At 68.7% G+C, this 54,544-nt stretch carries 53 protein-coding genes and 2 tRNA genes (2 of these 55 running past the window's edge); 26 read left to right on the top strand and 29 right to left on the bottom strand.

The window, feature by feature from the left end; all coding sequences use genetic code 11:
• Together M2351_RS43305 and rpmB are read left to right on the top strand one after the other, a co-directional pair.
• Window positions 1-408, top strand: partial view of a hypothetical protein gene (locus tag M2351_RS43305; protein WP_264662132.1) — the final stretch only. The gene continues 429 nt to the left of window position 1, outside the view; 408 of the gene's 837 nt are visible here — the last part of the coding sequence; the start codon falls outside the window, past its left edge; it ends in the stop codon at window positions 406-408.
• 155 nt (window positions 409-563) lie between these two features.
• Window positions 564-863 carry a 50S ribosomal protein L28 gene (rpmB, locus tag M2351_RS43300; RefSeq protein ID WP_264662131.1) on the top strand — a complete coding sequence of 100 codons (300 nt, stop codon included), beginning with the start codon at window positions 564-566 and terminating at the stop codon, window positions 861-863.
• Window positions 864-1,064: 201 nt separating this feature from the next.
• On the opposite strand, the gene M2351_RS43295 is transcribed toward rpmB, so the two are convergent.
• Window positions 1,065-1,835 carry a hypothetical protein gene (locus tag M2351_RS43295; protein ID WP_264662130.1) on the bottom strand — a complete coding sequence of 257 codons (771 nt, stop codon included), beginning with the start codon at window positions 1,833-1,835 and terminating at the stop codon, window positions 1,065-1,067.
• A gap of 61 nt (window positions 1,836-1,896) precedes the next feature.
• Window positions 1,897-2,472: a regulatory protein RecX gene (locus tag M2351_RS43290; RefSeq protein ID WP_264662129.1), complete on the bottom strand. Its 576-nt coding sequence runs from the start codon at window positions 2,470-2,472 to the stop codon at window positions 1,897-1,899.
• 92 nt (window positions 2,473-2,564) lie between these two features.
• Here M2351_RS43290 and M2351_RS43285 point away from each other — a divergent pair, with 92 nt between their 5' ends.
• The 5 genes from M2351_RS43285 (at window position 2,565) to M2351_RS43265 (ending at window position 7,327) form a co-directional block, all read left to right on the top strand.
• Window positions 2,565-3,368, top strand: coding sequence for an ABC transporter permease (locus tag M2351_RS43285; protein WP_264662128.1), 804 nt, complete (start codon window positions 2,565-2,567; stop codon window positions 3,366-3,368).
• 128 nt (window positions 3,369-3,496) lie between these two features.
• Window positions 3,497-4,666 (top strand): aspartate aminotransferase family protein, encoded by a 1,170-nt coding sequence (locus M2351_RS43280; protein WP_264662127.1) that lies wholly within the window; start codon window positions 3,497-3,499, stop codon window positions 4,664-4,666.
• A complete protein-coding gene (gene argF / locus M2351_RS43275; protein ID WP_264662126.1) occupies window positions 4,666-5,595 on the top strand; it encodes an ornithine carbamoyltransferase in 930 nt (309 codons plus the stop codon). Before M2351_RS43280 ends, argF begins: the two co-directional genes overlap by 1 nt.
• A 93-nt stretch (window positions 5,596-5,688) precedes the next feature.
• Complete coding sequence (locus M2351_RS43270; RefSeq protein ID WP_264662448.1) at window positions 5,689-6,636, top strand: Hsp33 family molecular chaperone; 948 nt, start codon at window positions 5,689-5,691, stop codon at window positions 6,634-6,636.
• 97 nt (window positions 6,637-6,733) lie between these two features.
• A complete protein-coding gene (locus tag M2351_RS43265; protein ID WP_264662125.1) occupies window positions 6,734-7,327 on the top strand; it encodes a hypothetical protein in 594 nt (197 codons plus the stop codon).
• Window positions 7,328-7,505: 178 nt separating this feature from the next.
• On the opposite strand, the gene ahcY is transcribed toward M2351_RS43265, so the two are convergent.
• Entirely contained in the window at window positions 7,506-8,810 is a 1,305-nt protein-coding gene (gene ahcY / locus M2351_RS43260) for an adenosylhomocysteinase (protein WP_264662124.1), read from the bottom strand.
• Window positions 8,811-9,027: 217 nt separating this feature from the next.
• Between ahcY and M2351_RS43255 the strand changes: the two genes are divergently transcribed.
• From M2351_RS43255 to M2351_RS43245, 3 genes are read left to right on the top strand one after another with little or no spacing between them, the layout of a single operon-like run.
• Window positions 9,028-9,759: a phosphatase PAP2 family protein gene (locus M2351_RS43255; protein WP_264662123.1), complete on the top strand. Its 732-nt coding sequence runs from the start codon at window positions 9,028-9,030 to the stop codon at window positions 9,757-9,759.
• A gap of 59 nt (window positions 9,760-9,818) precedes the next feature.
• Complete coding sequence (locus M2351_RS43250; protein ID WP_264662122.1) at window positions 9,819-10,352, top strand: hypothetical protein; 534 nt, start codon at window positions 9,819-9,821, stop codon at window positions 10,350-10,352.
• 12 nt (window positions 10,353-10,364) lie between these two features.
• A complete protein-coding gene (locus M2351_RS43245) occupies window positions 10,365-10,745 on the top strand; it encodes a hypothetical protein (protein WP_264662121.1) in 381 nt (126 codons plus the stop codon).
• Window positions 10,746-10,754: 9 nt separating this feature from the next.
• Here the strand turns inward: M2351_RS43245 and M2351_RS43240 are convergent, their stop codons facing one another.
• The 10 genes from M2351_RS43240 to M2351_RS43195 form a co-directional block, all read right to left on the bottom strand.
• The gene (locus M2351_RS43240; RefSeq protein WP_264662120.1) at window positions 10,755-11,501 is read right to left on the bottom strand and encodes a glucose 1-dehydrogenase; all 747 of its coding nucleotides are present in this window, start codon (window positions 11,499-11,501) and stop codon (window positions 10,755-10,757) included.
• Between the two features lie 95 nt (window positions 11,502-11,596).
• Window positions 11,597-13,033: an aldehyde dehydrogenase family protein gene (locus M2351_RS43235; protein WP_264662119.1), complete on the bottom strand. Its 1,437-nt coding sequence runs from the start codon at window positions 13,031-13,033 to the stop codon at window positions 11,597-11,599.
• Between the two features lie 13 nt (window positions 13,034-13,046).
• Window positions 13,047-14,321, bottom strand: a complete 1,275-nt coding sequence (locus M2351_RS43230; protein ID WP_264662118.1) for a TRAP transporter large permease — start codon at window positions 14,319-14,321, stop codon at window positions 13,047-13,049.
• Between the two features lie 4 nt (window positions 14,322-14,325).
• A complete protein-coding gene (locus tag M2351_RS43225; protein ID WP_264662117.1) occupies window positions 14,326-14,871 on the bottom strand; it encodes a TRAP transporter small permease in 546 nt (181 codons plus the stop codon).
• A gap of 116 nt (window positions 14,872-14,987) precedes the next feature.
• Entirely contained in the window at window positions 14,988-15,965 is a 978-nt protein-coding gene (locus M2351_RS43220; protein WP_264662116.1) for a TRAP transporter substrate-binding protein, read from the bottom strand.
• 84 nt (window positions 15,966-16,049) lie between these two features.
• Window positions 16,050-16,994 carry a D-erythronate dehydrogenase gene (denD, locus tag M2351_RS43215; protein ID WP_264662115.1) on the bottom strand — a complete coding sequence of 315 codons (945 nt, stop codon included), beginning with the start codon at window positions 16,992-16,994 and terminating at the stop codon, window positions 16,050-16,052.
• Window positions 16,991-18,259 carry a 3-oxo-tetronate kinase gene (gene otnK / locus M2351_RS43210; RefSeq protein WP_264662114.1) on the bottom strand — a complete coding sequence of 423 codons (1,269 nt, stop codon included), beginning with the start codon at window positions 18,257-18,259 and terminating at the stop codon, window positions 16,991-16,993. Before otnK ends, denD begins: the two co-directional genes overlap by 4 nt.
• Window positions 18,256-19,044, bottom strand: coding sequence for a 2-oxo-tetronate isomerase (gene otnI, locus M2351_RS43205; protein WP_264662113.1), 789 nt, complete (start codon window positions 19,042-19,044; stop codon window positions 18,256-18,258). Before otnI ends, otnK begins: the two co-directional genes overlap by 4 nt.
• A gap of 111 nt (window positions 19,045-19,155) precedes the next feature.
• Window positions 19,156-19,232 (bottom strand) — tRNA-Asp (locus M2351_RS43200).
• 4 nt (window positions 19,233-19,236) lie between these two features.
• Window positions 19,237-19,312, bottom strand: a tRNA-Asn gene (locus M2351_RS43195).
• A gap of 201 nt (window positions 19,313-19,513) precedes the next feature.
• Between M2351_RS43195 and M2351_RS43190 the strand changes: the two genes are divergently transcribed.
• Window positions 19,514-20,092: a hypothetical protein gene (locus M2351_RS43190; protein WP_264662112.1), complete on the top strand. Its 579-nt coding sequence runs from the start codon at window positions 19,514-19,516 to the stop codon at window positions 20,090-20,092.
• 9 nt (window positions 20,093-20,101) lie between these two features.
• On the opposite strand, the gene M2351_RS43185 is transcribed toward M2351_RS43190, so the two are convergent.
• Complete coding sequence (locus M2351_RS43185) at window positions 20,102-20,308, bottom strand: hypothetical protein (protein ID WP_264662111.1); 207 nt, start codon at window positions 20,306-20,308, stop codon at window positions 20,102-20,104.
• A 114-nt stretch (window positions 20,309-20,422) separates the two neighbouring features.
• Complete coding sequence (locus tag M2351_RS43180; RefSeq protein ID WP_264662110.1) at window positions 20,423-21,421, bottom strand: MBL fold metallo-hydrolase; 999 nt, start codon at window positions 21,419-21,421, stop codon at window positions 20,423-20,425.
• A 227-nt stretch (window positions 21,422-21,648) separates the two neighbouring features.
• On the opposite strand from M2351_RS43180, the gene M2351_RS43175 reads away from it, so the two are divergent.
• Complete coding sequence (locus M2351_RS43175; protein WP_264662109.1) at window positions 21,649-21,786, top strand: hypothetical protein; 138 nt, start codon at window positions 21,649-21,651, stop codon at window positions 21,784-21,786.
• 65 nt (window positions 21,787-21,851) lie between these two features.
• Here the strand turns inward: M2351_RS43175 and M2351_RS43170 are convergent, their stop codons facing one another.
• Window positions 21,852-22,490, bottom strand: a complete 639-nt coding sequence (locus tag M2351_RS43170) for a glutathione S-transferase family protein (RefSeq protein ID WP_264662108.1) — start codon at window positions 22,488-22,490, stop codon at window positions 21,852-21,854.
• Window positions 22,487-23,425 (bottom strand): LysR family transcriptional regulator, encoded by a 939-nt coding sequence (locus tag M2351_RS43165; RefSeq protein WP_264662107.1) that lies wholly within the window; start codon window positions 23,423-23,425, stop codon window positions 22,487-22,489. The genes M2351_RS43170 and M2351_RS43165 overlap by 4 nt, the downstream gene beginning before the upstream one ends.
• Window positions 23,426-23,535: 110 nt before the next feature.
• Between M2351_RS43165 and M2351_RS43160 the strand changes: the two genes are divergently transcribed.
• The 5 genes from M2351_RS43160 (at window position 23,536) to M2351_RS43140 (ending at window position 30,181) form a co-directional block, all read left to right on the top strand.
• The gene (locus M2351_RS43160) at window positions 23,536-24,711 is read left to right on the top strand and encodes a mandelate racemase/muconate lactonizing enzyme family protein (protein WP_264662106.1); all 1,176 of its coding nucleotides are present in this window, start codon (window positions 23,536-23,538) and stop codon (window positions 24,709-24,711) included.
• A 91-nt stretch (window positions 24,712-24,802) separates the two neighbouring features.
• A complete protein-coding gene (locus M2351_RS43155; protein ID WP_264662105.1) occupies window positions 24,803-24,976 on the top strand; it encodes a hypothetical protein in 174 nt (57 codons plus the stop codon).
• Window positions 24,977-25,171: 195 nt separating this feature from the next.
• Window positions 25,172-26,569: a cytochrome c peroxidase gene (locus M2351_RS43150; RefSeq protein WP_264662104.1), complete on the top strand. Its 1,398-nt coding sequence runs from the start codon at window positions 25,172-25,174 to the stop codon at window positions 26,567-26,569.
• Window positions 26,570-26,767: 198 nt separating this feature from the next.
• Window positions 26,768-27,346, top strand: a complete 579-nt coding sequence (locus M2351_RS43145) for a carbonic anhydrase (protein ID WP_264662103.1) — start codon at window positions 26,768-26,770, stop codon at window positions 27,344-27,346.
• Window positions 27,347-27,580: 234 nt separating this feature from the next.
• Window positions 27,581-30,181: a hybrid sensor histidine kinase/response regulator gene (locus M2351_RS43140; RefSeq protein WP_264662102.1), complete on the top strand. Its 2,601-nt coding sequence runs from the start codon at window positions 27,581-27,583 to the stop codon at window positions 30,179-30,181.
• A gap of 134 nt (window positions 30,182-30,315) precedes the next feature.
• Here the strand turns inward: M2351_RS43140 and M2351_RS43135 are convergent, their stop codons facing one another.
• Window positions 30,316-33,447 (bottom strand): efflux RND transporter permease subunit, encoded by a 3,132-nt coding sequence (locus tag M2351_RS43135; protein ID WP_264662101.1) that lies wholly within the window; start codon window positions 33,445-33,447, stop codon window positions 30,316-30,318.
• Window positions 33,444-34,553 carry an efflux RND transporter periplasmic adaptor subunit gene (locus tag M2351_RS43130; RefSeq protein ID WP_264662100.1) on the bottom strand — a complete coding sequence of 370 codons (1,110 nt, stop codon included), beginning with the start codon at window positions 34,551-34,553 and terminating at the stop codon, window positions 33,444-33,446. Before M2351_RS43130 ends, M2351_RS43135 begins: the two co-directional genes overlap by 4 nt.
• Window positions 34,554-34,649: 96 nt before the next feature.
• Here M2351_RS43130 and M2351_RS43125 point away from each other — a divergent pair, with 96 nt between their 5' ends.
• Together M2351_RS43125 and M2351_RS43120 are read left to right on the top strand one after the other, a co-directional pair.
• On the top strand, window positions 34,650-35,270 hold the full coding sequence (locus M2351_RS43125) for a TetR/AcrR family transcriptional regulator (protein ID WP_264662447.1): 621 nt from the start codon (window positions 34,650-34,652) through the stop codon (window positions 35,268-35,270).
• Between the two features lie 98 nt (window positions 35,271-35,368).
• Complete coding sequence (locus M2351_RS43120; RefSeq protein WP_264662099.1) at window positions 35,369-36,445, top strand: PA0069 family radical SAM protein; 1,077 nt, start codon at window positions 35,369-35,371, stop codon at window positions 36,443-36,445.
• 86 nt (window positions 36,446-36,531) lie between these two features.
• Here M2351_RS43120 and M2351_RS43115 read toward each other — a convergent pair whose 3' ends face one another.
• Entirely contained in the window at window positions 36,532-36,870 is a 339-nt protein-coding gene (locus M2351_RS43115) for a MoaD/ThiS family protein (protein WP_264662098.1), read from the bottom strand.
• 264 nt (window positions 36,871-37,134) lie between these two features.
• Here M2351_RS43115 and M2351_RS43110 point away from each other — a divergent pair, with 264 nt between their 5' ends.
• Together M2351_RS43110 and M2351_RS43105 are read left to right on the top strand one after the other, a co-directional pair.
• Window positions 37,135-38,535 carry a selenium-binding family protein gene (locus tag M2351_RS43110; protein WP_264662097.1) on the top strand — a complete coding sequence of 467 codons (1,401 nt, stop codon included), beginning with the start codon at window positions 37,135-37,137 and terminating at the stop codon, window positions 38,533-38,535.
• A gap of 27 nt (window positions 38,536-38,562) precedes the next feature.
• A complete protein-coding gene (locus tag M2351_RS43105) occupies window positions 38,563-39,231 on the top strand; it encodes a hypothetical protein (protein WP_264662096.1) in 669 nt (222 codons plus the stop codon).
• A gap of 81 nt (window positions 39,232-39,312) precedes the next feature.
• On the opposite strand, the gene M2351_RS43100 is transcribed toward M2351_RS43105, so the two are convergent.
• A complete protein-coding gene (locus M2351_RS43100) occupies window positions 39,313-39,699 on the bottom strand; it encodes a response regulator (protein WP_264662095.1) in 387 nt (128 codons plus the stop codon).
• Window positions 39,700-39,927: 228 nt separating this feature from the next.
• Between M2351_RS43100 and M2351_RS43095 the strand changes: the two genes are divergently transcribed.
• The 3 genes from M2351_RS43095 (at window position 39,928) to M2351_RS43085 (ending at window position 43,503) form a co-directional block, all read left to right on the top strand.
• Entirely contained in the window at window positions 39,928-41,691 is a 1,764-nt protein-coding gene (locus M2351_RS43095; protein WP_264662094.1) for a sensor histidine kinase, read from the top strand.
• A gap of 17 nt (window positions 41,692-41,708) precedes the next feature.
• Window positions 41,709-42,548, top strand: coding sequence for an isocitrate lyase/PEP mutase family protein (locus M2351_RS43090; RefSeq protein ID WP_264662093.1), 840 nt, complete (start codon window positions 41,709-41,711; stop codon window positions 42,546-42,548).
• Window positions 42,549-42,705: 157 nt separating this feature from the next.
• Entirely contained in the window at window positions 42,706-43,503 is a 798-nt protein-coding gene (locus M2351_RS43085; protein WP_264662092.1) for a DUF3891 family protein, read from the top strand.
• A gap of 128 nt (window positions 43,504-43,631) precedes the next feature.
• Here M2351_RS43085 and M2351_RS43080 read toward each other — a convergent pair whose 3' ends face one another.
• A complete protein-coding gene (locus tag M2351_RS43080; protein ID WP_264662091.1) occupies window positions 43,632-44,594 on the bottom strand; it encodes an AraC family transcriptional regulator in 963 nt (320 codons plus the stop codon).
• Between the two features lie 101 nt (window positions 44,595-44,695).
• Here M2351_RS43080 and M2351_RS43075 point away from each other — a divergent pair, with 101 nt between their 5' ends.
• Window positions 44,696-45,892, top strand: coding sequence for an MFS transporter (locus M2351_RS43075; protein ID WP_264662090.1), 1,197 nt, complete (start codon window positions 44,696-44,698; stop codon window positions 45,890-45,892).
• A 91-nt stretch (window positions 45,893-45,983) separates the two neighbouring features.
• Here the strand turns inward: M2351_RS43075 and M2351_RS43070 are convergent, their stop codons facing one another.
• The 4 genes from M2351_RS43070 to M2351_RS43055 are packed head-to-tail and all read right to left on the bottom strand — an operon-like array spanning window position 45,984 to window position 48,571.
• Window positions 45,984-46,499 carry a DoxX family protein gene (locus M2351_RS43070; RefSeq protein WP_264662089.1) on the bottom strand — a complete coding sequence of 172 codons (516 nt, stop codon included), beginning with the start codon at window positions 46,497-46,499 and terminating at the stop codon, window positions 45,984-45,986.
• Window positions 46,500-46,509: 10 nt separating this feature from the next.
• Window positions 46,510-47,280 (bottom strand): HvfC/BufC N-terminal domain-containing protein, encoded by a 771-nt coding sequence (locus M2351_RS43065; protein WP_264662088.1) that lies wholly within the window; start codon window positions 47,278-47,280, stop codon window positions 46,510-46,512.
• Window positions 47,270-48,175 (bottom strand): MNIO family bufferin maturase, encoded by a 906-nt coding sequence (bufB, locus tag M2351_RS43060; protein ID WP_264662087.1) that lies wholly within the window; start codon window positions 48,173-48,175, stop codon window positions 47,270-47,272. Before bufB ends, M2351_RS43065 begins: the two co-directional genes overlap by 11 nt.
• 60 nt (window positions 48,176-48,235) lie before the next feature.
• Window positions 48,236-48,571 (bottom strand): BufA1 family periplasmic bufferin-type metallophore, encoded by a 336-nt coding sequence (locus M2351_RS43055; RefSeq protein ID WP_264662086.1) that lies wholly within the window; start codon window positions 48,569-48,571, stop codon window positions 48,236-48,238.
• A 159-nt stretch (window positions 48,572-48,730) separates the two neighbouring features.
• On the opposite strand from M2351_RS43055, the gene M2351_RS43050 reads away from it, so the two are divergent.
• Entirely contained in the window at window positions 48,731-49,651 is a 921-nt protein-coding gene (locus M2351_RS43050) for a LysR family transcriptional regulator (RefSeq protein ID WP_264662085.1), read from the top strand.
• Between the two features lie 6 nt (window positions 49,652-49,657).
• Here M2351_RS43050 and M2351_RS43045 read toward each other — a convergent pair whose 3' ends face one another.
• The 3 genes in view from M2351_RS43045 to M2351_RS43035 are tightly spaced (at most 15 nt apart) and all read right to left on the bottom strand, a layout consistent with a single transcriptional unit that may run on beyond the window.
• On the bottom strand, window positions 49,658-52,348 hold the full coding sequence (locus tag M2351_RS43045) for an MGH1-like glycoside hydrolase domain-containing protein (RefSeq protein ID WP_264662084.1): 2,691 nt from the start codon (window positions 52,346-52,348) through the stop codon (window positions 49,658-49,660).
• Between the two features lie 3 nt (window positions 52,349-52,351).
• Window positions 52,352-54,415 (bottom strand): amylo-alpha-1,6-glucosidase, encoded by a 2,064-nt coding sequence (locus tag M2351_RS43040; RefSeq protein ID WP_264662083.1) that lies wholly within the window; start codon window positions 54,413-54,415, stop codon window positions 52,352-52,354.
• A gap of 15 nt (window positions 54,416-54,430) precedes the next feature.
• Window positions 54,431-54,544 carry the 3' end of an FAD-dependent oxidoreductase gene (locus tag M2351_RS43035; RefSeq protein ID WP_264662082.1) on the bottom strand. 1,968 nt of this gene lie beyond the right edge of the window, so 114 of the gene's 2,082 nt are visible here — the last part of the coding sequence; its start codon lies beyond the right edge, outside the window — the gene reads right to left on this strand; the stop codon is at window positions 54,431-54,433.

Raw genomic sequence — 54,544 nt, 5'->3', positions numbered from 1 at the left:
GCCCCGAAGGCTGCCGCCCCAAAGGCTGCTGCCAAGGCTCCTTCCGCCAAGGTCGAAGTGAAGGCCGAGGCCCCCAAGGCCGCGCCGGTGCCGGTCGCTCCAAAGGTTGAGGTGAAGGCCGAACCGAAGGCTGCCGCCCCGAAGAAGGTTCCGGTCGCCAAGGCCGCTCCGAAGGCCGCGGACGTCAAGGTGGAAGCGCCCAAGGCCCCGGCTCCGAAGGTGGAGGCCCCGAAGGCCGAAGCTCCCAAGGCGGCCGCCCCGGCTCCCAAGGTTGAGGCGGCTCCGGCCCCGAAGGCCGAGGTGACGAAGGCGGAGGAGGTCAAGGCGGCCGCTCCCGCGCCTGTTGCTGCTCCCGTTGCCGAGGCCCCGAAGAAGGACGACAAGGCGACCGCTCCGGCCGCCGAGTGACGTCCGGAGGACGACTCCCGGGAGTTGTCGATGCCGCGCACGCCCGTCGCTTCCTTTCTTGACGGGCGCGTGCCGGTTCGACTATAACGCCGCCTCCTTCGGGCGGAATGCTGCCCGGGACCGGGTTTCATTTGCTAAAATAAAGGATCAGTCCGATGGCACGTCGGTGCTCCGTGACCGGCAAGGGCACGCAGTTTGGCAACAACGTCAGCCACGCCAACAACAAGACCCGTCGCCGCTTCCAGCCGAACCTGCAGGAAACGTCGGTGCTGAGCGACGCTCTGGGTCAGTTGGTGCGTCTGCGCCTCTCCACCAACGCGATCCGCTCGATCGAGCACAAGGGCGGCCTCGACGCCTTCCTGCTCGACGCGAAGGACGCCGTCCTCAGCCTGGAAGCGCGCCGCCTGAAGCGCCGCATCGCCAAGGCCCAGGACAAGCAGGCCGCCGCGGCCTGATGCCGGCCGGGGGCCATCTCGGCCTCCAGCCTTCTGGTGCCGGCTTTCGAGTAAGAATGCCGTGGGGGCGTGCTCTCCGCGGACGGGCCTGAAAGCCGAGGCCAGGACGACTCCGACTCTCGGTTGTGCCGAATCCCGGTTGAGAGTGTCGCGCGCAAGGCCGCAAGGTTTTGCGCGCGTTTTGTCGTTGCCGAAGGCTCTTCAAAAGGACCGCTGCACGCCCACCAGCACGCGGTAGCGCGGCGAATCGGGGCCGAATCCGACGCCCACGCCGGCGCCCAGCGCCAGATCGTCGCCGATGACATGCCGCACGCCTACCTCCACGAGGTTGTCGGCCTTGCCGCGTTCCTGCTGCTGGTCGCGCAGGATGTCGAAGGCCACAGCCGTGGCCGGCCCGACGGCGACATTCACCCCGGCCACCATCAGGAAACGGTTTTCCCGCTGGTCCGACTCCGGGTCGATCAGCCGCCGCCAGCCCAGGTTCACGTGCAGGCGCGGTGCCCGGCTTGACGTGCCGAGCGGCTGGGTGAGGCGCCCGATGATCCCGACTTCCGTCGCCATGGTGCCGGAGCCGTAGGGGATGTCGACCAGCGGCTCCAGCGAGATGCCCAGCCGCCCGTTCTTCGGTTCCAGCAGGTTGATCTCGGCCGACAGCTTGACGTCGCCCTGCCGCGTGTCGTCGGCATTGCCGACCCGGTAGGCCGGGTTGGCCTTCAGCGACAGGCCGTTGGCGACGCCGACCTCCATCTCCGGGTCGAGGTTCACTCGATTGCGCCCGCCGTCCAGCTTCAGCCGGTCGAAGGTGCTGCGCAGCTTCAGGCTCACGTCGCCCTTCTCGATGGCCGCCGCGTCCTCCACCGTGATCGGGATTTCGGTGGACAGGCCCATCAGCGCCTTGTCGTCGGCCCAGGCGTCCCCGGCCACGCCGGCGACGGCCAACGCCGTGATCGCACCCGCACCAAGCTTTCGCATTCTCGTCCCCCTCCACAAGCCGCGCCAGCGTCAACGCGGCCATGCGAAGAAGGGTCCGCGCCTACTCGACCGAGTCGGGATCCTCCGCGTCGACGATGCGGCGGGCGATGTCGTAGGCGAAGCCGGCGCGCCCCAGGGCCGCCAGATCCTTGTCGCGGAACTCCGCGCGCTTTTCCGGGAGGCGATAGGGGCCGAGCCGGCGCCGCCGCGCCAGCGCCAGTGCGGCGGTCAGGTTCAGGTCGCCGTCCACCTCCTCGTCCAGCGCGTCCAGCGCCTTGTCGGCCTCGTCGCGGGCGATGCCCTTGGAGGCCAGCTTCTCCCGGATGGCGCGGGTGGAGGTGCCGCGGCGATGCAGGCTGGCCACGCGCATCTCGGCGTAGGCGGCGTCGTTCAGCAGACCGCTGCGCAGGTAACGGGCGATCAGCTCCTCCACCCAGCGGGCTCCCTCGGCGGGGTCGGTGCCGTGCGCCTGAGCGGAACGGTCGACCTTGCGCATCAGCACGCGCCGCAGATTGGCGGATGAGCTGGCGAAGCGTTGCAGGTAGTAGAGCGCCGCGTTCTCCAGATACTGCGCCGTCACGCGCTTGGGCGGCTTGGGGCCGGATGGTCTGGAAGAGGGCGGCGATTCCCGCGTCATGGCAGTCTCCCGTGCGGCGGCGGTTGCCGGGAGGGCGCACGCGCCCTAAAGTCCCGTCCGCCCCCGTGAAATGTGGTCCGATCCATAGTCCGATGACTCATCCTCTTCCTCCCATGCCCCGCACCGTCGGCGCCGTCAACTGGGTCGGCCTGTGGACCCTCTACGCCCGCGAGGTGCGCCGGTTCCTGAAGGTGCACCAGCAGACCGTCTGGGCGCCCGTGGTGACCACGCTGCTGTTCTACGCCGTCTTCGCGCTGGCGCTGGGCGGTGCGGTACGGACGGTCGGCCCGGTCCCCTACCTGGAGTTCCTGGCGCCCGGCCTGATCATGATGGCGATGGCCCAGAACGCCTTCGCCAACACCTCCTCCTCGGTGGTGATCGCGAAGGTGCAGGGCAACATCGTCGACATCCTGATGCCGCCGATGGCGCCGCTGGAACTGGCCTTCGGCTTCGTCATGGGAGGGGTGACGCGCGGCCTGTGCGTCGGGCTGGTCACCGGGCTGGCGATCTGGTGCTTCGTGCCGGTGCATATGCCGCACCCGTTCTTCGTGGTCTTCCACGCGGTTATGGCATCCATGCTGCTGTCGCTGCTCGGTCTGGTCGGCGGCATCTGGTCGGAGAAGTTCGACCACATCGCGGCGGTGACCAACTTCGTGGTGACGCCGCTGTCCTTCCTGTCCGGCACCTTCTATTCGGTGGAAAACCTGCCGCCGACCTTCTGGTGGATCGCCCATTTCGACCCCTTCTTCTATATGATCGACGGCTTCCGCTACGGCTTCATCGGCCGGTCGGACGGTACGCTGGGGATCGGTATCCTGGTCATGCTGGCGATCAACGGGTTCCTGTGGTGGCTTGCCTGGCGCATGCTGAAGACGGGCTACAAGCTGAAGGCGTAATTCCGGCTCTGTCCTGGCCTTCCGGGGCACCCTGTCCGTTGACAGGACGGAGTGATCTCTTGATAGTCGTCGTTCCCCCGGCGGGCACCCCTGCCCGCCGGGTTTGTCCTCATTTGGAGGTTTGTGCCGTGATTCCGGTCGTTATGCCCACGTATGCCCGCGCCGACGTCGTGTTCGAGCGGGGCGAAGGTCCGTATCTGTACGCGACCGACGGGCGACGATTCCTGGACTTCGCCGCCGGCGTGGCGGTGACGGCGCTTGGTCACGCGAACCCCTACCTGATCAAGGCGCTGACGGAGCAGGCCCACAAGGTCTGGCACACCTCCAACCTCTTCCGGGTGGCGGGGCAGGAGAGCCTAGCCAAGCGCCTGACGGAGGTCACCTTCGCCGACACCGTGTTCTTCACGAACTCGGGCGCGGAGGCGTGGGAGTGCGGCGCGAAGGCGGTGCGCAAGTACCACTATGAGAAGGGCGACAAGAAGCGGTATCGCATCATCACCTTCGAGCAGGCCTTCCACGGCCGCACTCTGGGCGCCATCTCCGCCGCCCAGCAGGAGAAGCTGATCAAGGGCTTCGCGCCCCTGCTGGACGGCTTCGACCTCGTGCCGTTCGGCGACCTGGACGCTGTGCGCAAGGCCGTCACCGACCAGACCGCCGGCATCTGCGTGGAGCCCATCCAGGGCGAGGGCGGCATCCGCGTCGGTTCGGTGGAGTTCCTGCGCGGCCTGCGGGAGATCTGCGACGAGCACGGCCTGCTGCTGTTCCTGGACGAGATCCAATCCGGCATGGGCCGCACCGGCAAGCTGTTCGCCCACGAATGGGCCGGCATCACGCCGGACGTCATGGCGGTCGCCAAGGGCATCGGCGGCGGTTTCCCGCTCGGCGCCTGCCTCGCCACGGAGAAGGCGGCGTCCGGCATGACCGCCGGCACGCACGGCTCCACCTACGGCGGCAACCCGCTGGCCACCGCGGTCGGCAACGCCGTGATGGACAAGGTGCTGGAGCCGGGCTTCCTGGAGCATGTCCAGCGCATCGGCACCCTGCTGGAGGAGCGGCTGAACGGCCTCGTCTCCGACCATCCGTCGGTCTTCAAGAGCGTGCGCGGCAAGGGGCTGATCCTCGGCATGGTCTGCGGCCCGGCCGTGGGCGATGTGGTGGCGAAGCTGCGCGCCAACGGCCTGCTGTCGGTTCCGGCCGGCGACAACGTGGTGCGCCTGCTGCCGCCGCTGATCATCGGCGAAGCCGAGGTAGAGGAGGCCGTCGGCATCCTCGCCCAGACGGCGAAGGAGTTCGTGTGATGTCCGCCCCTTTGCCCAACGTCCGGCATTTCCTGGACATCGACCGGTTCGACAAGGCGACCCTGCGCCAGATCCTGGACATGGCCGTCACCATCAAGAAGGACATCCCGGCCTACCGCTCGCTGTTCGCGGGCCGCGCGCTGGCGATGATCTTCGAGAAGCCGTCGACCCGCACGCGCGTGTCGTTCGAGGTCGGCATGCGCCAGCTCGGCGGCGACGTGGTCGTGCTGAAGCCCGACGACATGCAACTGGGCCGTGGCGAAACCATCGGCGACACCGCCCGCGTGCTGTCCCGCTACGTGGATGCGGTGATGGTCCGCACCATGGGCGAGGAGCGCGTCCAGGAACTGGCGAAGCACGCCTCGGTGCCGATCATCAACGGCCTGACCGACCAGTCGCACCCCTGCCAGATCATGGCCGACCTGATGACCTACGAGGAGCATCGCGGCTCCATCGAAGGGCGCGTCGTGGCCTGGAGCGGCGACATCAACAACGTCGCCGTCAGCTGGGTGCACGCCGCCGTGCGGCTGGGCTTCGAAATCCGCCTCGCCTGCCCGGAGGCCTATGGGCCGCCGCCCGGCCTGCTGGAGTGGGCGGCCAAGGAGGGCACTGGCCGCGTCGTGGTCGTCTCCTCGCCGGCCGAAGCGGTGACGGGGGTCGATTGCGTGATCACCGACGCCTGGGTGTCCATGCACAACACGGACGTTGACGAGCGCGGCGCCGTGCTCGCCGGGTATCAGGTGAACGAGGAGCTGATGAGCCTCGCGCATCCGGACGCCCTGTTCATGCACTGCCTGCCCGCCCACCGCGGGGAGGAAGTGACCGACGGCGTGATCGACGGCCGCCACTCCGTGGTCTGGGACGAGGCGGAAAATCGCCTGCACGCCCAGAAGGCCATCCTGGCATGGTGCCTGGAAGCCAAAGTCTGAAGCCACTATCTAAGGTCACTTGACCAAAGGACAGCAGGGCGGGGGCGCTTGGGTAAGCGCTCCCGCTCGTCCTGTTGAACGATTGAGGACATGATGGACGATCCTTCCGTCCAACCGCTTCGCGACGATCTCGTTCTGCCGTTCCAGATCGAGGTGTCGCGCCTGCGTGGCCGCATGGTGAAAATGGGGCCCGCGCTGGACGAAATCCTGACGCGCCACGCCTATCCGGAGCCGGTCGCCCGCTTCCTGGCCGAGACGATGACGCTCGCCATGCTGCTGTCCAGCATGCTGAAGTACGACGGCATCTTCACGCTGCAGACCAAGGGCGACGGGCCGATCAGCCTGATGGTCGCCGACATCACGTCGGTCGGCGACATCCGCGCCTACGCCCAGTACGACGAGGAGGCGCTGAAGAAGGCCGCCGACGACGTGGCCATCGCCCCGGCGCCGGCCCTGCTCGGCAAGGGCCACATCGCCTTCACCGTGGACCAGGGGCCGAACACCGAACGCTACCAGGGTATTGTCGAACTGTACGGCAAGACGCTGGCCGACTGCGTGCAGCACTATTTCCGCCAGTCGGAGCAGATCGACACCGGCCTGACCGTGGCGGTCGACCAGGAAACGCTGCCCGATGGCAGCAAGGGCGCTTGGCGGGCCGGCGGCATCATGGTGCAGCGCCTGCCCCAGGATCCGACCGAGCATGTGCTGGGCTCCGGCGACGAGGACGCGTGGCGCCGCGCCATGGTCCTGCTGGCCAGCACCACGGGCGACGAGCTTCTGGACCCGGACCTTGCGGCCAGCGACCTGCTGTTCCGCCTGTTCCACGAGGACGGCGTGCGCGTCTGGCAGCCCAAGGCGTTGCGCTTCGGCTGCCGCTGCTCGCGCGAGCGTGTGTCCGACATGCTGTCCCGCCTGCCGCGGACCGAGGTCCAGGACCTGAAGATCGATGACGGCCGGGTCGAGGTGGTCTGCCAGTTCTGCTCCACCGCCTACCACTTCGACGACGCGGATCTGGACCGGGTGTACGGCACGGCGAAGTAAGGCGCGCGGTTAAGTCGCCGCTTCAGGATCCGAATGCGCTTCCAAAACGGCGCGGCTATAGTGCCGCGCCGTTTTCGTTTGTCCAACTGGAGCGATCATGCCCTCCCGCCGTTTCGTCCTTGCCGCCGGCATCGCCGCGCTCGCCCTGTCGGCCTGCCAGAGCGCGCCGCCGCCACGTCCGGCGCCGCGGCCCATCGACTTCTCCAACTTCGGCCCGATCGTGCTGAACGCGGGCAGCGTCGACGTGGTCGACGCCTACCGTGCCGGCGCCGGCGTCCATGTGGAGGGCCGGTCGGCGGTGCCCCCGGCGCAAGCCGTGCGGCTGTGGGCCAGCGAGCGGTTGCAGGCCGCGGGCGGGCCGGGCCGCGTGCGCGTCACCATCCGCGACGCCGGCATCGTCGAAACCCAGCTGCAAAAAACCGGCGGCGTGAAGGGCTACTTCACCAACGACCAGGCCCAGCGCTACGACGGCCGCATCGAGGTGGAGGTGAGCGGCGAGGTGCCGGGCGAAACCAGCTTCCGCGGATCCACCCGGGCGTCGGTGACCTATTCGACCACGGTTCCGGAAAACATCTCGCTGGCCGACCGCGAGGCCACTTTCCTGGAGATCACCCGCCGCATGATGGATGACCTGAACGGTCGGCTGGACGCGGGGATCCGGAAGGATCTGGCGCCGATGGTGCGGCGGTAGGTTTGCGGCTGCCCCCTCCCTAACCCTCCCCCGCTTGCAGCGGTGGAGGGCATTCAGCCCCCTCCACCGCCAACGGCGGGGGAGGGCTGGGGAGGGGGCAAAGCTCCGCACATCAGCACCCAACGCAAAAAGGGCCGCCCCGTGGGGCGGCCCTTTCTGTTCCGACGATCCGGACCGCTTAGTAGCGGTAGTGCTCCGGCTTGAACGGGCCCTCGGCCTTCACGCCGATGTACTCGGCCTGCTTGGCCGTCAGCGTGGTCAGCTTGGCGCCGATCTTGTCCAGGTGCAGGCGGGCGACCTTCTCGTCCAGGTGCTTCGGCAGCACGTAGACCTTGCGCTCGTAGCTGGCGGCGTTGTTCCAAAGCTCGATCTGGGCCAGCACCTGGTTGGTGAAGCTGGCGCTCATCACGAAGCTCGGGTGGCCGGTGGCGCAGCCCAGGTTCACCAAGCGGCCCTGGGCCAGGACGATCAGGCGCTTGCCGTCGGGGAAGACGACCTCGTCAACCTGCGGCTTGACCTCTTCCCACTTGTAGTTGCGGAGAGCCTCGATCTGGATCTCGCTGTCGAAGTGGCCGATGTTGCAGACGATGGCGCGGTCTTTCATCTGGCGCATGTGGTCCAGAGTGATGACGTCCACGTTGCCGGTGGCGGTGACGAAGATATCGCCCAGCGGGGCGGCCTCGTCCATGGTCACCACCTGATAGCCTTCCATGGCGGCCTGGAGCGCGTTGATCGGGTCGATCTCCGTCACCAGAACGCGCGCACCCTGCGAACGCAGCGAGGCGGCCGAGCCCTTGCCCACGTCGCCGTAGCCGGCAACGACGGCGACCTTGGCGGCGACCATCACGTCGGTGGCGCGCTTGATGCCGTCGACCAGCGACTCACGGCAGCCATAGAGGTTGTCGAACTTCGACTTGGTGACGCTGTCGTTGACGTTGATGGCCGGGACCTTCAGCGTGCCCTTCTTCATCATCTCATAGAGACGATGGACGCCGGTGGTGGTCTCCTCCGACAGGCCGCGGACCTCGGCCAGCATCTCCGGATACTTGTCGTGCATGATCTGGGTGACGTCGCCGCCGTCGTCCAGGATCATGTTCGGCACCCAGCCGTCCGGGCCACGCAGCGTCTGCTCGATGCACCACCAGAACTCCTCCTCCGTCTCGCCCTTCCAGGCGAAGACCGGGATGCCGGCGGCGGCGATGGCGGCGGCGGCCTGGTCCTGGGTCGAGAAGATGTTGCACGAGGACCAGCGGACCGTGGCGCCGAGAGCCGTCAGCGTCTCGATCAGCACGGCGGTCTGGATGGTCATGTGTAGGCAGCCGACGATGCGGGCACCGGCCAGCGGCTTGGACTCGCCGAACTCCGCGCGCAGCGCCATCAGGCCCGGCATCTCGGTCTCGGCGATGGTGATTTCCTTGCGGCCCCACTCGGCGAGGCTGATGTCCTTGACCTTGTAGTCGGTGAAGTTGGCGGGCGCGGCCATCGGGCTGTCTCCTGGACAACAAAAAAGAATAGGGCGGGCGCACCGGCCCGCGTCTGGCGATGGTGTAGCAGCGTGCCCGCAGGGGCGCAAGCATAAAGATATCTTTATGTTTAAGCGGTATGCTGCACGCCTGCGACGATCGCCGGTGATGTGCGGCTTGCCACAAAACGTGCCGTCGTGCGTTGCTTCCGCAGGAACGGACGCAGACGGGACAAAGATGACGCGCTACGGCTTCTTGGCCCGGCTCGGCCGGCACGAATTGACGCTGCTGCTGGGCGTAGCGGTGGCCGCGGGCCTGATTCTGTCCTTCGCCCTGCTGGCGGGGGAGGTGATGGAGGGCGAGACCGCCGCTTTCGACCGCGCGGTGCTCATGGCCTTGCGGGTGGCGGGCGATCCCGCGGTTCCCCTGGGGCCGGCGTGGCTTCAGAACGCCGCGCGCGACATCACGGCGCTCGGCAGCATCGCGGTGCTGTCCCTGATCACGGCGATCGCGTTGGGCTTCCTGCTGTTGCAGGGAAAGCGCGGGGCGGCGGCGCTGGTGTTGCTGGCCGTCGGGGGCGGGATGACGCTCAGTTCCTTGATGAAGGACCAGATCGGACGGGCCCGGCCGGACCTTGTGCCGCACGGCGATGTCGTCTTCACCGCCAGCTTCCCCAGCGGCCATTCGCTGCTCTCCGCGGTGGTCTACCTGACGCTGGGTGCCATGCTCGCCCGCTTCGTCCAGGGGCGGCGGCAGAAGGCCTATGTGCTGGTGGTGGCGATCGGGCTGACGCTGCTGATCGGGTGCAGCCGGGTCTATCTCGGCGTTCATTGGCCGACCGACGTGCTGGCCGGCTGGTGCCTGGGGGCGGCCTGGGCGTCGCTGTTCTGGATGGTTGCGCTGTGGCTGCAAAGACGCGGTGCGGTGGAACCGGACGTTGGGGGGGAGTCCGCCCCGGATCGCGCTTGACCGGACCTCGCCCGACCCGATATCTCGGTGTGACGGAGATGGGACGGCACAGCATATCGATGTCAAAAGGCACCCTCGACCACGAAACCTTGCAAGCCGTCGGTGTCCTGAAGCGCGCCGTGGAGCAGGCGCGGGTGACCGGCGTGCTGGAGTTCCGACTGCTGGTCGCGGCGCTGGAGCGCACGCTGGAGTCGCGCAGCGTGCGTGAATTGGACGAGGCCAAGCGCGTCTTCGACACGCTGGACGGCGAGATCCGCGCCATCATTGTGGAGTACGCGAACGAGGCGGCGCGGGCGGAGGCCGGCACCCTCGGGACGCGCGGCCCCATCCCGGCGGCGGAACCGGCGACGAACCGCACCACCCTGGGCAAGGCGGTCCGCTCGGCGACGGGCTTCCTGGCGGCGCTGAACGGGGCGCGGGGCGGCGCACAGAAGTCCACCCTGGCTTCCGCCGATCCGGGCCTGCAGCCGGACAGCCGCGTCACGGCCAAGTCCCGCCTGTTGGCGGCGGTGGAGGAGCGGCGGGAGAACGACCTCGCCGCCGCAAGATTGCTGTCCGGCGGCCCGCTGTCGCCGGCAAGCTGGACGTCTTAAGGAACAGGTTGGATGACGCAATTCAGGGTTGGCGATCAGGTCACGATCCACAACAGCCAGACCGGGCCAGAGAAGATCGCCATGGTGGAAGCCTTCACCGAGGGCAAGCGCTGCATGGTGCTGTCCGACGGATCGCAGTGGCGGGCGGACGGGCAACGACAGTGGCGGGCGGGCAGTGCCTACTACAAGGGGCCGGTGGTCGAGCCGACGCAGCCCGGCGATGTCGAGATCGTCACCAAGCGCCGCGCCATCGGCGTGATCCGCAAGTTCGCCCAGGACCTGAGCATGGACAGCCCGCTCAGCGCCGAGGCGCTGAAGCGGGTCGTCGATGTGATCCAGGCCGAAAAGGCCGCCGAAAACGTTGCTGCCAAGGCGACCGATCCGGAGGAGTAACGGTCTGGGCTAGACGCAGCGCCCGCCGTCCACCTCCAGGCAGACGCCGGTCAGGAACTCGGCCTCGTCGGAGCAGAGGAACAGGGCGGCGTTGGCGATGTCCGCCGGCTGGGACAGGCGGCCGAGCGGGATCGACGCCTTGAACTGGGCGCGCTTTTCCGGTGTGTCCTCGCCCATGAACAGGTGGAGCATGCCGGTCTCGCCGGCCACGGGATTCAGCGCGCAGACGCGGATCTTGTCGGGGGCCAGTTCCACGGCCATGGACTTGGTGAGCGTGATCGCGGCGCCCTTGGAGCCGTTGTACCAGGTCAGCCCCGGCCGAGGTCGCACGCCGGCCGTGGAGGCCACGTTCAGGATCACGCCGCCGCCCCGCCGGCGGAACACCGGCACCGCGTGGATGGCGCCGAGATAGATGGACTTCACGTTGACCGCGTAGATGCGGTCGAAGGTGTCCTCGTCCACCTCGGTCATCGGGCCGTTGCGGTGGGTGTAGCCGGCGTTGTTGACCAGGATGTCGAGCGTTCCGAAGGATTCGACCGCCGCAGCGACCATCGCCTCCACGTCGCGGCTGACGGAGACGTCGGAGCGCACGGCGCGCGCCTTGCCGCCCATTGCATCGGCGACACGCCGGGCGGCCTCCTCGTTGATGTCGGCGACGACGACGCTCGCCCCCTCGGCGATGAAGCGCTTGACGATCCCCTCGCCAAACCCCGACCCGCCGCCGGTGACGATGGCGACCTTGTTCGCAAGGCGCATGTGTTTTCCTCCCGCTGTTGTTTCTCGTTGCGCGGTGCCCCCTCCCTAACCCTCCCCCGCTTTTGCGGGGGAGGGTTAGGGAGGGGGCCCGGTTGCTAATCGTGCTTGATCGCTACGGTCTTGGTGACGGAGAAGCCGTAGAGCGCCTCGAAGCCCTTTTCGCGGTTGAAGCCGCTCTTCTTCACGCCGCCGAAGGGCAGCTCCACGCCGCCGCCGGCCCCGTAGTTGTTGATGAAAACCTGCCCGGCCTGGAGCCGACGCGCCAGCCGCATCTGCCGGCCGCCGTCGCGCGTCCAGACGCCGGCCACGAGCCCGTAGGGCGTGCCGTTGGCGATGCGCACCGCTTCCTTCTCCCCGTCGAAGGGTATGCAGGCGAGCGCCGGGCCGAACACCTCCTGCTGCTCCAGCGGAGAGCCGGGCGCCACGTCGGCGAACAGCACGGGCGGCACGTAGAAGCCGCCGGCCGGCGCGCCGTCCACCACGCGCCCCTCCGCCAGCACGCGGAAGCCGTTGGCCTTGGCGGCGGCGACCATGCCGGCGACGCGGTCCTTCTGCTTGGCGTTGATCAGCGGGCCGACGTCGTAGTCTTCCAGCGCCGGCCCGACGGTCAGGGCGCGGAAGCGCTCCGCCACCATGGCGGTGAAGCGGTCGTAGATCGGCCGCTCGACCAGCACGCGGCTGCCGGCGGAACAGGTCTGGCCGGCGTTCTGCACCGCCGCGCGCACCACGAAGGTCAGCGCCTGCTCCAGGTCGGCGTCGGCGAAGACCAGCTGTGGGGACTTGCCGCCCAGTTCCAGCGTCACCGGCACGATGTTGCGGGCCGCCGCCTGCTGCACCAGCGTGCCGACCTCCTGGCTGCCGGTGAAGGAGATGTGGTCGATGTCGGGATGGGCGGACAGCGCCGCCCCGGCCTCCTCCCCATAGCCCGTCACGATGTTGACGGAGCCCGCGGGGAAGCCCGCTTCCGCCATCAGGCGGCCGAGATAAAGCGTGGTGAGGGAGGCGTCCTCGCCCGGCTTGATGACGCAGGCGTTGCCCATGGCCAGCGCCGCGCCGACGCTGCGCCCGATGATCTGCAACGGATAGTTCCAGGGGACGATGTGGGCGGTGACCCCGTGCGGCTCCCGCAGGGTCATCACCGTATAGCCGTTGAGGTAGGGGATGGTGTCCCCGTGCACCTTGTCGGCCGCCCCGCCGTAGAATTCGAAATAGCGGGCGCAGGCCGTCACGTCCGCCTTGGCTTGGGCCAGCGGCTTGCCGACGTCGCGGGATTCCAGCGTCGCCAGCGTCTCCGCGTGGTCGAGGATCAGGGATGACAGGCGCTGCATCAGCCGCCCGCGCTCCGCGGCGGTCAGGCGGCTCCAGTCGCCCTCAACCGCGCTGCGGGCGGCAATCACGGCGCGGTCGATGTCGGCGGCGGTGCCGCGGGGAATGGCGGCGAACTCTTCGCCGGTGGAGGGATCGACGACGGGAATGCGGCCGCCGTCCACGGCCTCTACGAAGGCCCCGCCGATCAGGAGAGAGGTGTCCATGCTTGTCGGTTCCTCAGAAGACGAGGCCGCGGAAGAACAGCGTCACCGCGGGCACGTAGGTGATGACCATCAGGCAGGCGAAGACGACGATCACGAAGGGCACCAGCCGGCCGATGATCTGCTCCAGGCTCAGGCCGGCGACCTGGCAGGCGGCGAACAGGTTCACGCCAAAGGGCGGCGTCACCATGCCCAGCGCCAGGTTCACCACCATGATCAGCCCGAAATGCACGGGGTCGATGCCGAAATGGGCGGCGACCGGGGCCAGGATCGGGGCCAGCACGATGATCGAGGCCGAGGTCTCGATGAACATGCCGACCACGAACAGGAACAGGTTCACCGCCAGCAGGAAGGCCCAGCCGCTGCCGATGGCCTCGGCGATCCAGGCGCCGATGGCAGCCGGCACGCCGGCCCGCGTGATCAGGAAGCTGAACAGCCCCGCCGCCGCGATGATGAACATGATGATGGAGGAGGACAGGACCGACTTCTTCAGGATCGGCCCAAGGTCGCGCCAGCCGATGGCGCGGTAGACGCCCATGCCGACGATGACCGCGTAGAAGACGGCGACCACCGACGCTTCCGTCGGCGTGAAGACGCCGCGGTAGATGCCGCCGATGATGATCACCGGCATCAGCAGGGCGAGTGCCGCCCGCTCCGTCGCCTTGACGAAGCCCAGGTTGCCGACGCCGTCCTCCTTGCCCCAGCCGTTCATCTTGCAGGTGACGTAGACGAACAGGGTCAGCGCGCCGCCGATCAGCAGGCCCGGCCCGACGCCGGCCGCGAACATCTCCCCGATGGAGACCTCCGCGGAGACGCCGTAGAGGATCATCGGGATGGAAGGCGGGATGATCACCCCCAGCTCCGCCGAGGTGGCCTGGAGTGCTGCGGCGAACTCCGGCGGGTAGCGGTGCTTGATCATCGCCGGGATGATGATGGAGCCGATGGCGAAGGTCGTCGCCACGCTCGACCCCGACACCGAGGCGAAGATCATGCAGGTCAGCACGCAGGAGCAGGCGAGCCCGCCCTGGACGTTGCCGACCACCGCCTTGGCGAAGTCGACCAGCCGGCGGGAGATGCCGCCGGCCTCCATCAGGTTGCCGGCCAGGATGAAGAAGGGAACGGCCATCAGCGGAAAGCTGTCGATGGTCGTCACCAGCTTCTGCGCCACCACGATCAGCGGCATGGTGGTGAAGGCGGCGATGCCGCCGATGCTGGCCGCCGCGATGGCAATGGCGATGGGGACGCTGAGCGCGAACAGCCCGACCATGACGAGGAGCATGAAGCTGGTCATGGGGCTACACCTCGTACACTTCTTGGGGGGCTGTCGCGGTGGTGCGGGCGTGCAGGGCGTCGCGGACCTGCTCCACCGTACGGGCCAGCAGCCCGACGATGGCGAGGACCGAGCCGACGGGCACGGCGGCGTAGACCAGCGCGATGGAGATGCCCTCCCCGGTGAAGGGGTTATCCACGCCTGCCAGCATCTGGAAGCGCACGCGCGCGGCCATGTCCCAGCCGTACCAGGCCATGACCAAAAGCACGCCCAGCGACAGGCCGGCGATCGCCACGACCAGAACGGCCCTGGCCCCGCCGTGCAGCCGGTTGAACAGAAACTCCACCGCCATCAGCGCGCCGGTCCGGAAGGCGACGGCGACGCCCAGATAGACCATCCAGATGTTGAGGGAGCGCGCCGTCACCTCCGACCAGGTGGAGGGTTCCTCGAAGACGAAGCGCGTCACCACCTGGTAGAGCGAGACGCAGCAGGTCAGCACCAGCAGCGCCATCGCCGCGCGCAGGGTCCAGCGCATCAGGAAGGATTCGACGGACGAGAGGGCCGCGAGCATGGGGGACTCCTCGGATCGCTTGGCCCCCCATCCCTCCCCCGCTTGCGCGGGAGAGGGGGCCTTGATCCCCTCCACCGCCAAAGGCGGGGGAGGGTTAGGGAGGGGCACAGTGCGGCTCAGTACTTGTACGACTTGATCGCGTCGATTTTGTCCTGGCCGAACTTCTTGGCGTAGTCGGCGTAGGCTGGCTTCAGGGCCTCCTGGAAGGCGGCGGTGTCCACGTCGGTGACCACCTCCATGCCCTGCTTCTTCAGCTCCTCGATGCCGTTCTTGGCGTCGTCCTCGGCCTTCTGGCGCATGGCCTTGGCGCCGGTCAGGGCGGCCTGTTTGAACCAGCCCTTTTCCTGATCCGACAGCTTGTTCCACACCGACGGCGACAGGATGATCAGGGCCGGCGAATAGACGTGCTGCGTCACCGTCAGGTACTTCTGCACCTGGGAGAACTTGGCCGACAGGATCACGCCGATGGGGTTCTCCTGCCCGTCGACCGTGCCCTGCTGCATGGCGGTGAACAGCTCCGGGAAGGCCATCGGCGTGGGCAGGACGCCCAGCGTCTTGAAGGCCGTCATGTGCACCTGGTTCTCCATGGTGCGGATCTTCAGGCCCTTGGCGTCGGCCGGCGACTTCACCGGGTGCTTGGAGTTGGTCAGGTTGCGGAAGCCGTTCTCGCCCCAGGCCAGCGCGATCAGCCCGTGCTTGGGGAACTGGTCCAGGATCGCCTGCCCGATCGGGCCGTCCAGCACCGCGTGGGCGTGGGCGTAGTCCTTGAACAGGAAGGGAATGTCGGTGATCAGCGTGTCCGGCACGAAGTTGCCGACCGGGCCGGAGGAGGTGACGACGATGTCCACCGTGCCAATCTGCGCGCCTTCCACCATCTCGCGCTCGCCGCCCAGCGCGTTGGCCGGGAACTGCTTGATGGTCCATTTGCCGCCGGACAGGCGGGACAGCTCGTCACCCATCGCCGTGGCGCCGACGCCATAGTGGGAGGTCGGGGCGAGCGAGTAGCCGAGCTTCAACTCGTCGGCGCTGGCCGCCACGGACGTGGCGAGGCCGAGCGCGAACACACCGGTGGCGACGAACTTCTTCAACAACATGAACGTGTTTCCTCCCTCAAGGAACGCAAGGCGGCACCGCGGCCGGTGGTCCGGCTCTGAGACTGTTGGTGACGCGAGCAAATGTTAGCGTGTGTTGACCCGTTTGGGCATGTCCTCTTCGACATAGGCCCGCACGATGGCGTCGATGCCCGTGTCGCGGCTGAAGCCCAGCCGGTTGGCGCGGGCCGTGTCCATGTCCGCCGGCCAGCTGGCGACGATGCGGGCGATGCGCTCGTCCGGGCGGTGGTCGATCAGCGACGAATCGCCGCCGGCCTTCTCCAGCGCCGCGATCATGCTGCTGATGGTGACGGAGATGCCCGGCAGGTTCAGCGTGCGGTCGTCCTCCCACGCCTCAGACGGTAGGGTGTGGGCGTGCAGCAGGTTGGCGACCACCCGGGCGGGGGAGGTGATCCACAGCGCCAACTCCTGCGGCACCGGGCAGGTAGAGCGCTCGCCCGACAGCGGTTCCCGGATGATGCCGCTGGCGAAGGAGGACGCGGCGAGGTTCGGCTTTCCCGGCCGCACCACCACGGTTGGCAGACGCAGGCTGCAACCGCGGATGAAGCCCTTGCGGCTGTAGTCGTTTACCAGCAGCTCCCCGATCGCCTTCTGGGTGCCGTAGGAGGATTGCGGGCGGGCCGGCGTTTCGTCCAGGACCAGCGGCGGGGCGTGGCCGAACACGGCGACGGAGCTGGCGAAGACGACGCGGGGCGGGGCGGGCAGGGCGCGGCAGACCTCCAGCAGGGCGCGGGTGCCGTCCACGTTGACGCGCATGCCAAGGTCGAAGTCGGCCTCCGCCGCGGCGCTGACCACGGCGGCGAGGTGGAAGACGCTGTCGAAGCCTTCCTTGCGCAGCCGGTCCTGCACCGCCGGGTCGCAGAGGTCGCCGACGATGCCGTCGGTGCCGGGAAGGGGCTCCGCACCCGGCTGGATGTCCAGCAATGTGACGTGGTGCCCGCCTTCCGCGAGAAGCCGTTGCGCCAGCTTGCGGCCGAGGAAGCCGTTGCCGCCGGTGATCAGGATCCTCATGGCATCACCTCCAGCGCGTCGGAGAAGAAGTTCGGGCCGCCGAAGTTGCCGGACTTCAGCGCCAGCGCATAGGTCACGGGGCCAAGGCTGACGGTCGCGGGCACGCCCGGCGCGATCTCCGGCCCGATGCGCAGGGCCTTCACGCCCAGCGCGTCGACCACGGCACCGGAGGTCTCGCCCCCGGCCACCACGAAGCGGCGGGCGCCGGCCTCGGCCAGTCCCTTGGCGAGGCGCGCGAAGGCCTCCTCCACACGCCGCCCGGCCTCCTCCCGGCCGTGGCGGTCCTGCACGCTGCGGACGCTGTCCGGCGGGGCGCTGGAGGCGACCAGGACCGGAGTCTCGCCGAACCGGGCCATGACCGCCTCGTGCAGCGCCGGAACCACGTCCGTGCCGGCCAGCAGGGCGTCCACGTCCAGCCGCAGCACGGGATAGCGCTGGCCCGCCGCCTCCACCTGCGCCAGCGTGGCGGGGGAGCAGCTGCCGGCGATCAGCACCTCCGGCCCGGCGACGGCGGGCAGGTCGGTGGCGTTGCGGCCGCTGGCCAGCCCGGCCTCGATGAAGTTGCGGGCGATGCCGCCGGCCAGGCCCGACGCACCGGTGACCAGCGCCAGGTCGCGGCAGGCCGCCCCGATGGCGGCGAGGTCGCCCAGCGTCAGCGCGTCCACAACGGCGGCCCCGACGCCGGCCTTGCGCAGCACGTCGAAGGCGGCGCGCACGGCGTCGGGGCCTTGCATCACGGTCTGCCAATCGACCAGCCCGATCCTGGTCCGGCTCTGCCGTTCCAGCACGCGGACGAGGTTGGCGTCGCGCATGGGGTTCAGCGGGTGGTCCTTCAGCGGCGATTCGTTGAGCGGCTGGCTCCAGACGAACAGGTTGCCCTGGTAGACGGTGCGCCCGGTTTCCGGAAAGGACGGGCTGGCGATGGTGAAGGCGCTGCCCGTCTCCTCCAGCAGCGCGTCCATCACCGGGCCGATGTTGCCGCGGTCGGTGCTGTCGAAGGTGGAGCAATACTTGAAGTAGCACTGGCGCGCGCCGAGCCCCTTCAGCCGCCGCCACGCGTCCACCGACATGCGCACGGCCTCGGCGGGCTCGATGGAACGGCTCTTCAGCGCGGCCACCACGGCCTCCGCGTCGTCGGGGGCGTGGTCCAGCCCCTCCGGCCCGATGGTCTGGACGGTGTGCAGGCCCGCCTTGGCGAGCGTGTTGGCGAGATCCGACGCGCCGGTGTAGTCGTCGGCCACGCAGCCCAGCAAGAGGCGGCTCATCGCGCACCCTCCAGATAGCGCTTCGCCCAGCCGAGCCCGGCGACGGTGCCCGCTTTCGGCCGGTATTCGCAGCCGACCCAGCCGGTGTAGCCGATGTCGTCCAGCGCGCGCAGCAGGTGGTGCGGGTCGCATTCGCCCGTGTCGGGCTCGTGCCGGTCGGGGACACCGGCGATCTGCACATGGCCGATCATGGGGGCGAGCCGGCGCAGCCGCATGGTCAGGTCGCCCTCCATGATCTGCGCGTGGTAGAGGTCGAACTGGAGCTTCACGTTGGGGCGGTCCACCGCCTCGATCAGCTGGACGGCCTCCGTCGTCGTGCGCAGCAGGTAGCCGGGCATGTCGCGGTCGTTCAGCGGCTCGATCACGATGGTGCGGTCGTGGTCGGCGGCGCGGTGGGCGGCGTGGCGCAGCCGCTCCACATAGAGCGCCAGCGCGTCCTTGCGGTCCATCCTGGCGGGCGGGATGCCGGCCATCATGTGCAGGGTGGGGCAGTCCAGGGCGGCGGCGTAGATCAGCGCGCGCTCCACCGATTCGACGAAGTCGGTTTCCCGGTCGGGCAGGCAGGCGAGGCCGCGCTCGCCACCGGCCCAGTCGCCGGGGGGCATGTTGAACAGGGCGATTGAGACGCCGCTGTCCGCCTTGCGGCGGGCGACCTCGGCCTCCGGGAAGTCGTAGGGGAACAGGAACTCCACCGCGCGGAAACCAGCGTCGGCGGCCGCCTGGAAGCGGTCGAGGAACGGGACCTCGTTGAACATCATGGTGAGATTGGCGGCAAGGCGCGCCATGGCCCTCTCTCCTCCCCGTGGGCGCGGACCGATTGTTGGGTCCGCTGATTGTCCGGCAGTGTCGACGCCCGCTCGGGGCGCCGTCAAGCCTGACGGCAGGAAAAGAGAGAGTGGCGCGAGTGACGGGACTTGAACCCGCGGCCTCCGGCGTGACAGGCCGGCGCTCTAACCAACTGAGCTACACCCGCGTAATGGCTCCGGATGCTGGACTCGAACCAGCGACACGCGGATTAACAGTCCGCTGCTCTACCGACTGAGCTAATCCGGAACGGAGGCCGGCTTATAAAGCTGATCCGGGACCCTGGCAAGGGAAATCGAACAGGGCGCGTCACTTTTTTCCGAAAGCCGGAGCGGCACCAGGGATCCCGTGACAAGAGCGCCCACCGCTCGCCCGATGGTTGACAGACGGGCCGGCTTTCGCTTCCTTCCGCGACCAGTTCCCCTCCACCCTCCGTTGGTCCTAGCCCGCATGTCCAAGGTCGTTCCGTTCGCCGCCGCCCGCGAGGCCCTGATCGCCCGCCTGACCGAGCAGCTTCCGCCCTCCACCGAATGGGCCGGGCGCCTGCTGCTGATGCCCGAGGGGGTGCGGACCGAGCCGATGCCGGCGCAGGACGCGGTGGAGGGCCTGCGCGCCTTCCGCGCCGGGCTGGGCGAGGCGATTGGCGCCGCCCCCTGTTCGGTGGGCGGGATGTGGGTGTCGCGGGAGGACTGCCTGGACTGGGACGGGCTGCTGGCCCCCCTGGCCGTTGCCGCGGGCTATGTGGTGAAGGGCGCGACCGGCGGGGCCGGCCTGTCGGTGGAGCTGTTCCGCTGCAAGGCGGCGCTGGCCGGCTGGGGCGTGCGCGGCATCCGTGGGGAGGCGTCCGTGGCGCGCGCCGCGGGCTATGCCGTGGTGTCGGTCAGCCGCCGCCCGGACGACCAGGAAATCGTGCTGGACCGCGTCATGGACACCTTCAGCTTCGTCCTGCGCTGCCAGGGCGAGCCGACCGTGGAGGCCGAGGACCTCGACGCCCGCCTGGCCCGGCGGGCGTGGCCGATGCGGAAGTAATCCGGCAGCTCACCGCGTCAGGGCATCGGCGTGGATGATGCGCGCGACGGTCTGCGACCGCTGCACGTCGCGCACTTCCAGGATGATGCCAAGGTTCAGCGCGGCCAGGTTCTCCGCAAGGGAGCGCACCGTCTCCCTTACTTGGTCCAGCGCGCTCGTGTCCCAGTCCGAGTCGCTGCCGAGTGAGCTGACGAAGGCATTGATTTCCAACTGCATTTCCGCCGGGTCCCGCCGATGGTGGTGTTTCCTTACATCTCCTGCATTACCCCGGCGCGATGGTCCCAACAATGACGCTTGCGCCATATGTCGGGAGACGATCGTGACTCTCCCCTAGATATAGCGGGGACGGAAGCGCAGGGTCTCCCCAACCGTCGGTACGACGAAGCGGTTAGACTCTACGGCTTGCTCCGCCAGCGCCTGGTCCAGCTCCCGCGCGGGGGCGTCGAACGCCTCCGGCGTCAGCTGGAAGGTGCCGAAATGCATGGCGACGCTCTGCCGTGCGCCCAGTTCCCCATGCGCCCGCACGGCTTCGGCCGGGTCCATGTGCTGGGCCGCCATGAACCAGCGCGGCTCGTAGGCGCCGATGGGCAGCAGCGCCACGTCGATGGAACCGAAGCGCGCGGCGATCTCGCGGAAATGCGGGCAATAGCCGGTGTCGCCGGCGAAATAGACGGTGACGTCCGGCGCCTCGACGACGAAGCCGCCCCACAGGGTCCGGCGCCGGTCGAACCGCCCGCGCGCCGACCAGTGCTGGGCGGGCACGAAGGTGATCCGCGTTCCCTCCGGCCCGTCGATGCCGTCCCACCAGTCCATCTCCGCCACCGCCTCGAAGCCGGCCCGGCGCAACGGCGGCCCGTTGCCGATCCCGGTCAGCGCCTGGACGGCGCCGTGGCGACGCGCCAGCCGGCGCAGGCTCGGCACGTCCATATGGTCGTAGTGGTTGTGGCTCAGCAACACCGCGTCGATGGGTGGCAGGTCCGCCATGCGCACCCCCGGCGGGTGCGCGCGCTTCGGTCCCAGCCGGCCGAACGGCCCGGCCCGGTCGGAGAAGACAGGGTCGGTCAGGAAGGTGGCGCCGCCCACCTGGATCAGGAAGGTGACGTGCCCGACGAAGGTTACCGCCACCTCGCCCCGTGCCAGAGGTGCTGCGGGAGGCACGCGCGGCTCCACCGGCGGAAGCGCCGGCCAGCGCTGCCAGGACGTCCGGTAGAGCCGCCAGAGGTCGCGCAGGCTTTTGTCCGTGTCCGCGTGTGGATTGAAAAATCGGTTGCCGTCCCAGTGGTCGCTTGGGACGGCGGGAAAGCGGGCTTGGGAGTCGTCGCGCGGCATGGGCAACAGGTGGGGACGCGGCGGTTCCTTGGCTAGGCCTTGTCCGCGCCGCGGGGGCGGTTAAGGCCTATGACGATCAGCTAAACAAACGGTGCGCGGCGCAGAAAGTTTTGTTGACAACACGTTGATAGAATTGCATTTTTGACGTGTTGCCATGCAAAATCAGCGCATAGGGTATTTGGTATACCAGTGTATAGTCCACCCATCAGCGAACGATGGAGATTTCCATGAACAGCTCGACCTTCGCCAACGCCCGTACCGCCCTGACCCAGCCGTCCCACGCGCAGATCATCCGCGAGTTCGTGGTGTCCTGGTTCAAGGCCACGCCGGTGTATCTGGTCTACCGCGCTCTGACCGAGAAGTGATCACGACGCGGTACGGAGCGGGGGCGGTCCCCACGGGAATTTCCGCCGTCCCCCGCCGTTTTTGATCAAGGTTCCGACGGAAAGTTCCGCCGCCAGACCGGTGCCAGCGCCGGCAGGCCGCCGACCCGGTCCGCAACCGCCGCCATCTTCGGGCAGTGCTCCCTGAACCAGGCGCCTCGCGGCCGCCAGCGCACCATTGCCCCGACGTAGACGTCCAGGGCGGAAAAGCGCTGCCCCAGCACCCATGGCCCGCGGACAGCGGCCTCCTCGAACTGGCGCCACAGACGCTTGCGGTGCTCCAGCGTGGAGGCGCCCAGGTCGTTCGGCGCACCTGGTGCCCAGCGCTCCGGATAGTCGCCGTAGGTGAAGGTCGGGTAGACGTTCGCCACCATCCACACCAGCCAGCGCAGGAACTCCGGCCGCTCCGCCGTATCGGGTGGGGGCGCCAGACCCGATTCCGGGTGGCGCTCGGCCAGCAGAAGCGCGATCGCCGCGCTCTCCGTCATCACGGTGCCGTCGGGCAGGACCAGGGCCGGTACCTGGGCCAGCGGGTTCACCGCGCGCAGCCGCTCACGCGCTGGGCCTTCCCGGTCGAAACCCTCCACATCCTCGAACACGACCGGCACGCCGCAGCAGGTCAACATGGCCTCCACCAGCACCGAGCCCCAGCCGGGCACCCCATACAGCCTGTAGCCTTCCGTCATTCCTCCACCCCCCGCTCGTGATCCGGCGCCGCGGCGAGCGTCCAGAAGGCCTCCGCGGCCGGGCTCTGGCGCGCGCGGGGGCGGAACAGCCGCACCTCCACCGCGATGTCCCAGGCGGCATCGCCCGCCCGCACCAGAAGGCCGCGCGACAGGTCGTCGGCGATCAGGCTTTCGGGAAGCCACGCCACCCCGCGCCCGTCGCGCGCCAGCGTGCGCAGCACCGCCGCCAGATGGGAGGTGAACACCGTTTCCAGCCGCAACGGCACGGGGAAGCTCCCCTGCGCGGCACGGACGATGCGCCCCATGCCGGACTCCGGGCTGTAGGCGAGGTGGGGCAGGGGACCCGCCGCCAAGCTGTGCAGCGGCTGGCCGTCCGCGCGCGGCGCGGTCACCGGCACCAGCACGTCCTCCCCCACGCGGGCGGAGCGGAAGGCGGCGGTGTCCAGCCGGGACGGGGCAGCCACGTGGTGGTGGCACAGCAGGAACTGCGCCTGCCCCTGCAGCATCACCTGCTCGCAGGCCTGCATGCTGTCGGAGACGAGGTGAATCGCGCCCAGCCGCGCCGCGGAGTCGGCATGGACATGGGCCCGACCCTCCAGCGCGCGCAGCCAGGCGGGGAAGAAGGTCAGCGACAGCGCGTGGGTCGCCGCGAAGCGCAGGGAGGAGGCCGCGACCTCCCCGGCCAGCCGCGCCTCGTCCCGCCCCTGGAGCAGGCGGCGCATCGTCTCGTCCGCGAAGGGGCGGAAGTGCCGCCCGGCCTCGGTCAGGCCGACGGGCTGGGTCGCGCGGTCGAACAGCGGCGTGCCGACCCAGTCTTCCAGCGCGCGGATGCGCCGGCTGAAGGCCGGTTGGGTCAGGTGGCGCCCCTCCGCCGCGCGCGAGAAGTTCCCGCACTCCGCCAGCGCCAGGAAATCCTCCAGCCAGTTCAGTTCCATGGTCTGTTCCGGAGCCTATGCCGATCCTGCATTACGCGATTGGAAACTGGCATTGGCCCGGCGGCGGCGTCCATCCCTATGTTCCCGCCACGAACACAGGAGGACGCGCCATGCGCATCGTGGAGATCCGGGAGAAGACCGTCGGCATCAAGTCCGACATCGCCAACGCCTACATCGACTTCAGCCAGATGACCTGCAGCGTCGTCGCGGTGGTGACCGACGTGGTGCGCGACGGCAAGCCGGTGATCGGCTACGGCTTCAACTCCAACGGCCGCTACGGGGCCGGCGGGCTGATGCGCGAACGCTTCATCCCCCGCCTAATGTCCGCCGCTCCCGACAGTCTGGTCGACGAGGCCAACGGCAACCTGGATCCCTTCAAGGTCTGGGCGCGCCTGATGACCAACGAGAAGCCGGGCGGGCATGGCGAGCGCTCAGTCGCCGTCGGCACCATCGACATGGCGGTGTGGGACGCCGTGGCGAAGATCGAGGGCAAGCCGCTCTACCGCGTGCTGGCCGACCGCTACCGCGGCGGCGTGGCCGACGAGTCGGTGTGGGTCTACGCGGCCGGCGGCTACTATTACCCCGGCAAGGGTGTGGAGGCACTCCAGGCCGAGATGCGCAGCTACCGCGACCGCGGCTACAAGGTCGTGAAGATGAAAATTGGCGCCACCTCCCTGGAGGACGACCTGCGCCGCATCGACGCGGTGCTGGAGGTGGTCGGGGAGGGGCGGAACCTCTGCGTCGACGCCAACGGCCGCTTCGACCTGAAGACCGCCATCGCCTACGCCGAGGCGCTGAAGCCCTACGACCTGTTCTGGTACGAGGAGGCCGGCGACCCGCTCGACTACGCGCTCCAGGCCGAGTTGGCGAACCATTACGACAAGCCGATGGCGACCGGCGAGAACCTGTTCAGCCACCAGGACGCCCGCAACCTGATCCGCCACGGCGGCATGCGGCCGGACCGGGACTGGCTGCAGTTCGACTGCGCGCTCAGCTACGGCCTTGTCGAATACCTGCGCACGCTGGATATGCTGGCGGAAAACGGCTGGTCCAGCCGCCGCGTCGTTCCGCACGGCGGCCACCAGATGTCGCTGAACATCGCCGCCGGCCTGCATCTGGGCGGCAACGAGAGCTACCCGGACGTCTTCAAGCCCTTCTGCGGCTTCGCCGACAGCATCGCCGTGGAGGACGGCCGCGTCCGCCTGCCGACCCTGCCCGGCATCGGCTTCGAGGACAAGGCGGAGCTGTTCGGCGTGATGCGCGACGCGCTGGAGACGGGTGCGTAACCCTGTTCCTGTGGTAGAGGCGGTTGAAGCCCGGGTACGCGCCGCACACATCCTGTTCCGGTGTTCAACATTTCGGAAAGGAGGTGATCCAATGTCTCATGGAGCCAAGCCGGTTGCCGCGCTGTTCGGTCTCGCCGCCCTCCTGACGGCGGGGATCGCCCAAGCGGACTGCTCGTCCAACCACGGCACGAGCGCCAGCACGCAGAAGCCGGCCAGCGACACGGTCGCCACCGGCACCAAGGCGTCAAGCAGCACCCGCGGTTAATCCCGGCCGCACCATGCCGGAACGGGCCGCTTCCCTGGACGGGGAAGCGGCCCGTTTCTTTTTCAGAGTTTATGCCCTTTGGCCTGCGCCTTTTGGCCGCAGAGGCTCGGATCTCCCTTGCGCCGGTGGGGGCGCAGGCGTAAACCGCAAATGAGAATAACTCTCATTCATGGTCCGTGCCTGAGGTTCGTGCCGATGCCGATGTCGAAGCCGATGTCTTCCCCCACCCGTTCCCGCACCCTGTCCCTGATCGTCGCCGGCCTGATCAGCGCTGGTTTCAGCGCCGGGCTGTTCGGGGGCGCATCGGCCGTCCTGTCGGCCCAGCGCGCGGGCGCGCCGGACGCGTCGCCGAACGATCCGGCTTACTACGCCCGGCCGGCGGCGGTCCCCTTCCCGGCGTCCAACCCCTACGCGGACGCCAAGGTGAAACTGGGGGAACGGTTGTTCCACGACACCGCCCTGTCGGGCGCCGGCGACCGCGCCTGCGCCTCCTGCCACGAGCCGGGCAAGGGCTTCCAGGACGGGCGGGCTGCGGCCGACGGGCTGGACGGCGCGCCGCTCGGCCGCCGCACGCCCTACATCGGCGACGCCGCCTGGGGTGAGCGCTACTTCTGGGACGGCCGCGCGGCCAGCCTGGAGGAGCAGGCGCTGGGCCCGGTCCAGAACCCGCGGGAGATGAACCAGACGCTGGACGGGCTGGTGGCCGCCCTGAAGGCCAAGCCAGACTACGCCCCGCTGTTCGCCGCCGCCTTCCCGGAGGCGCCGCAGATCACTGCCGCCAACATCGGCAAGGCGCTGGCCACCTTCGAGCGCACGATCCTGTCCGGCGACACCGCCTTCGACCGCTGGGTGGCCGGCGACGCCAAGGCCGTGTCGGACAGCGCCAAGCGCGGGTTCGACCTGTTCACCGGCAAGGCCGGCTGCGCCTCCTGCCATTCCGGCTGGGCCTTCACCGACCACGCCTTCCACGACATCGGGCTGCCCGGCGACGACAAGGGGCGCGGCGCCATCCTGGGCGAGCCCAGCGTCGACCACGCCTTCAAGACGCCGGGGCTGCGCAACGTCGGCAACCGCGCGCCCTACATGCACGACGGCTCCATCGCCACGCTGGAAGCGGTGCTCGACCATTACGCCGGCAACTATGTGGACAGGCCGACCCTGTCGCCCGACCTGCCGCGCCTGACCCTGACCGCGGGGGAGAAGGCCGACCTGCTGGCCTTCCTGCGCAGCCTCGACGCCAGCGGCCCGGCGCCGGCCTTCAAGCCGGAGGCGCCGCCGGTCAAAGTGGCCTCCCTCGCTCCCGTCATTCCGGTCGCCGCGACGCTTCCCGCCATACCGCCAGTCGTCGGACAGCGCGGCAAGCGCTTCAGCGTCGCCGAGGTGCAACTGCGCGCCGGCCAGACGCTGACCGTCCACAACGACGACAACCGCGAGCACAACGTCCGCTACGAGCGCGAGGGCAAGGAGTTCAACAGCGGCGTCCAGGATCCGGGCCAGAGCGCGCTGATCCCCTTCCCGGAGGCTGGCCACTATTACGTCTTCTGCGGCATCCACCCGAAGATGAAGATGGACGTGGACGTTGTTGGTCCTTGATGGATCGGGCCGTGACACCCCTGCTGCGAGAAACGAAATTTCTTGTTTAGGATCTCGTTCGGAAAGGTGACTTGATCGTTCGTTGCAATTTCCATGATGTGGAATCCTTGACTCTTGCGCCTTTCCACGTGTGTGGGAAAGATGGAGGCTGCCATTCTGGGTGGCATTCGCCGCCCTCAAGAACAGTCAGGGGCTTCCATGCACGACGAGACCGGACACCACCATCTCCACGCGGGCCATGATTGCTGCGGGCACACGCCGCACAATTCCCGCCGCTCCTTCCTGAAGATCGCGTCGCTCGGCGCCGGTGCCATGCTGCTGGCGCCGATGATCCCGGGCAAGGCGCAGGCCGGCGGGAACGTGGAGGCGCTGCTGCTCTCCTGCATGGACTACCGGCTGGTGGACGACATCGTCCGCTACATGGACGGCCGCGGCCTGACCAACAACTACGACCACGTCATCCTGGCCGGTGCCTCGCTCGGCGCGCTGACGGACAAGAAGAAGGCCTGGGGCGAGGCCTTCTGGGACCATGTGGACGTCGCCAAGCAGCTGCACCACATCCACAAGGTCATCGTCATGGATCACCGCGACTGCGGCGCCTACCGCGTCTTCCTGAACCAGGACCTTGCGGGCGACAAGGACAAGGAAACCGCCGTCCACGCGGAGCAGCTGCGCACGCTGGCCGGGATGATCAAGCAGAAGCACCCGGACCTGGAGGTCGAGCTGCTGCTGATGTCCCTGGACGGCTCCGTGGAGTCGGTCACGCTGACCGCCTGAGCCAAGCGGACCAATCGCAACGTGCGATTTCCGCGCCCGGTCCGGTGAACCTCACCGGCCGGGCGCTTGGCGGCACGGTCACTTTCATGATTCGTACACGTAACAAATTGGTTGTCGGGCGGCGGGGTATTTGGTAAAGAACAAGTAAAGAGTGTGCCCGGCGTTGCAGCATGCATCCGATGACGCGAGTGCGGCGGCGGGGCGCATCGATCCCAGTGGCAGGAGGGTCGCGCCGTGACCCGCCGTTCATCCGCGCCGTTCCGCACCATGACCCTGCCAACCCGGCTCATTCTCCTCGTCCTTCTGGCCACGCTGCCGGCCATCGGCATTCAGGCCTACAACGATTTCCGTGCGCGGCAGGCAGGGGAAGCGCTGGCCGTCGAGGAGGCTTCGCGGCTCCTGACCTTGATCCAGGACGAGCAGCAGCGTGTCATCGACGGCGTCCGCGAGGTGCTGGTGACCGTCGCGGAGATCGCGCCGACGCTCATCGGCGACCAGGCGCGGTGCCAGACCTTCCTGGCGCGCCTGCGGCGGCAGCTGCCGCGGGCGCAGGGCATCGTCCTGACCGACCTTGCGGGCGTCGTGCGCTGCGCCAGCGAACAGGGTTTGGTCGGCAACGCCATCGGCGACCTCCCGCACATCCGCATGGCCCTGTTCGGGCAGCCCTTCGCAATCGGCGACTATGTGCTGCGGCGCACCGACGGGCGCGCAGTCCTTCCTTTTGGGGTTCCCTTCACCGACGCGGACGGGCGTGTCGCCGGCGCTGTAGGGATCGCGGTCGATGCCGGCTGGATGCGGGACTATCTGGCGCGCAAGCCGCTGCCGCCACACGCCGACCTTCTGATGGCCGACCGGAACGGCGTCCTGCTCGGCCGCTTCCCGGATGAGGCGTCCAACGGCGGTCCGGCGGAGGGCGCCGCCCAGGTCGGGAAACCCCTGCCGGCGGCACTGCTGTCCCTTGTTCGCGCCGAATCGGGCGGGGTGACCGTCATCCCCGGCCTGGATGGCCACGAGCGCATCATCGCGTCCGCGCCCGTTCAGGATCCGCCCCAGGGGCTGTTCATGGCGGTGGGGCTCGACCGGGACGAGGCGATGCGCGCCCGCGCGGCGGCGACCCGGCGCAGCATCCTGCTGCTGTCGTTATCGACCGGGCTGGCCCTGGCGGCGGCTTGGTTCGGGGCGCGGGCCTTTGTTCTGCGCCCCGTCGCGCGCGTGCAGTCGGTGATCGAGCGCTGGCGCGCCGGCGACCACGAGGCGCGGACCGGCGCGCAGCCGGACGGGACGGAGATCGGCGACCTGGCGCAGACCTTCGACGCCATGGCCGACGAACTCCAGGCGCGCGAACGCGCCCGCGAGGAGGCCCACGCGGCGGAGCGGCGCATGGCGGCCATCCTCGCCAGCTCGACCGACGCGGTGCTGGAGTTCGACCGCAATGGCGTGATCACCTTCGCCAACGACCGCGCGTCCGCCCTGTTCGGCGGCGGGCCCCTGACCGGCCGATCCTACACCGCGGTGTTGCCCGCCTACGCCGTCGCGCCGTTCGAGGAGCGGTTCCGGCCGGCAATCGACCTCGGCGTGCCCGACGAGCTTGAGGTCTGGTTCAGCGCCTCCGACGAATGGCACGCGCTGCGGTTGTTTCCCATGGGCAACCGGCTGGCGGTCTACGCCCTGGACGTCACCGCGCGCAAGCGCATGGAGGACGACCTGCGCCGGGCCAAGGACCAGGCGGAGCGGGCCAACCGGGCGAAGTCGCGCTTCCTGGCGGCGGCGAGCCACGACCTGCGGCAACCGGTCCAGTCCCTATTCTTCTTCGCGACCGCCCTGTCCGACCAGATGCGCCGCCAGCCGACCGGCCACGCCACGGTGGAGGCCATGCAGCAGGCCCTGGAAGCGCTGAAGCGGCTGCTCGACGGTCTTTTGGACATTTCCAAGCTCGACGCCGGGGTGGTGAAGCCGGTCCCGACGGTCCTGGCGCTGCAACCCGTCTTCGATCGCCTCGCCGCGGAATACCGGCCGCAGGCGGCGCGCAAGGGGCTGGATTTGCGCATTGTTGCGACCGGGCTGCACGTGCGCAGCGACGCCATGCTGCTGGAACGCATCCTGCGCAACCTGCTGGACAACGCGCTGCGCTACACGCCGGGCGGCCGCATCCTGCTGGGGGCGCGGCGGTGTGGTGGGGACATCCACGTCACGGTGTGCGACAGCGGCATCGGCGTTCCGCCGGAACGCCGGGAGGAAATCTTCGAGGAATTCACCCAGATCGGCAACCCGGAGCGCGACCGGGAACGCGGCCTCGGCCTCGGCCTCGCCATCGTGCGGCGGCTCTCGGCGTTGTTGGAGCACCCGTTGACCCTGCGGTCGGAGCTTGGCCGGGGATCGGCCTTCACCGTCGCCGTCCCGCGCGCGGCGGCGCCGCCGGTCCCGGCTCTGGTTCCCAAGGCCAGCCTGCCGCGCGATCCGGAACGGCCCTCGCTCGTCCTGGTGATCGACGACGAGGTCATCATCCTGATGGGGCTGCGCGCCATGCTGGAGGGCTGGGGCTACGAGGTCATCGCCGCGACCGCGGAGGAAGAGGCGATCGGCCTGCTGGAAAAGGACGGCCGCCGTCCGGACCTCGTGCTGGCCGACTACCGGCTGCGCCAGGGCAAGACGGGGCCGGAGGCCCTGCGCGCCGTCCATGCCCATTTCAACGCGGCGATCCCCAGCATCATCCTGACCGGCGACACCGCCCCCGAACGCATCGTCGAGGCCCAGCGCAGCGGCTTCAGCATCCTGCACAAGCCGGTGTCCGCGCATCACCTGCGCAAGGTGGTGGGGGAGGTCGGGGGGAGGTGAGTGGTTGCGCGGCGCCCCACCCTAACCCTCCCCCGCTGGGCGGGGGAGGGAACTCCGCTGGCTCCGCAAACAAGCTCTCCCCTGCCCAGCGGGGGAGGGAGGGACCCGCGAAGCGGGAGGGAGGGGGCAACCGCTTACTCCGCCGGCCGCATCACCCCATCCGGAACCTCGTCCCGCACCGTCTCCCGCTGCGGGGCCTTCACGCGGAACCAAGCGGCGTAGAGGGCGGGCAGGAAGAAGATGGTCAGCACGGTGGCGCCGGTCAGGCCGCCCATGATGGCGACGGCCATCGGGCCCCAGAAGGCGCTTTCGGCGAGCGGGATCATGGCGAGGATGGCCGCCGCCGCGGTCAGGCCGATGGGGCGGGCGCGGCGCACCGTCGCCTCGATGATGCCGTCCCAGCGGCTGCGACCCTGGCTCACGTCCTGCTCAATCTGGTCGACCAGGATGACGGAGTTGCGCATGATGATGCCGGCCAGCGCGATCACGCCCAGCATGGCGACGAAGCCGAAAGGCAGGTTGAAGATCAGCAGAGACGCCGTCACCCCGATCAGCCCCAGGGGGGCCGTCAGCAGCACCATGGCGACGCGCGAGAAGCTCTGCAGCTGCAGCATCAGCGTCGTCACCATGATCAGCAGCATCAGCGGCAGCATGGCGTTGATGGAATCCTGGCCCTTGGCGCTCTCCTCGATGGCGCCGCCCATGGCGATGGCGTAGCCGACGGGCAGCGTGGCGCGGACCGCGTCGAACTGGGCGTTCAGCTGCTGGCTGACCACCGGGGCCTGGATGCCGCCGGTCACGTCGCCCTTGACCGTCATGGTCGTCTCGCGGCCGCGGCGCCACAGCACGGGCTCCTCCAGCTCGTAACGGACGCTGGCGACCTGCGACAGCGGCACGGCGTCGCCGCGGCCGGTGCGGATGTTCAGCTCGCCCAGCCGCGACAGGTCGAGCCGCTCCTCCGGCGTGGTGCGCAAGACGACGCCGATCAGCTCCGTGCCCTCGCGGTACTGGGTGACCGGCATGCCGTTCAGCAGCAGTTGCAGGGCGTTCGACAGGTCCTGCTTGGAGATGCCGAGCGCGCGGGCCTTGGTGGTGTCCACCTCCAGCCGGACGCGCTTGGACAGCTCGTCCCAATCGAGATGGACATTCGCCATGTTGGGGTGGGCGCGCATGCGGTCGCGCAGGTCGTAGGCGATCTTGCGGATCGTCGCCGGGTCGTCGCCGGTCACGCGGAACTGCACCGGATAGCCGACGGGCGGGCCGTTCTCCAGCCGGCTGACGCGGACGCGCGCGGCGGGGAATTCGCCCTCCGCCCGCGTTTCCAGGGCCGTCAAGACATGCTCGCGCTCCTCCAGCCCCTTGGTCATCACCATGAACTGGGCGAAGTTGCTGTTCTGCAGCTGCTGGTCGAGCGGCAAGTAGAAGCGCGGGGAGCCGCCGCCGGTGTAGGCGACCCAGTAGTCGACGTTGGGATCCTTGGCGAGGATCGCCTCCATCTTCTTCACCTCCGCCGCCGTCGCCTCGAAGGAGGACCCTTCGGCAAGGCGGATGTCCACCAGAAGCTCCGGCCGGCTGGCGCTTGGGAAGAACTGCTGCTGCACGAAGCCGAAGCCGACCAATGCTGCGAAGAAGGCGGCGATGGTGACGCCGATGGTCACCCAGCGGGCGCGCACGCAAACCTGGACCATGCGGCGCAGGATGCGGTAGCCGCGGGTGTTGTAGATGTCCAACTCCTCGCTTTCGTGATGGACATGCTTGGGCTTGGGCAGCAGGACGTAGCCGAGGTAGGGCGTGAAGATCACCGCGACGATCCAGGACAGCAGCAGCGACAGCCCGACCACCCAGAAGATCGCGTTGGTGTATTCGCCCGCCGCCGACTGGGCGAGGCCCACCGGCACGAAGCCCGCCGCCGTGACGACGGTGCCGGTCAGCATGGGGAAGGCGGTGGAAGTGTAGGCGAAGGCGCCGGCCTTCAGCCGGTCCCAGCCCTGCTCCATCTTCACCACCATCATCTCCACCGCGATGATGGCGTCGTCCACCAGCAGGCCGAGCGCGATGATCAGCGCGCCGAGCGAAATGCGATGCAGGTCGATGCCCAGGATCTGCATGGCGACCAGCGTCAGCGCCAGCACCAGCGGCACGGCCAGCGCCACCACGATGCCGGTGCGCCAGCCCAGGCTGACGAGGCTGACGGCGATGACGATGCCCAGCGCCTCGGCCAGCGACTTCATGAACTCACCGACCGAGGCGTCCACCACGTGCGGCTGGTCGGCGACCTGCGCCACCTCCAGCCCGACCGGCAGCTTCGCCCGGACCTTCGCCATCTCATCCTTCAGCGCCTCGCCCAGGTGCAGGACGTTGCCGCCCTTCGCCATGACGACGCCGAGCCCGACGGCCTCGTGGCCGTTGTGGCGCATGGTGAACTCGCGGGGCTCCACATAGCTGCGCTTGACCTCGGCCACGTCGCCGATGGTCAGCATGCGCCCGCCCGTCTCCACGGGGATGGCCCGCACCTCCTCCGCCTTGTCGATGCCGAGGTCGACGCGGACGTAGACGCGTTGGCTGCCGGTGTCGACGTCGCCCGCCGCCGCGACGGCGTTCTCGCGCTGGAGCGCCTGGATCACCGCGTCCACCGGCAGGCCGAAGCTGGCCAGCCGCTGGCTGGAGATCTCGACGAAGATCCGCTCCTCCTGCGCGGCGATCAGTTCGACCTTCTCCACGTCCTTGAGGCGCAGCAGCTTGGCGCGCACGTCCTCCGCCACCTTCTTCAGCTGGGCGGGGGTGAAGTCCTCGCCCATGAAGGCGTAGATGGCCGAATAGACGTCGCCGAACTCGTCGTTGAAGGACGGCCCGATGACCCCGTCCGGCAGGGTGTGCCGGATGTCGCCCACCTTCTTGCGCGCCTGATACCAGAGGTCGGCGACCTTGCGCGGCGGCGTTGAGTCCTTCAGCCCCAGGAAGATGACCGACTCGCCCGGCTTCGAATAGCTGCGGGCGTAGTCGTAGTAGGGGACCTCCTCCAGCTTCTTCTCGATGCGGTCGGTGACGAACTGCTCCACCTCGCGCGCGGTGGCGCCGGGCCAGGCGGTGCGGATGGTCATCACCTTGAACGTGAAGGACGGATCCTCCGCGCGGCCCAGCGTCCGGTAGGTCAAGGCGCCGGCCAGGACGGTGGCGAGGATGAAGAACAGCACCAGCGTGCGGTGCGACAGCGCCCAGGCCGACAGGTTGTTGCGGGTGAGCGCGTCCTTGATGTGATTCTTCATCGCGCCGGCTCCGTCCAGGCGCGGACCTTCTGCCCGGCGTCGAGCTTGTGCACGCCGGCGGTTACGACGCGGTCGCCGTCCTTCAGCCCGCCGGCCACCACCGCGAGGTCGCCGGCGTAGGCCACGACCGACACCGGGCGCAGGTCAAGACGGTCGGCCCCGTTGCTGTTGCTGTCGCCGGGCAACACCCAGACGGCCGTGCCCTGTTCCTTCTGCGTGATGGCGGTCAGGGGAATCCGGGCGACCATCCCGCCGCGTTCCTGCCGGGCGACCAGCGTGGCGGTCATGCCCAGCTGCACCGACGGCGGCGGGTTCGTCAGCGTGACGCGCGCCTGATAGGTGCGGGTGCCGGGGTCGGCGCTGGGCGAGACCTCCCGCAGGGTCCCGGGAATGCGCAGGCCGGGCTGGGCCCACAGCTCGACGCCGAGCTGGCGTTGCGGCAGGCCGGCCAGCTGCTGCTCGGGGATGTTGGCAACCGCCTCCACCTCGCCGAGGCGGGCGACGCGGAAGGCCGGCTGCCCTTGTGCGACCACTTGGCCGGGCTCCACCAGCGCGGCGGTGACGACGCCGGGGCTGTCGGCCAGCAGGGTCGTGTACTGGACCGAATTGTTCAGCACGCGCAGCTGCGCCTCGATCTCCCGGACCTTGGCATCGGTCTTGTCCAGCGTCGCCTTGCGGCGGTCGTATTCCTGGCGGGTGGTCCATTCCCCCCGGGCGAGCTTGGAGTAGCGGTCGAAGTCGGCGCGGGCGTTGGCCGCGTCGGCCTTGGCGGACGCGAGCTGCGCCTGGGAGGCGCGCACCTGAAGCTCGATGTCCGCCGGGTCCAGCCGGGCCAGCGGCGTGCCGGGCTCCACCCGCGCGCCGACCTCGACCAGCCGGGCGACCACCTTGCCGGCGATGCGGAAGCCCACGTCGGCCTCGACACGGGGGCGAATGACGGCGGGGTAGCGGACGGTGTCGTCGGCGGGCTCCAGCGCCACGGTCGTCACCCGCACGGGGCGCGGCTCCGGAGCGCTCGCGGTCTGTTCGTCTTTGCATCCGGTCAGCGCCGCGGCGCCGAGCAGGAGCGCCAGCGCCAGGGATCCCGATCCCACCCGCCGATCCATAACCCTTCTCCCAACTGGACTGGACTGTATCGTACTGTTAGAGTCGTAGATCGGAGACGGACCCTCGTCAAGAGTGAACGATACAGTTTAGTGCAGATGACTTCAGAACTAATTGCCGCACCCTCCGCACAGGATCCGAAGGCCCTGAAGATCCTGACCGCCTCGCGCGAGGCGTTCCTGGAACTCGGCTATGGCGGGACCTCCATGGACCTCGTCGCGCAACGGGCGCGGGTGTCCAAGACGACGCTCTACACGCGCTTTCCCAGCAAGGAGGAGCTGTTCGTCGCGACCATCACCGCGGAATGCGACCGCTACGGCCTGCGTTTCGCGCCGGACGCCTTCGACGACCTTTCGCTGGAGGAGACGCTGTCCCGCGTCGGCCGCCGCTTCGTCGACCTGCTCTGGTCGCCGGAGGTCATCAAGATGCACCAGACCGTCGTCGGCGAGGCCTCTCGCTTTCCGGAGGTCGCGCGGCTCTATTACCAGGGCGGGCCGGAGCAGGCGGTCATCGGCTTTGTGGCGCTGTTCGAGCGGCTCGCCCGCCGCGGGCTCGCCCGGATCGAGGATCCCGCCTTCACGGCGATGCAGTTCCTGTCCGTGCTTCAGGGCGGGGCCCGGTGCGCGCTGGAGCTGGGCCTGTGCGACTATCCCCCGGAGGAGGAACGCGAAGCCTTCGTGCGCAAGGCGGTCGCGCTGTTCGTGCGTGGGATCGTATAGGTCGGGATTTTGGTGGGTGGGAGTTCTTGCGTCGGGCTCTTACACTCGCACCGCTTGTTCGCTTTACGTTCGCATTCGCCGCGATTATCCTCTCGCGTATGGACGAGCTTAAGCGACAGCCGCTGAAGGGACGGGGGGCCATCAGCAACGCGACCTCGCGTTTTGAGCGCGAGACGCGCGTCCTGTCGGACGACGGCTGGGGCGAGAACGAGGCGTTGGCCGAACCGGTCCCGACGACGGTCTTCGACGACACGGCGAAGTCCGTTCTGTCGAGGAACACGTCTCCCGACGTGATTTTCGAGCGTTCGGTGAATCCGTACCGCGGCTGCGAGCACGCTTGCATCTACTGCTTCGCCCGGCCCACCCACGCTTATCTCGGCCTGTCGCCAGGGCTGGATTTTGAAACGAAGATTTTCCGCAAGGCCCGGGCGGCGGAGCTGCTGGCCGCGGAGCTGCGGGCGAAGTCCTACCGCTGCCAGCCGCTGGCGCTGGGCGCCAACACCGACCCGTACCAGCCCATCGAGCGGGAGCAGCGCATCACCCGCGGCGTGCTGGAGGTCTGCCGCGACTTCAACCAGCCGGTGATGATCATCACCAAGTCGGCGCTGGTCCTGCGCGACCTCGACATCCTGGCGCCGATGGCGGCGATGGGGCTGGTCAACGTTGCGCTCTCCCTCACCACGCTCGACCGTGATCTCGCGCGGCGGCTGGAGCCGCGGGCCAGCACGCCCGCCCGGCGCCTTGACGCCATGCGCGAGTTGACGGCGGCCGGCGTGCCGGTGGCCGTGCTGGCCAGCCCGATGATCCCGGCGCTGAACGACCACGAGCTGGAAGCGATCCTCGCCACCGCGGCGGAGGCCGGCGCGACGCAGGCCAACTACATCCTGCTGCGCCTGCCGCTGGAGATCAAAGACCTGTTCGAGGAGTGGCTGCGCGCACACGCGCCCAACCGCGCCGACCGCGTGCTCGGCCTGATCCGGCAGTGCCGGGACGGGGAGCTGTACCAGTCGCAGTTCGGCAGCCGCATGAAGGGCTCCGGCCCGGTCGCGGAGCTGCTGGCGAAGCGCTTCAAGCTGGCCTGCAAGCGCCTTGGCCTGAACGCCCGTAAGGCCGACCTGAACTGCACCGCGTTCAAGCCCCCTCCCATGCCTGGCGATCAACTGTCCCTGCTTTGACCGTACTGTCGATCAATTCTTGGGATGATGATGGTTGGTGAGTTGGTGCACCTGACTGACGGTTCCGGGCCAATGGTTCCGAAGGGTCACACCACGCAGGCGCCGTAGCCCCAGCTGTAGGGAACCGGGCCTGAGAAGGCGACGACGTCCCCGTCCTCCAACACCCGGCCGGTCTCGACGGGGACGCCCAGCCTCGGTGTCACGTCGCGTCCGTTGACCAGGACCAGGAAGATCTCCTGCTTCGGAAGGCCGAGCTGGCGGACCACATCGCCGATGGTCGCGCCCGGCGACAGCGTGATGGCCGAACGGGCGGGGACGGTCGGGCAGGCCGTCACCATGCTGTTGAACAGCCGCACCTCAACGCCGATGGGGGCTGTCCGGGAATTGTGGCCGATGCCGGCGGCAGGGGTGGAGTCTGGCTGCATGGGGTTCCCTCTCTCCAAGCCGACTTGGGAATGCGCCGGAATGCTGGATGCGGGGCGGCCGTCCGTCCTTGACCGTCGTCAAGACCACGCGCGGCCTGCCGGCCTTCGCCGAATTACGCCAAGAATCCTGTAAGGCCATTAGCCAAAGTGGGCTGAGAAGGCCCGCCATGCGGCAATGAAATCTTCCCTATGCTCTTTTGAATCCGGGGGTTGTGCCGCCCTAGAATTGCCCGTGCGGAGCGCATCGTTTAGGGAGGGTGCCCGATGGCAACCTGGACTCCTGACCCCAGCTTCTACCCTTCTCCCCGGATGGCCATGCAGGCCCCTTCCGAACGACTTGCCTATGTGGCCATGCTGAATGTCGAATCGGCTGCGCGTCCGGACGCATTGGGCGTCGTCGATGTCGATCCGGCCTCGTCGCGCTACGGCCAGCTCCTTGCCCGGGTGGACATGCCCAACGCCGGCGACGAACTGCATCACTTCGGCTGGAACGCCTGCAGCTCGGCCTTGTGTCCCTATGCGCCCCATCCGCATGTGGAGCGGCGTTATCTCATCGTGCCGGGCTTGCGGTCGTCGCGCCTTCACATCCTGGACGTCAAGCCCGATCCGGCCAGCCCGAAGATCGTCAAGGTGATCGAGCCGCAGGAGGTGGCGGCACGGGCCAACTACTCCCGCCCCCACACCCTTCACTGCGGGCCGGAGGGCATCTACGTCAGCGCGCTCGGGAACGGCGACGGCAATGGCGGCGGGCCGGGCGGGGTGTTTCTCATGGACCATGAGACGTTCGACGTCCTCGGCCAGTGGGAGATCGATCGTGGGCCGCAGTTCCTGGCCTACGACGTGTGGTGGCACCTCGGCCAGGACACCATGGTCACCAGCGAGTGGGGCACGCCCGACATGATCGAGAACGGGCTCGACCCCGACCTGCTGCTCGGCGCCAAGTATGGCCATCGCGTCCACTTCTGGGATCTGCGCAGGCGCCGCCACCGGCAAACCATCGATCTCGGACCGGAGTACCAGTTGGCGCTGGAATTGCGGCCGGCACACGATCCGACCAAGACGCATGGCTTCATGAACGCTGTGGTCAATCTGACCGACCTGTCCTCGTCGATCTGGATGTGGCACCGCGAGGGCGACCAGTGGGCGATGCGGAAGATCATCGATATTCCGGCCGAACCGGCGGATCCGGATCAGCTGCCGCCCCTGCTCAAGGGTTTCAAGGCCGTGCCGCCGCTCGTGACCGACATCGACCTGTCGCTCGACGACCGTTGGCTTTATGTGGCGTGCTGGGGCACCGGCGAAATGCGCCGGTACGATGTGGCCGACCCGTTCCAGCCCAAGCTGACCGGCTCCGTTCGCCTGGGCGGCATCGTCGCGCGCGCCGGCCATCCGGGCGCGAACGGCGGCCTGAACGGGGGCCCGCAGATGGTCGAGGTCAGCCGCGACGGGCGGCGGGTCTACTTCACCAATTCGCTGTACCGGACGTGGGACGAGCAGTTCTATCCGGAGGGAATCAAGAGCTGGATGGTGAAGCTCGATGCCGCCCCCGATGGTGGCCTCAGCATCGACGAGCGCTTCTTCCTGCGCTTCGACGACGGATTCCGTGGGCATCAGGTCCGGCTCGAAGGCGGCGACGCCTCCTCGGATTCGTACTGCTACCCATGAGCGATTACCCATGAGCGATCCTTATCCATGAACGATCTCTGGCCGTGGCTGGCGCTGGTCGGGCTGGGCGCCTTCCATGGGGCCAACCCGGCGTCGGGATGGCTGTTCGCCGTGGCGCTCGGCCTCCAGGAAGGCCGTCGCGGAGCGGTGTTGTCGGCCTTGCCGCCGATCGCCCTGGGACACGCACTGTCCGTGCTCGCCGTGGTCCTGGGGTTCGGGGTGACTCAGTTTTTCGTCGCGCCGAAGGTTCTGACGCCGGGGCTGGCAGCCGTCCTGATCGGCTTTGGCGCTTACCGGTTGATGCGCGGCCCGCGTCACCGGGTCCGGGCCGGAATGCGCGCCGGCTTCGCCGAACTGACGCTGTGGTCGTTCCTGATGGCCACGGCGCATGGCGCCGGATTGATGATCCTGCCCCTGCTGCTGGGCATACTGGCGCCAGCCTCCATGCTGGCCTTGTCCCTGTGTGGTCCCGGTGCCGAGATGACGGGCTCCGTCGCCGCGTTCGGCACCGCCCTGGCCGGGGCCATGGTGGTGCTGGTGCACATGGCGGCGATGCTTGCGGTGGTCGCCGTCGTGGCGCTGCTGGTCTTCAGCACCGTCGGTCTCGGCATCCTGCGGCGCGGCTGGATCAACTTCGACCGGCTGTGGGCCGGGACGCTGATCGGTGGCGGCCTTGCGGTCCTGCTGATCCGGTGACCACCCCCCTTTCCGATCGTGCGCTGCCGGCGGCGTTCAAGCGGGCGATGGACGAACCACCGCGGGGCGATGGTGCCTGCTTTACGCGCCAACGTCCCACGAAAGCATCCGCTTCAGCGCGCCGGAGACTTCCTCGACGCGCACGGGCTTGGGCATGATCGCGATCGGGGCCGGAAAGTTCACCTTCAATCCTTCAGAGATCTCGCCGGTGGCATATCCGCTTACGACCACCACAGGCAGCCCGGGCTTATCGCTCCGCACGTTCCGTATGAGTTCATCGCCGGCCATCACCGGCATTCGAAGGTCGGTAACCAGCGCATCGAAGCGGTCACCGCGCCAAAGTCCCAATGCTTCCTGGCCATTGAAGGCCGTGGTGACCCGGAATCCCTCATCCATCAAGCCGTGCTCCAGCGCCATGATGGCGATGGCTTCATCGTCGACAAGCAGGATGTGGCGGGGTTCAGTCATGATGGCCTACCGGAAAGGAAACGCGATATCGGGTCCGGGACGCTAAGCTCCCGTTCCTAGCGGGATTGTAGCCGGCCAGTTCGGGGGAACAAGGGCAAGCAGGTCATACCCGGTCCGACGACTGTCCCAAATTGGCGCCGGCCCTTGTTCGTTCCGCCGGGATGTGAGCATCCTTCCCAATCCGGTATAGCCGAGCCTTGGCGCGGTGCCTCAACCCAAGAATGGTCCATGATCTTGAAAATCGGTCTGAGGGCGATGCTCATCGCGTGCCTGGGCGGCATCGGACTGGCCTTCACGGCGGGCACGGCCGCGTTTTTGCAGATCGAAGCCGGAGACCGCCTTCAACGCATGATCGGCGACCAACTGCACCTGTATGCAAGCCAGGTGGCAGACAAGCTTGACCGGGGTATGTTCGAGCGCTACCGCGACCTCACCGTCGTGACGAGTCTCGAGACGATTCGGTCGACGGACACCCCTCGCGACGCGCGGCGCGTGGTCTTGCAGAAACTTCAGGACACCTATCCGGATTATGCCTGGATCGGCTTCATCCGGCCGACCGGCCTTCTGGAAGCGGCGACGGGCCGTATCAATGAGGGGATGGATGTCAGCGCGCGTGGATGGTGGAAGCAGGGGTTCGACCGTCCCTATGTCGGCGATGTTCATGACGCGGTGGTCCTCGCGAAGCTCCTTTATGCCGATCGGAAGGAGGTTCCCCGCTTCGTCGACCTCGCCGCACCCGTACACGACGAACGCGGTACGCTGACCGGCGTCGTGGCCGCCCACCTTAGCTGGGACTGGGCGTCGGAGGTTGAACGCTCCGTGCTCGGCCAGATTCCCGACGAAACCGGGGTCGAGGCGATGATCCTCTCCACCGACGGCACGGTGATTCTCGGACCGCAGTCCCTCGTGGGCAAGCCGCTGGCGATTGCGCCGGCGGGGGGCCAGGACACGAAGGTCCAATCCTGGCCGGACGGACGAAATTTCCTCACCAGCGTCGTGCAGACGAAAGGCTACCGGGACTATCCCGGGCTGGGCTGGCGCGTCGTGCTTCGCCAGCCTGTCGATCAGGCGATGGCGCCGATCTCCGAGCTGCGAAACCGCGTGATCGCGTGGGGAGCATTCGCCAGCCTGCTGGCGGTCCTCGTCGGTCACGTTCTGGCCACGTGGCTGTCGGCTCCCCTTCGCGCCATGTCCAGGGCCGTCGAAGCCGCGGGGATAGACGGCGCAGTGCCCGACCTGCCCCTGACCAGCCGCTACACGGAAGCCGCCACACTTTCCAAGGCCCTTCGAAACTACGTGAGCGATCTGCAGGATGCGGACAGCAGGCTTAGGGGCATCGTTGCCGAGAAGACGGTCCTGCTTCGCGAAATCCACCATCGCGTGAAGAACAACTTGCAGGTGATCTGCGGCCTGATGATGGTGGAGATGCGCCGGCTCCCGAAAGGTGACCTGGCTCGCGGCCGCATCGAGGCGCTGACCGGGCGCGTGACCTCCATGGGGCGCCTGCACGAGCAGCTCTACACGTCCGGGGATTTGACGAACGTCGATCTCGGGATGCACCTGCGTCAACTCTGCGAGGCTCTTCGGGACCTTCGCCCGAATGACACGGTCACGATCCACGCCGACACGGACGATGCGGCCTGCTCGATCGAACTGGCGACGCCACTGGGCCTGATTGCCAACGAACTCGTCATCAACGCGCTGAAGCACGCCTTTCCGGACGGGAGGGAGGGAACGGTGACGGTGCTTCTTCGAAAGAATGGCGACCGGCTGTCGATGACCGTGGCCGACGACGGCGTCGGCTGCGCGGGAATGCTCCCCAAGGGTGGCATCGGGACAACGCTTGTCGATGCCCTCGTCCGCCAAGTCGGCGGGACCATATCCTTCGACGTCCAGTCGGGCTGCACCGCCACGGTGAGCGTACCGCTCAACGCCGACGTGAACCGCCCAGTCACCGTCGGGGCCACCGTCGGGGCCGCCGTCGGGGCATGACTCAGAGGAAAACCGTGATGGCCGATCACCGCCAAGCCCGCGCTGCATTTGCCGACCTCCACCAGGACGGCTGCTTCGTCATTCCCAATCCATGGGATGTCGGAAGCGCGTTGATGCTGAAGCAGCTCGGATTCCGCGCGCTGGCCACCACGTCGGCGGGTTTCGCCTTCGCGCGGGGGCTTCCCGACGCCGACTGGGCGGTGTCGTGCGGGGACATGCTGGCCCACATCGCCGACATGGTCCGGGCAACCGACCTGCCGGTGAACGCCGATTTCGAATCCGGCTATGCCCATGATTGTGAAGGCGTGGCCCGCAACGTTCTCCTCTGCGCCGACACCGGCGTGGCCGGCCTGTCCATCGAGGATGCCACGGGCGACCCGTCGAAGCCGCTGTACGACTTCCATCACGCCGTCGAGCGCGTGGCCGCGGCGGCGGAGGCGTTGAAGGGAAGCGGCGTTCTGCTGACCGCCCGCTGCGAGGCCTTGCTGGTGAAGCACCCGGCGGCGGTCGAGGAGGCGCTGCGCCGCTTGCCGGCCTACGCCGGGGCGGGGGCGGATGTCCTCTACGCGCCGGGCCTGCGGACACCGGACGCCATCAGGGCAGCGGTCGATGCCGTACGCCCGAAGCCGCTCAACCTCCTGGTCTCCTCGCCGATCGGCCTGTCGGTGGAACAGATCGCCGCGTTGGGCGTGCGGCGCATCAGCCTGGGCAGCGGGCTCAACCGCGCCGCGTGGGGCGGCTTCCTCCGAGCGGCGCGCATGCTCGCCGACCACGGACGCTTCGATGCCCTGGGCGAGGCCGAGCCGTTCGATGCGCTCAACGGGTTCTTCCGGACGCACGGCCCGCAAACGTCCTGACCGACGGGGCGCGGGAGGCCGGCCCTCATCCAACGGGCCCTCATCCAACGGGCCCTCATCCAACGGGCCCTCATCCAACGGGATGAACTCCGCCCGCATCCGTTGTCAGGATACGGGTCGGCGGCCTCGCGCCCGACCATGACCTCGGGGATCCGCCATGCTGTTTCGCAATGTCGGCGACGATGCGATCGCCATCCCGCAGCCGAGCCATGCTTGGCTGTCCGGACAGTTGCTCCGCGCCTGGGGCAACGAGGTCTTCACTCCGGCCGCGCCCTTCGAGGAGGTCTGCCTTGGGGCCGAACTGCACGACATCGGTTGGCTGTCCTGGGAGTCCGCACCGACGCTGAACCCGGAGACCGGCCGCCCGCACAGCTTCCAGGAGCTTGGCGCCGCCGTCCACACCGGGCTTTGGACGGACGGTGTGCGTCGCGCGCTGGCGTTCGGGCGCTATCCGGCCCTCCTTGTCTCGCTGCACGCCGACACGATCTACGGCAGCTTCTTCGATTTCGCCAAGGCATCTCCGGAGGATGCCGCGCTGGTTCGCCGCTTCCTGGAAGACCAGCATCGCTTCCAGCGCGCCTGCATCGGGGCGCTGTCCGCCGATCCGCGTTACGCGACGGCTCTCTCCCCGCAGGCGGTCGAGCGCAACCGGTTGCTCGTCGCCACCGTGGACCGCATGTCCCTGGAGATCGGATGGGGGCTCACCGGTGACGCGCGCATCCCCAATGTCCCAACCGCCGGCGAGGCCCGGACGGAACTGCGCCTTCGCTCACCGTCCGGTGACCCGGCGGACTTGGTCGCCGATCCTTGGCCATTCGCCGCGGACCGCATCGAGGTCGTCTGCGAGGGACGGCGCCTGCGCGGCCGTTTCACCGACGAGGCGGCGATGCGCCACGCGCTGGACGATGCTGAACCCGTCACCATCGTCACCGGCTTGAGACGCCCGCGGCCGTGAATCGGCGTGCCGGTGCTAAAGCGGATTGCGATCCGCCTTGGACCGCGACGGCGGTCCCGGCCGACCATGCGGCCGAAGCCCGACCGGCACATGAGGTCATATGAATCTAAAGCGAATGCAAATTCGCTTTAGGACGCCGCGTCGCGCGAAGCGCCGGGCGAGTGGCCCATGATGCGCTTGAAGGCGCGGCTGAAGGCGGCCTGGGAGCCGTAGCCGAGCCGATGCGCGGCGGTGTCGATCGACACCCGCTCCCGCCCGATCCACTGGGCGGCCAGCCGCATGCGGAGTTCCGTCACATAGCGGACCGGGGTCACGCCGGTCACCGCCAGAAAGCGTTCCGCGAACACGGAACGCGAGGCCCCCATCTCCGCGGCCAGTTCCGCCACGGTCCAGTTGCGGCCGGGGTCCCGATGCAGCGCGGAGATGACGCGGCCGAGCCGCGGGTCGCGCAGCGCATCGATCCAGCCGTGCGCATCACCGCAGCCGCACTCCACCCAGCCGCGCACGATGGAGGCGGACACCACGTCGGCCAGCCGGGCCAGGATACCGGCGTAGCCGGCGCGTTCGGCCCGCGCCTCGCGCTCCATCGCCTCCAGCATCGGCAGCATCTCGGGGTAGCGGTCGAGCAGGGTGCCGACCTGCATCACCTCGGGCATCAAGCCGACCAGCGGCTGCATGGCGCCGAGGTCGAACTCCATGCAGCCGGAGAAGATGACCGCGTCCTTCGTGCGGCAGCTTTCGGCCGGGCAGGATTCGAGCGCGCTGACATTGCCGCACAGAGGCGCCGTCGCGAAGCTGTAGACATCGCGGGCCGGCAACTCCGGCGCCGACAGCAGTTCGTGCGCGCCACCGCGCGGCAACAGCACCGCATCACCCGTGTTCAGCGTGAAGGTGCCGCCGGCGAGCAGCCGCAGAACGACCGGCCCACGGGCGATGAAATGGAATTGCGCCCGCCCCTCCACCGTGCCGAAGCCAATGCCGAAGGGAGGGGCGACCTGCATGCGGCGGTACTGGACGCCGGTGAGCCGCATCCCGAGCAGAAGCTCGCTGACAAGGTCGGCGCTGGGATGGAGGCGGGTCGGGTCAGGCATATCCGGACGATAGATCAAAAGATGCGGACTTTATGGCATGGATCGTCCGGGTGCTCCACCCTATTCTGCATCGCAACATAATCTTCCAGCGAGGACAGAACATGATGGGACCTGCAAGGCCGGCCAGCGCCGTGCCGACGGAGCCCGCCTGGGGTGCCGTCTTCTCCCTGACGCTCGGCGTGTTCGGGCTGGTGACGGCGGAGTTTCTGCCGGCCAGCCTGCTGACGCCGATGGCGACCGACCTGCACGTGACCGAGGCGATGGCCGGACAGGCGGTCACCGCGACCGCCATGGTGGCGCTGGTCGCCAGCCTGCTCATCTCCGCCGCGACCCGCCGGATCGATCGCCGTCACGTGCTGCTCGCCTTCTCGGCGTTGCTGCTGGTGTCCAACCTGATGGTTGCCTTTGCCCCCGACCTGCTGTCCCTGCTGGTCGGGCGGGTGCTGCTGGGGGTGGCGCTCGGTGGCTTCTGGGCCATGTCGGCCGCGATCGCCATGCGGCTGGTGCCGGAGGCGATGATCCCGCGGGCGTTGTCGATGATCTTCAGCGGCGTGTCGGCCGCCACGGTCTTTGCGGCGCCGGTCGGCAGCTATCTGGGCGACCTGCTCGGCTGGCGCGCGGTGTTCCTGATGGCCGGCGGGCTGGGGTTGGTGGCTTTGGTGGCGCAGTTCCTGACGCTGCCGCGCATGGCGCCGAACGGCCACACCAGCCTGCGGACGCTGGGCGAGGTGCTGGCGCGGCCGGGCGTCGGGCTCGGCATGCTGTCGATCATTCTCGTCTTCACCGGGCATTTCGCGCTGTTCACCTATGTGCGGCCGTTCCTGGAGACGGTGACCGGCGTCGGCGTCAGCGGCGTGTCGGGCATCCTGTTGGGCTTTGGCGTGGCGAACTTCGCCGGCACCTACCTCGGCGGCGCGCTGCTGGAGCGCAGCATGCGGCTGACCCTGGCCGTCATGCCGCTGACCATGGGGCTCCTCGGGCTCGGGCTGGCCGCCCTGGGCGGTTCGCCGGTCGTTGCCTCGGTGCTGATCGTGCTGTGGGGCGTCGCCTTCGGCGCCGTGCCCGTGGCGTGGTCCACCTGGATCACCCGCACCGTACCGGACGAGGCGGAAAGCGCCGGCGGCCTCTTCGTCGCGGGGGTGCAACTCGCCATCGCCGCCGGCGCAGCCGGGGGCGGCGCCATCTTCGGGATCACCGGCGCCGGTGGGGTCTTCAGCGTCAGCGGAATCGTGCTGCTGCTGGCGGCGCTGGTCGTGGCGGGAGGCGTGCGGACGCGTGCCGTCGCCGTCACCGCCTGATCGCCTCCGTCAGGCAAACCCGCCGCAAGGCGGGCGCCAGGACCGGCCTTGATGGCCGGTCCGAAGGCGGATGGACCATCTGCTGTCACCGTCATCTCCCGGACGCACCACCAAGATCACGGACCAGATGACGACGGATGAGGTGATCGAGCGACAGGGCCCCCGGGCCATGCACGACGATCGCCAGCAGCAGAAACATCCAATAGGCATGCTCCACGGAATCATAGGCCGGGTTGGCGGCGCCCAGGACGAACTGGATCACCAGCGACATGCCGAGGAGGGGCAGCGCCGCGAGGCGGCTTGCCAGACCCACCACCAGCAGAACCGGCATGCCGAGTTCAAAGGTCGTGCCCATCAGGGCGGCCAGGTCCGGCGGCAGCAGAGGCACGCGGTATTCCTCCTGGAACAGCAGAACGGTGGTGTCCCAGTCCTGGATCTTCGTCAGGCCGGACAGGAAGAAAACCCGCGCGATCCACAGCCGGATCGCCAATTGCAGCAGGGGCGCCCCCCAGCGGTTCACCCCGCCCACGACGGCCGTGCCGGCGGTGGTCAGGTCGTGCAGCGCGCGGAGATGGCGAACGCGGTGCCCGATGGCGGCGTGCGACATGGCTTGATCCTCACAATGGGGGTGTGGTGAAGGCGGTGAAGGTGCCGAGTTGCAGGTGGGCCAGCAGCGTGCCCTGCAGGTCGAAACCCGGCTCAAGCGCTGAGGCCGCCATCGCGGCGTGCGACAGGTCGGAACCCGCCGACAGGGCCATCAGCAACGTCATCTCGCCCGATCCCAGCGTGACCGCCTGCACCTCCAGCAACGGGCGGACGACCAGCAGATTCTGGGGCAGCAGATTCTGGGGCGCGGGCGCGGGATCGGGGATCGTTTCGCCCCGGCGCAGCGCGTCCCACAGTTCCAGCACCGGGTGGGCGCAGGTCAGCAGGTGGGCTGAGGGGTGCAGCGCCAGCCGCAACGCCGGGCAACGGTCGCCCGGCACGGCGCGCAGCGCGGTTATGTCCAGCACCGGCGCGTCCGCCGCGAAATAGGTGGCGTTCCAAGCCCATTCGAAACGGGCGAGGTCGGCGGCGGCCGGCGGGTCCGCCGTGGTGTGGGCGAGATGGTCGGGAAAGTGGTCGCCATAGGCCAGGAGTTGCGGCACGCGCGGCGGGTGCCGCCGCACGAAAGCCAGGGCCGTCCGGCGGAACGCCGGGCCGCCAAGCAACCGCGCCGTTGCCGGAAAGGCCGCCTCCAGCGCCTCGACCAGGGAGCCGACGACGTTGTTGGCGTGAATGGCGAAGCGGATGGCCGCCGGAATGGCGTCGCATTCAATGCCCGGTGGAATGCCCGTCCCGGCGCGGAGCAATTCGCGGCGCATGGCGGCCTGGAGGTCACGCAGCATGGCGGGCCTCCGTCTCGGCAGCATGGATTCTCCGGTCGGCCCGTTCGGCCTCGGCCAGCAGGACCGGCAGTTCCGGCACGCGCGTGTCCCATTCCACCAGCACCGGGCGGGGGCCGAGCCGGCGCAGGGCCTCGTCCAGCAGGTGCCAGACCGGATCGGCCACCCTGCTGCCGTGATCGTCGATCAGCAGCGTGCCGCGGCCGGTGTCGTGCACCGCGTGGCCGGCCACGTGGATCTCGCCCACGGCCTGCGCCGGGATGGCGTCGAGGTAGGCCAGCGGGTCGAGCCCGACGTTGTGGGCGCTGACATGGATGTTGTTGACGTCCAGCAGCAGGCCGCAGCCGGTCCGGCGCGACAGTTCGGCCAGGAACTCCGCCTCCGGGATCGTGGATTCCGCGAAGCTCAGGTAGCGGGACGGGTTCTCCACCAGGATCGGGCGCTTCAGGGTTTCCTGCACGCGCTCGACGTTGCGGCGGACGGTGTTTAGCGCTTCCTCGCTGTAGGGCAGGGGAAGCAGGTCGTTCAGGTAGGCGCCGCCCGTGGTGCTCCAGGCCAGATGATCGGAGACCTGTTCGGGCTGAAGACGGGCGTAGAGTGCCGCCAGCCGGTCCAGGTGCCGGACATCGACCCCTTCGGCGGAGCCGAGCGACAGGCCGACCCCGTGGCAACTGAGCGGAAAGTCCCGCCGGATCGTCTCCAGCGCCCGCAAGCGGGGACCGCCGGCCGCCAGATAGGTTTCGCTGTGCACTTCGATCCAAGCAACGTCGCGGGCCACCGAGGGGGCGACGGTGGGTGGCGAGGCCAGGAAATCCGCAACATGGCGGTGCCGCAGCCCGACGCCCGCTCGCGCAGGCAGGGGAGAGGAGGTGCGAGGGGTGTCGGGCGCGGCGTGCATGGCGGGAACCTCCAGCGGCCGGCGGCGGTCCGGAGCAGGGGTCCGGAACAGCGGTCCGGATCAGCTCTTCTTCGGGGTGGCGGAGGCGGCCTTGGTCATGTCCTTGGGCATGCCGACGCCCTGGAACGCCGCCAGCTTGCCGCCTGTCTCGGCGCAGACGCCGGCCCGGACCGCCCGCCACTCGCCGCCGTCATAGTCCTTGGTCGACTGGCCGGCGCAGGAATGGGTGCCGGCGTCGTTGGCGCAGCTGTTCTGGCCCGCCTTGGAAATGCCGTAGCACTTCTCCAGGCCGCTGGCCTCCGCCGCTGCGGTGCTGGTGACCGGCAGGAGCGCTGCCAGGGACAGGGCACCGGCCAGAGCGGCGGCAATCGTCAGGCCATTGGTCGTTTCGGTCATCGGTCATCTCCTTCGGTTGTCTCTCCCGCCAAGGGGAGTGGTTGACGAACCCAAAGTATTCGTTGTCCGGAACGGCCTGAAATGCTTTGGTCCTATTGTGTGCATAGCCGCCGGCTATGGCCCCTCTCCCACCCACACGCACGGCGTCTGGAGGTTGCGATGGAGATGCACCAGATCCGCTACTTCCTGGCTGTTGCGGACACGCTGAACTTCACGCGCGCGGCGGACCAGTGCAACGTCACCCAGCCGTCGCTGACCCGCGCGATCCAGAAGCTGGAGGAGGAGATGGGCGGCCTGCTCTTCAGCCGGGAGCATCACAACACCCACCTGACGGAGCTGGGGCGGCTCGTCCGCCCGCACCTGGAATCGATCTACAGCGCCAACGCCGCCGTGCTGGCGGAGGCGAAGCAGTACCGCTGCATGGACCGGGCGCCGCTGAAGCTGGGCGTGATGTGCACGATCAGCCCGCCGCGGTTGGTCGGCTTCTTCGAGCAGATGAAGGCGCGCATCCCCATGCTGGACCTGATGATCCAGGACCTGCCGGCCAAGCCGCTGGTGGACGCGCTGCTGGCGGGCGACCTGGACGTGGCGCTGGTGGCGCTGCCCACCTTCCCGGAACGCTGCACGGCCCAGCCGCTGTTTTCCGAGCGCTACCTGATCGCCTTTCCCAAGGGCCACCGCTTCGAAGCCATGAACGCGGTGCCGCTGCACGAGCTGGACGGGGAGGACTATCTGCAGCGCGTCCACTGCGAGTTCCGCTACCACTTCGAGGCATTGGGCCTGCCGAAGCGGCACAGCGTCAACATCCGCTACCACAGCGAACGCGAGGACTGGGTGCAGGCGATGATCGCCGCCGGCATGGGGTGCGCGGTGATGCCGGAGCATCTGGCATTGCTGCCCGGCATCACCACACGCGTGATCATCGAGCCGGAGGTGACCCGCACCGTCCATCTGGTGACCGTCGCCGGCCGCCGCTTCACCCCGGTGGAGCAGATCGCCATCCGCATGGCCCAGACCTACCGCTGGGACGCGACGGAGCCGCGAAGCGCGGTCGGCTGGGGTGGGCTGGAGGGTGGGTGAGACCCCCTACACCTCCAACACCTCCTCCACGCTCCGCTCTTTCCAGTATTCCGGGATGTCCGTCCGGTAGCGCCGCAGGACGAGGTTGGCGAGCAAGCCCGTCCAGCCGGTCTGGTGCGCCGCACCCAGGCCCTGGCCGGTGTCGGCGTGGAAGTATTCGTAGAACAGCAGCAGGTCGCGCCAGTGCGGGTCGTCGTGAAAGCACGGCTGGGTGCAATAGACCGGTCGCCGGCCGGTCTCGTCCGGACGGTAGAGCGATACCAGCCGGTCGGCGATCAGCGTCGCGATCTCCTTCAGCGTCAGATCCCGGCCGCCGAGGCAGGGCACGGGCACGCGGTAGGCATCGCCCAGGAAGCGGTGGAACTTCTCGATGGACTGGACGAGCGTGTAGTTGACGGGCATCCACACCGGACCGCGCCAGTTGGAGTTGCCGCCGAACAGGCCGGAGGTGGACTCACCCGGCACATACTCGATCAGCGCCTGGCCCACGCCGGGCAGGTCGCCCAGGTGCCGGTGCTCCGCGTGGATGCGGCTGACGCTGCGGATGCCGTAGTCGGACAGGAACTGGTCGCGGTCGAGCAGCCGTTGCAGGATGCGCGGCAACATCGTGTGGTCGACCAGCGCCAGCAGATGCTCGCCGCGCTCGTTCTCCCAGTCCGGGCAGGCGCAGACATAGCTGCCCTGGAACTTGCCGCCCTTATGGTGGGTGAGCATGCGGCGGAAGCGCGGCACGCGTTCCAGCAGCCGGCGGTCCACCACCTCCGTCGCGAAGAGCGGGATCAGTCCGACCATGGAGTAGACGTTCACGCGCGACACCGTGCCGTCCGGTCCGACGATCAGATCCTTGAAGAAGCCGTCCGCGTCGTCCCACAGCGACACCGCCCCCGGGACATTTCCACCGATGGTGTTCGCGATGCTGAGGAACTGCTGGTAAATCTGGATGGCGATGTCCTCGTAGTCCGGGTCCTCCGCCGCCAGTTCCAGCGCCATGACCACCATGTTCAGGGCGAACATGGCCATCCAGCCGGTGGCGTCGGCCTGCTTCAGGCTGTAGCCGGGGGGAAGCGGCTGCGAGCGGTCGAAGACCGAGATGTTGTCGAGCCCGAGGAAACCGCCCTCGAACACGTTGTGCCCGTCGGCGTCCTTGCGGTTCACCCACCAGGCGTAGTTCAGCAGCAGCTTGTGGAAAACGCGGTGCAGGAAGTGCGTGTCGCCCTCGCCGCGCTGCACCCGCTCCGCCCGGAAGACCTTCAGCGCGGCCATGGCGTGCACCGGCGGGTTGACGTCGCCGAAGGCCCATTCGTACGCCGGGATTTGGCCGTTGGGATGCAGGAAGCGTTCGGACAGCAGGACCTCGATCTGGTCCTTGGCAAAGTCCACGTCCGCCAGCGCCAGCGCCGCGCAATGGTAGGCGAGGTCCCAGGCCGCGAACCATGGATACTCCCACGTATCGGGCATGGAGATGATGTCGGACGACTTCAGGTGCTTCCAGGACCGGTTGCGGCCTCCCTTGCGGCTTTCCGGGGGCGGCAGCCGGTCGCCGTCGAGCCAGCGCTCCACGTCGTAGTGGAAGAACTGCTTGCACCAGATCATCCCGGCCAGCGCCTGCCGCAGCACCCGCCTGTCCTCCGCGTCCGCATCGGGGAGCAGCGCATCGTAGAAGGCGTCGGCCTCGCGACGGCGTGCGGCGAACACGGCGGCGGTGCGGGCGAAGGGCTCGGCCAGAGACGAGGCGGAGAGCACGAGGTCGATGGTGCGCGCCTCCCCCGCCGGCACATCCAGAACGTACCACGGCGCCGCCTTGGTGCCCTCCCGCGCCGGGTTGACCGCGCCGGTCTCACCCTGGACCACGCGGCGATGGAAGCTGTCCTTCACATGGGGCGTGGCGTTGGGGATGCCCCACAGCCGCTCTGCGTTGCTGTCGTTCTCGGTGAACAGCAACTCGGCGGGCGCGGTGCCGTAGAGATGGTAGGCGCCAAGCTCCGGATGTTCCGCCCGGATCGCCCAGGCGGCGCCGGCCGGCGGATTGATGGCGCGCAGGATCGGGCGCCGGGCATTGTTCGCCCAACTCCACGTGTTGCGGAACCACAGGGTGGGCAGCAGGTGCAGGGTGGCGGGCTCGGGGCCGCGGTTGGCGGCCTCGATGCGGATGTGGATCGCGTCCGGGCCGGCCTTGGCGTGGGTGACCTCGACGTCCCAATAGCGCCCGTCGTCGAACACGCCGCTGTCGAGCAGCCCGAAGGGCGGGTCGGTGCGGCCGCGCAGGCGGTTCTCGAAGAGCAGGCGGCCATAGGGAAATTCGGCCTGCGGGTATTTGTAGAGGTAGCGCAGCCAGCTGTGGCTCGGCGTGGCGTCGCGGTGGAAATAGAACTCCTTCACGTCCTCGCCGCGGTTGCCCTCGTTGCCGGTCAGGCCGAAGGCGCGCTCCTTCAGGATCGGGTCGCGGCCGTTCCACAGGGCCAGCGCGAAGCACAGCCGCTGCTGCTCGTCGCTGATGCCACCCAGCCCGTCCTCGCTCCAGCGGTAGGCGCGGAATCGCGCCTGGTCGTGGCTGAAATCCTCCCAGGCGGTGCCGTGGGGGCTGTAGTCCTCGCGCACCGTGCCCCAGGCCCGTTCCGACAGGTAGGGACCCCACAGCCGCCAGTTCTCGGCGCCGGTGCGTTGGGATTCGAGGCGTTGCCGTTCCGCGTTCCGCATGGTTCAGGTCCTCCCGTTCGATGATTTCGTTTGTTCCAGCCGCCACCATGCCTCCAGCACGCAGGCGGCCGACCAGGCCTGGACGGGGCAGCCGCGCGGGGTGTGCGGCGGGGCGCCGTCGAAAATCTCGCTGACCTGGCCGAGTGCTGCGTCGGTCAGGTGGTCGGCGATGGGCTCCAGCAGCCGTTGCGCCGCGTCGGCGTCGCCGGTGACCCGGTGCACGGCCAGCGCGAAGGGGCCGATCAGCCAAGCCCAGACCGGCCCCTGGTGGTAGCCGCCGTCGCGCTCCCACACGCCGCCGTGGTAGTGGCCGCGATAGTCGGGGTGGTCCGGAGCAAGGGAGCGCAGGCCGTGGCTGGTCAGAAGCTCCCGCCGGCATTCGGCGACCACGCGGGCCTGCACGGCGGGTTCCAACGGGGAGAAGGGCAGGCTGACGGCGAAAATCTGGTTGGGGCGGATGGTGGCGTCGCCGTCCGGGCCGTCGATCACGTCGTAAAGGCCGCCTTGCGGTCTGATGAAGCGGGTGAAGGAGCACCGCACCTTCTCCGCCGCTTCCACATAGAAGCCGGCAGGCCGGCCGAGCCGGTCCGCGAAGCCGGCCATGGCGCGCAGCGCGTTGAACCACAGCGCGTTGATCTCCACCGGCTTGCCATGGCGGGGCGTCACCACCCAGTCGCCAATCTTGGCGTCCATCCAGGTCAGTTGCAGCCCCGGTTCCCCCGCGCGCAGCAGGCCGTCGGCTGGATCCTCCCCAATGCCGTAACGGGTGCCGCGGCGGTGCCAATCGATGATGTCCGCCAGCACCGGGAACGTGCGGGCCAGCGCATCCAGATCGCCGGTGGCCTCGACATAAGCGCGCCACGCCTCGACGTACCAGAGAGCGGCGTCCACCGTGTTGTAGTCGGCCCGCTCCCCGGCGCCGGGGAAGACGTTGGGCAGCATGCCGTGGTCCACGAAGCGGGCGAAGGTCTCCAGGATGCGCCGCGCGCTGTCGGCCCGCCCGGTGGCGAGCGTCAGGCCGGGCAGGGCGATCATGGTGTCGCGGCCCCAGTCGCCGAACCACGGGTATCCGGCAATCACCGATTGCCCGTCCGGCACGCCGGGCAGGGGCCGCGCGAAGAGGAAGCTGTCGCAGGCCAAAACCAGCCGCCGCACCCAGCCAGGGGCATCGGCCATCTCCGGCAGCGCATCGTCGGCCGAGTCCAGCACCGCGGCCTCCTGCGCGCGGCGGCGGGCGAGGGAGGCGGGGATGTCCGTGTCGGCCTCCGCCTCCAGGCTGCCGACCACGCCGACCCATTGACCGGGGCGCAGGTTGAAGACCGCGTCGCCCACGCACAGGTGGTGGTCCACGGGGGCAAGGCCGCGCTCCTCCTCTATGGGCAGCAGGAAGTCGGCGTGCCAGTCGCGGCGGGGCTCGATCCGGCCACTGGGGGCGTGGAGCGTCAGGGTGAAGCCGCCAGGCTCGACCACGCGCAGCCGGTCGGGGGCGTCCGTCCGGAGGTCCGGGTTGAAGCCGTGGCGGTCCGTGGTGCCGTGATGGTCGCGGCCGTTGACCAGCAGGGTCACGCGCAAGGCGACGCCGTCCCCATCCCCGGCGTCGGGATGCAGACGCCACGCGGTGGTGACGGTGTTCTTACCCTGCTCCAGCCACACCCGCGCCTCGACCCGTCGGCCAGCGACCGCGTAGGTCCAGACCGGGATGCGCCTGTCGAGGTGGAAGCTCTCCGCATGCTCGTGCCCGGTGGGGGCGAGGGCGCCGCTGGCCCAGCGGTTGGTGAACAGCGGCCATTCCCGCCCATCGGCAATCAGCGTGGCGTCGGCCTTGGCGAAGACCAGCCGGCGGCCGAGCGGTGGCTCCACCGGGGCGACCAGCAGACCGTGGTAGCGCCGCGTCAGGCTTCCGGCGATGGTCCCGGCGGCGTAGGCACCGAGCCCGTTGGCGAGCCACCATTCCCGCCGCTCCGCCTGGGTCAGGTCACCGCAGACGGCGCGGCCGAAGCGGATCGGCATCAGGTCCATGCCGTCGGCGACGGTGGTGGATGCGGGACGCGTCATGACCAGAGTCATGGCCCTTCTCCTCTCTCATGAGGCGCGTTCGAGCGCGGGGACGGGCGGGGCGGCGGCCTGCGCCGTCGGGGCGCTGGCTGGGCCCGTGATCAGGCGGGTTCCCTGGCGCAAGGTCAGGTAGGCCCAGAA

Origin of the sequence: Azospirillum canadense, assembly GCF_025961225.1 — a bacterium.
GTDB classification, from domain to species: Bacteria; Pseudomonadota; Alphaproteobacteria; order Azospirillales; family Azospirillaceae; genus Azospirillum; species Azospirillum canadense.
This window is presented reverse-complemented; position numbering and strand designations above follow the sequence as displayed.

What these genes read in the sequence shown, in the direction of transcription:
- M2351_RS43130 (WP_264662100.1), bottom strand. Translation starts at nt 34,553, where the DNA reads ATGGATCGGCGGGTGGGATCGGGATCCCTGGCGCTGGCGCTCCTGCTC.
- M2351_RS43105 (WP_264662096.1), top strand. Translation starts at nt 38,563, where the DNA reads ATGAACGATCTCTGGCCGTGGCTGGCGCTGGTCGGGCTGGGCGCCTTC.
- M2351_RS43050 (WP_264662085.1), top strand. Translation starts at nt 48,731, where the DNA reads ATGGAGATGCACCAGATCCGCTACTTCCTGGCTGTTGCGGACACGCTG.
- M2351_RS43160 (WP_264662106.1), top strand. Translation starts at nt 23,536, where the DNA reads ATGCGCATCGTGGAGATCCGGGAGAAGACCGTCGGCATCAAGTCCGAC.
- M2351_RS43150 (WP_264662104.1), top strand. Translation starts at nt 25,172, where the DNA reads ATGCCGATGTCGAAGCCGATGTCTTCCCCCACCCGTTCCCGCACCCTG.
- otnK (WP_264662114.1), bottom strand. Translation starts at nt 18,259, where the DNA reads ATGAGCCGCCTCTTGCTGGGCTGCGTGGCCGACGACTACACCGGCGCG.
- M2351_RS43290 (WP_264662129.1), bottom strand. Translation starts at nt 2,472, where the DNA reads ATGACGCGGGAATCGCCGCCCTCTTCCAGACCATCCGGCCCCAAGCCG.
- M2351_RS43070 (WP_264662089.1), bottom strand. Translation starts at nt 46,499, where the DNA reads ATGTCGCACGCCGCCATCGGGCACCGCGTTCGCCATCTCCGCGCGCTG.
- denD (WP_264662115.1), bottom strand. Translation starts at nt 16,994, where the DNA reads ATGAGGATCCTGATCACCGGCGGCAACGGCTTCCTCGGCCGCAAGCTG.
- M2351_RS43285 (WP_264662128.1), top strand. Translation starts at nt 2,565, where the DNA reads ATGACTCATCCTCTTCCTCCCATGCCCCGCACCGTCGGCGCCGTCAAC.
- bufB (WP_264662087.1), bottom strand. Translation starts at nt 48,175, where the DNA reads ATGCACGCCGCGCCCGACACCCCTCGCACCTCCTCTCCCCTGCCTGCG.
- M2351_RS43115 (WP_264662098.1), bottom strand. Translation starts at nt 36,870, where the DNA reads ATGCAGCCAGACTCCACCCCTGCCGCCGGCATCGGCCACAATTCCCGG.
- M2351_RS43255 (WP_264662123.1), top strand. Translation starts at nt 9,028, where the DNA reads ATGACGCGCTACGGCTTCTTGGCCCGGCTCGGCCGGCACGAATTGACG.
- M2351_RS43165 (WP_264662107.1), bottom strand. Translation starts at nt 23,425, where the DNA reads ATGGAACTGAACTGGCTGGAGGATTTCCTGGCGCTGGCGGAGTGCGGG.
- otnI (WP_264662113.1), bottom strand. Translation starts at nt 19,044, where the DNA reads ATGGCGCGCCTTGCCGCCAATCTCACCATGATGTTCAACGAGGTCCCG.
- M2351_RS43245 (WP_264662121.1), top strand. Translation starts at nt 10,365, where the DNA reads ATGACGCAATTCAGGGTTGGCGATCAGGTCACGATCCACAACAGCCAG.
- M2351_RS43040 (WP_264662083.1), bottom strand. Translation starts at nt 54,415, where the DNA reads ATGACTCTGGTCATGACGCGTCCCGCATCCACCACCGTCGCCGACGGC.
- argF (WP_264662126.1), top strand. Translation starts at nt 4,666, where the DNA reads ATGTCCGCCCCTTTGCCCAACGTCCGGCATTTCCTGGACATCGACCGG.
- M2351_RS43295 (WP_264662130.1), bottom strand. Translation starts at nt 1,835, where the DNA reads ATGCGAAAGCTTGGTGCGGGTGCGATCACGGCGTTGGCCGTCGCCGGC.
- M2351_RS43055 (WP_264662086.1), bottom strand. Translation starts at nt 48,571, where the DNA reads ATGACCGAAACGACCAATGGCCTGACGATTGCCGCCGCTCTGGCCGGT.
- M2351_RS43225 (WP_264662117.1), bottom strand. Translation starts at nt 14,871, where the DNA reads ATGCTCGCGGCCCTCTCGTCCGTCGAATCCTTCCTGATGCGCTGGACC.
- M2351_RS43155 (WP_264662105.1), top strand. Translation starts at nt 24,803, where the DNA reads ATGTCTCATGGAGCCAAGCCGGTTGCCGCGCTGTTCGGTCTCGCCGCC.
- M2351_RS43075 (WP_264662090.1), top strand. Translation starts at nt 44,696, where the DNA reads ATGATGGGACCTGCAAGGCCGGCCAGCGCCGTGCCGACGGAGCCCGCC.
- M2351_RS43240 (WP_264662120.1), bottom strand. Translation starts at nt 11,501, where the DNA reads ATGCGCCTTGCGAACAAGGTCGCCATCGTCACCGGCGGCGGGTCGGGG.
- M2351_RS43265 (WP_264662125.1), top strand. Translation starts at nt 6,734, where the DNA reads ATGCCCTCCCGCCGTTTCGTCCTTGCCGCCGGCATCGCCGCGCTCGCC.
- ahcY (WP_264662124.1), bottom strand. Translation starts at nt 8,810, where the DNA reads ATGGCCGCGCCCGCCAACTTCACCGACTACAAGGTCAAGGACATCAGC.
- M2351_RS43170 (WP_264662108.1), bottom strand. Translation starts at nt 22,490, where the DNA reads ATGACGGAAGGCTACAGGCTGTATGGGGTGCCCGGCTGGGGCTCGGTG.
- M2351_RS43180 (WP_264662110.1), bottom strand. Translation starts at nt 21,421, where the DNA reads ATGCCGCGCGACGACTCCCAAGCCCGCTTTCCCGCCGTCCCAAGCGAC.
- rpmB (WP_264662131.1), top strand. Translation starts at nt 564, where the DNA reads ATGGCACGTCGGTGCTCCGTGACCGGCAAGGGCACGCAGTTTGGCAAC.
- M2351_RS43175 (WP_264662109.1), top strand. Translation starts at nt 21,649, where the DNA reads ATGAACAGCTCGACCTTCGCCAACGCCCGTACCGCCCTGACCCAGCCG.
- M2351_RS43120 (WP_264662099.1), top strand. Translation starts at nt 35,369, where the DNA reads ATGGACGAGCTTAAGCGACAGCCGCTGAAGGGACGGGGGGCCATCAGC.
- M2351_RS43090 (WP_264662093.1), top strand. Translation starts at nt 41,709, where the DNA reads ATGGCCGATCACCGCCAAGCCCGCGCTGCATTTGCCGACCTCCACCAG.
- M2351_RS43065 (WP_264662088.1), bottom strand. Translation starts at nt 47,280, where the DNA reads ATGCTGCGTGACCTCCAGGCCGCCATGCGCCGCGAATTGCTCCGCGCC.
- M2351_RS43190 (WP_264662112.1), top strand. Translation starts at nt 19,514, where the DNA reads ATGTCCAAGGTCGTTCCGTTCGCCGCCGCCCGCGAGGCCCTGATCGCC.
- M2351_RS43045 (WP_264662084.1), bottom strand. Translation starts at nt 52,348, where the DNA reads ATGCGGAACGCGGAACGGCAACGCCTCGAATCCCAACGCACCGGCGCC.
- M2351_RS43185 (WP_264662111.1), bottom strand. Translation starts at nt 20,308, where the DNA reads ATGCAGTTGGAAATCAATGCCTTCGTCAGCTCACTCGGCAGCGACTCG.
- M2351_RS43095 (WP_264662094.1), top strand. Translation starts at nt 39,928, where the DNA reads ATGATCTTGAAAATCGGTCTGAGGGCGATGCTCATCGCGTGCCTGGGC.
- M2351_RS43230 (WP_264662118.1), bottom strand. Translation starts at nt 14,321, where the DNA reads ATGACCAGCTTCATGCTCCTCGTCATGGTCGGGCTGTTCGCGCTCAGC.
- M2351_RS43145 (WP_264662103.1), top strand. Translation starts at nt 26,768, where the DNA reads ATGCACGACGAGACCGGACACCACCATCTCCACGCGGGCCATGATTGC.
- M2351_RS43080 (WP_264662091.1), bottom strand. Translation starts at nt 44,594, where the DNA reads ATGCCTGACCCGACCCGCCTCCATCCCAGCGCCGACCTTGTCAGCGAG.
- M2351_RS43250 (WP_264662122.1), top strand. Translation starts at nt 9,819, where the DNA reads ATGTCAAAAGGCACCCTCGACCACGAAACCTTGCAAGCCGTCGGTGTC.
- M2351_RS43125 (WP_264662447.1), top strand. Translation starts at nt 34,650, where the DNA reads ATGACTTCAGAACTAATTGCCGCACCCTCCGCACAGGATCCGAAGGCC.
- M2351_RS43100 (WP_264662095.1), bottom strand. Translation starts at nt 39,699, where the DNA reads ATGACTGAACCCCGCCACATCCTGCTTGTCGACGATGAAGCCATCGCC.
- M2351_RS43135 (WP_264662101.1), bottom strand. Translation starts at nt 33,447, where the DNA reads ATGAAGAATCACATCAAGGACGCGCTCACCCGCAACAACCTGTCGGCC.
- M2351_RS43235 (WP_264662119.1), bottom strand. Translation starts at nt 13,033, where the DNA reads ATGGACACCTCTCTCCTGATCGGCGGGGCCTTCGTAGAGGCCGTGGAC.
- M2351_RS43270 (WP_264662448.1), top strand. Translation starts at nt 5,689, where the DNA reads ATGGACGATCCTTCCGTCCAACCGCTTCGCGACGATCTCGTTCTGCCG.
- M2351_RS43220 (WP_264662116.1), bottom strand. Translation starts at nt 15,965, where the DNA reads ATGTTGTTGAAGAAGTTCGTCGCCACCGGTGTGTTCGCGCTCGGCCTC.
- M2351_RS43085 (WP_264662092.1), top strand. Translation starts at nt 42,706, where the DNA reads ATGCTGTTTCGCAATGTCGGCGACGATGCGATCGCCATCCCGCAGCCG.
- M2351_RS43110 (WP_264662097.1), top strand. Translation starts at nt 37,135, where the DNA reads ATGGCAACCTGGACTCCTGACCCCAGCTTCTACCCTTCTCCCCGGATG.